Raw genomic sequence first — 44,345 nt, forward strand, 5'->3', positions numbered from 1 at the left:
TTGGCGGGCGTGTTACCGCTTGCTGCGCAACGTAACGCCCACATCGCCGCCGGGATGCACCGCCAGCAGGCTCTCTTTCGAGTATCCGCTCTCACTCATCAGGCAGGCACAGGCGGCATCGAAAATCGCCAGCGCCAGCACGATGGAGGTGGTTGCCAGCATGTTCAACGGATCGATCTCACGCCGCACGCCGGTAGAGATCACCAGCCGGGAGGCGCGGGCAATCGCCGAATCGGCATTCTCGGTCACGCTAACCAGCGGCACGCTGCGGGACGCCAGCCCTGGCAGGAGACGCGTCAGCTCGTCGGAGTTACCCCCGCGCGAGAGCATGATCATCAGGTCGTCGGCGCGTAAAAACCCCAGGTCGCCGTGCGCCGCGTCGGTAGCGTTCAGGTAGATCGCCGGGCGCTCCACGCAGGCCAGCATATGGGCAATCTTCCGTGCTGCAATACCGGAGGTGCCCACACCCGTCACCACAATTTTGCCTTTGCAGCCGCGCAGTTCAGCCAGCAGTGCCTCCCACTGTGGCTCGCTGAGGTGCTGACCGAGCCCGGCCAGCGCTTCGCTATAGATACCCCAGGCGGCGGTTGCCTGCTGCCACGATTGACTCATGCTCCCTCCTGCATCAGCTGACGGTACTTCATGTGATCCTCATACATCGCATGGAATACCTTGTACTTGCGGTCATAGTACTGCTTGATCTTGTTGGTCTGCGGCGTAACGGTCTTACCGATCCGGCTCATGGCCGACATCGCCTCCGGGAAGGTTTCGAACACGCCCGCCGCAAGGGTACCCATCATCGCGCCGCCGAGCAGCATCGCTTCGCTCTCTTCCGGCAGCAGCATGGCGCAGCCGGTGGCGTTGGCGTGCTCCTGAACAAAGATCGGGTTCTTGGTGCCGCCGCCGCTGGCCATAATGGTGTCGATGGTGTAGCCAGTCTGATTCATGGTTTCAATAATATGCCGGGTGCCGAGGGCAATCGCCTGGATGGTCGCCAGATAGTGCAGGGCCATATCCTCCGGCGTACGGGAGAGCTTCAGGCCGCTAATCACCCCGGTTAACGTCGGGTTAGCACGCGGCGAGCGGTTGCCGTGGAAGTAGGGCAGAATATGAATATCGCGGGTCAGGAAAGCGATATCTTCCGGCTCGCCGGCCATCTTGCGCAGCAGGGCGTTGAGTACTTCATAGATGGTCTGCCCCTGGGTTTTCGCCTGCGCCAGCAGGGTTTCATAGCAGGGGTGAGACTGAATAATATGGTCGATCAGCGCCCCGGTTGCCGACTGGCCGCCTTCGTTAAGCCAGTAGTCCGGCAGCACCGCCGAATAATAAGGCCCCCAAACGCCGCCGATAAAGCGCGGCTGCTGGGAGATCGCCATATGGCCCGTCGAGGTGCCGCCAATCAGCGCTACGCGGCGATCGAAATCCGCTACTTCGCCAGAGACGCCGCTAGCTCCCAGGGTGCCGAGGGTACCTGCATGGGCGTCGATAATCGACACGCTCACCGCGGTGCCGGGGATCAGCCCCATCTCGCTGGCAGCGCGCTGCGTCAGGCCGTGGCCGAGCGGTTCGCCCATGGTTTTAACGTAGCGGCCAATTTTCTCCGCGTCGTGCTCAAGGAGATCCTCTAGCCCAATCTGGCGGAAGTAGCTCCCGTCCCACTTATCCTCGTGGCCCATGTAGGTCCATTTGCAGACGGTGGAGCAGAGCGAGCGGGTGTCGTCATCCGTGGCGCGCCAGGTCAGGAAATCCGGCAGGTCAAAATAGTAGCCCGCGTTAGCCCAGGTATTCGGCATGTGCTGCTTCAGCCACAGCAGCTTCGGGGTCTGCATCTCGGGCGAGATAATCCCGCCGACGTAGTCCAGCACCCGGTGATGCAGGGCGTTGATACGATCGGCCTGGGTAATGGCGCGGTGATCCATCCAGACGATAATGTTCTGCTCGCTGCGCCCGGAGGGGCTGATGGTCAGCGGCTTACCCTCTTTGTCCAGCACCACCAGCGAGCAGGTTGCGTCGAACCCCAGGCCTTTCACCTGAATGGGATTGATGTCTGCCTGGTTAACCGCATCGCGCACTGCGTTGCACACCATCTGCCAGATATTGTCGGAGGACTGCTCAACGAAATCAGCCTGCGGACGATACATTTCAATGGCCCGGCTGGCCTGGCTGACCATTCTGCCGTTTAGATCAAATACGCCCGCCCGGGCGCTCCCTGTGCCTACGTCCACACCAATGAAGTAACTCGCCATAATTTGTTCTCCTGACATCAGGCTTTACGATTCTGTAATGCGATAAAGAGGATCAGCACGGCACCCCACAGCGCCATCGTCAGATAGCTGCTGATCCCCAGCAGATTAAAGCCACTTTCCAGCATCTGCAGCACGATGAGGGCCAGCACCAGGCCGACGATGCGGCCAAATCCGCCGTCGGGGTTAATGCCGCCCAGCACCGAGGCGAGAATGGTCACCAGCAGATAGGATTCGCCATAGCCCGCCTTTGCCGAGTTAAATTTCGCCATCATCAAAATAGCGGCGACCCAGCCGAGCAGGGCGGAGATGACATACACCGCAATCTGCACGCGGACGGTATTCACGCCGCTGTAGCGCGTGGCCTGCTCGTTGGAGCCCACCAGGTAGAGGCTGCGTCCGAGGGTCGTGTGCTCCAGCAGAACCCACAGCAGCACCGCTACCAATAAAAAGAGCAGCAGCGCCACGGGGATGCCCACCACGGTGGCATTGCCCAGGAACTGGATCGCTGCCGGGAAGCCGGAGATCACCGTCCCGTTAGAGAGCAGAATATTGAGGCCAGAGATCAGCGTCATGGTGCCGAGCGTGGCGAGGATAGGCGATACCCCCACCCAGGCGATCAGCGCCCCGTTCAGCGTGCCGATCGCCACCGCTACCGCCGCGCCAGCCAGTAGGGCCAGCGCCAGGAACAGCGGATTATCGGGATGGCTAACAATCACCGCCGCCATCACCAGCGAGCAGGCGTTAGCGCCAGCGATAATCGACAGGTTAATGCCACCGGTAAGCATGGTGATCCCCATTCCCAGCGCCAGCATGCCGAGGATCGGCAGCTGCGAGGTGATGGACTGGAAGTTAGCGACGCTGAAGAAGCGGCTGCCCAACAGCGCCGAGAAGACCACGGCAACGACGATAATGATCACGCACTGCAGGCGGATGATGGCATCACCGGGTAAGAGTCGTGCGATTGCTTTCATCTCAAAGCTCCCTTGCGAGTTTGCGTTTTTCATTCCAGGCCGTGGCGCTGATGCTGACCAGGATGATGACGCCGCTGAATACGGTGTGCCAGTAAGAGGAAACGCTCAGCAGCGTCAAGCCGTTTTGCAGAAACGCCAGCAGCACCACCCCAAGCAGCGTGCCGGTTAAGGTGCCGCGTCCGCCGCTCATGCTGGTCCCGCCCAGCACCACCGCCGCCAGCACCGTCAGCTCATAACCGAGCAGTGAGTTGGGGGCAACGGACTGGGTGATCTGCGCCTGCACCACGGCGGCGACCCCGGCGAGAATGCCCATGTAGCCGTAGACGTAGAAGTGCAGCTTCACCAGATTCAGCCCCAGGCGTGAGGCCGCGTCGCGGTTGCCGCCCATGGCGTAAATCTGGCGGCCAAGGCGGGTAAAGTTCATTAGTACGGCGGTGAAGATAATGACCGCCGCGAGGCAGAGCAGGGGCAGGGTAAGGCCGTAGTCGTACCCGTCGGCGGCGGTGAACGACAGCCAGTTGATGCCGTTCATAAACCAGTCCGGGAAGCCGTACAGCCAGGTGCCTTTGGTGGCATAAACCAGCAGGCCGTAGTAGACGTTGAGCGTCGCGATGGTGATGATAATTGCCGGGACTCGCAGCCAGTAGACCAGGAAACCGTTGATCAACCCGAGCAGCAGGCCGACAGCCATCGCGATGATCAACGCCAGAGCAAAGTTGCCGCCGTGGGCGATCACCCAGCTTGCCATTGCATACTGGGCAATGGCGGTCATGGCCGGGAAGGAGATGTCGATCCCACCGGAGATCAGCACCACGAACAGGCCGCAGGCGAGGATCCCGAGGATCGCGTAGCTGGTGGCGACGTCCGTCAGATTGCCCAGCGAGAAGAACTCGTCGGTGCTGATGCTCAGCCCGACCGCCAGCGCTACCACCAGCAGCCCAAGCCAGAACTCATGTTGCCCGACCAGGCGGGAAAGTCTGTTATTCATGGATCACCTCAACCACTTCAGCAATCTCCTGTTCCGTACAGCGATGCGGATTAAACTCTGCCACCAGCTTGCCGCGGCGCATAACCAGCACGCGGTGGCTGTTGTAATAGGCTTCCGGGATCTCATCGCAGATCATCAGCACCGCCATCCCCTGTTCCGCCAGGTCGCGGGCAATCTGGTAGATACCCTCTTTATTGGCGATATCCACCCCAACGGTGGGGGAGTCGAGGATCAGGATGCGTGGATCGGTCGCCACCCATTTCGCAATGGCGATCCGCTGCGCGTTCCCGCCGGAGAGGGTTTTCACCGGTAGATGCGGGTCGGAGACTTTGATATTCAGGTTGCGGATCAGATCGGCCACCAGCTTTTTCGCCTTGCCGTGATCCAGCAGGCCACCGCGCGTGTGTAGCTTGTCAAATACCGTGACGATGGTGTTGTCGTAGATCGACTGCTCCATGATCAGCCCTTGGGTCAGGCGATCCTCTGAGACGTAGCCGATCCCGTGCTTAATGGCGTCATGGTTATTGCGCAGGGTGACCGGCTTGCCATTGATGCGCATCTCTCCGCTCTCCGGGTGGGTCATGCCGAACAGGCTCAGACAGAGCTCGGTTCGCCCGGCACCCAGCAGGCCAACGATAGAGACAATCTCGCCGCTGCGCAGCGACAGGTTGATATTCTGGTATTTGCCTCGCCGGCTGAGGTTACGCAGCTCCAGCATCGGCTCCTGATCGGCGGACGGTTTTTCCGGCAGTGGACTGTAGTGGAAACGCTGGCCGGTCATCAGGAACGCCAGCTCGTGGCTGTCGAGCTGGCTTGCCGGATAGGTCCCCACCAGCTTGCCGTCGCGCATGACGCTGATGCGATCCGCCACTTCCATCACTTCGTCGAGACGGTGGCTGACGAAGACTACGCAGATCCCGACGGCTTTCAGTTCGTTGACCACCCGCAGCAGGCCGTTAACCTCCTGACGGGTGAGGGAGGCGGTGGGCTCATCCATAATTACCAGCCGGGCGTCGGCGGCGATAGCGCGGCAGATCGCCACCAGCTGACGGTCGGCAATAGAGAGCTTCTCGACTTTTTTATCGGGATCGATGCTGACGCCGATGCGCTGCATTGCCGCCAGCGCCTGCTTGCGCATTGCGCCGCGCCGAACCCAGACGTCGCCGCCCGGCAGATAGCGGTTAACGGCAATGTTCTCCGCCACGCTGAAGTTGGGAAACAGGGAGAGATCCTGGTATATAACCTGAATGCCGTAGTGGGCAGAAAGCTGCGGCGTTAGGTGGTGGAACAATTTGCCGTCGAGCTGGATCTGCGCCCCTTTTTCCGGGTGATAGACGCCGGAGATCACTTTAATAATGGTGCTCTTACCGCAGCCGTTCTGCCCTGCCAGACAGTGAACTTCCCCTTTCTGTAGCGTCAGGTTCACGTTATCCAGCGCCAGCACGCCCGGGAATTGCTTGCTGATATTCTCAAGAGTGATAAATGCGGTGGTGTCGGCCATGGACAATACCCCTGCGAGCGCCCGTGTGGGCGCTTAAGTCATTCTGTACGAGTGTGCCGGCCAGACGGCCGGCGTTGAGGTTCCCTGGTGTAGGCGGAGAGCCTTAGAAACCGAGCGACTGTGCGTTATCTTTGGTGACTTCGAGGATCTTGTTAAAGCGGATCACTTTCTTCTCCATGTCGACATCGGCTTTCCCTAAACCGTCGATGGTCAGATCGGACGTGACTTCTTTACCCTTCAGCAGCTGGTTGGCAACGGTTACCAGCGCATAGCCCGCATCTTTCGGATCCCACAGCAGCGCTTTCTTGATATCGCCGCGCATCAGGTAAGGTGCGGCCTGGGCTGGCATGGCGATACCGACCACCGCCACTTTCTCTTTCGCACGCTTCTTCTGCACCGCCTGACCCGCACCGATAGGGCCGAGGGAGCCGAAGCCGATCACCCCTTTCATCTGCGGATAGGTTTTCATCAGGTCCAGAGTCGTGGAGTAGGATTTGTCGATGCTCTCGGCCACCGGCAGGCGCGACGTCACCTCAAACATGTCCGGGTATTTCTCTTTCTGATATTTAATGGCGTAATCGGCCCAGGCGTTATGCAGCGGCACCGTCAGGGAGCCAACGTAAATGGCGTAGCCGCCTTTGCCGCCCATGTCTTTCGCCAGCTCATCGACGTTGGCTTGGGCATACTTCTCGCTGTCGATGGTTTCAATATCCCACTGGCCAATCTGCTGATCCGGTGACTCATGGGTCAGCACTACGATGCCTTTATCGCGAGCTTTTTTCAGCACCGGCTCCAGCACTTTAGCGTCGTTAGGCACCACGATAATGGCGTTAACGTTTTTGGCGATCAGATCCTCAATCACCTTCACCTGCTGGGCCGGATCCGGCGTAGAGGGACCGGTCTGATAGGCGTTAACGTCGAGCTTTTTCGCCGCTTCGTTGACGCCGGTTTCCATACGGTTAAACCACGGAATGCCGGTCACCTTGGCGACCACGGCAATTTCATACTTCTCCGCTGCAACCGACGTACCGGAAATCATGCATGCAGAAATCAGGGCTGCGCTGAGCAATGCGAGTTTGAATTTCATAGTTCTACCTTTTTTAGGGACCGAGGCATGTCACGGAGGGAAGATTAGCAATGAAGGGAAGGGGAAACGTATCGCAGAAATTTGAATTGTGATCTGTGCACGAAAATGTAAATTTATGGATAATTTTAGGTTAAAATAAAGTTAAATATTAATAATGTCATTACGTTATCAATGGCTATTTGTGTTAAAAAATAATTATTTTATAACTTAAATTTAACATTTATTTATCATTTGACTTAAGTGCGACGTGGTTTCTTCAGCGCGCATCAAATTACAAATATGTGAACTGAATCGAGGCAAGCAAATTCACGCTTCGCCAAACGGTGGGGGTCTTTCAGGTTTGCTTGCACCTGTGGAGTTTTAACGCCAGACTAACGCCTTCAAAACGGGAGGGATTCATGGTTTTGCATTCCACGCGCTGGCTGGCGCTGAGCTACTTTACCTACTTTTTCAGCTACGGCATCTTTTTACCTTTCTGGAGCGTTTGGCTCAAGGGTACCGGACTGACGCCGGAAACCATCGGCCTGCTGCTCGGGGCAGGGCTGGTCGCCCGCTTTCTCGGCAGCCTGACCATTGCCCCTCGGGTCACCGATCCCTCCCGGCTGGTGTTCGCCCTACGCGTGCTGGCTCTGCTGACGCTGTTGTTTGCCCTGGCCTTCTGGGCTGGCAACCACGTTGGCTGGCTGATGGCGATCATCATCGGCTTTAACCTCTTCTTCTCGCCGCTGGTGCCGCTCACCGACGCGCTGGCTAACACCTGGCAAAAGCAGATCGTCATGGACTATGGCCGGGTACGCCTGTGGGGATCGATCGCCTTTGTGATCGGCTCGGCGCTGACCGGTAAGCTGGTGAGCCTCTTCGACTACCGGGCGATCCTGGCGATGCTTACTCTGGGGACCATCTCCATGCTGCTCGGGATGCTGCTGCGCCCGTCGGTGATGCCGATCGGGGAGCGTCGGGCGCAGGCCGCCGCTGGCTGGCCCGCGTGGCGGAGCCTGATCGGCCAGAATGGGCGCTTTCTGGCCTGCGTCTCGCTGCTGCAGGGGGCGCACGCTGCCTACTACGGCTTTAGCGCCATCTACTGGCAGGAGGCGGGCTACTCTGCCTCAACGGTGGGCTATCTCTGGTCTCTGGGCGTTGTCGCGGAGGTGATTATCTTCGCGCTGAGCAACCGCCTGTTCCGCCGCTGGAGCGCCCGGGATCTGCTCCTGCTGTCGGCGGTGTGCGGCATAGTGCGCTGGACGTTGATGGGCTGGACCACGGCGCTGCCGTGGCTGCTGGTGGTGCAGGTCCTGCACTGTGGAACCTTTACCGTCTGCCACCTGGCGGCGATGCGCTATATCGCTGCCCGCCAGGGAAGCGAGGTGATCCGCCTGCAGGCCGTCTACTCGGCGGTGGCGATGGGGGGCAGCATCGCGGTAATGACCATCTTTGCTGGCTTCCTGTTCCAGCATCTGCACCAGGGCGTATTCTGGGTGATGGCGCTGGTCGCGCTGCCCGCGCTGTTTGTCCGGCCCGGCGTTACCGCCCGGACCTAAGACTCCAGCATGTCACGAATATGTAACTGCTGCTGCTCGCTCAGGGTCATCACCGCATGGATCAGCGGGGCAGAGAAGAGCGGCAGCGGCGTCACGTAAGGCGTCACAATCAGGGCGGCCTCACGCGGGGCTCCCTCCTGCTGGAAGGTGGTGAGCGGCAGATACTTGATATTCAGCGGCAGCAGCGTCAGCTCGCGCAGCTGCTCCTCAATGGCCCGTTCCCGCTCGGGCGCGTCGTCAGTCAGCAGGACCACCTGCTTCTCGTGCAGATCGTTCTCCTGCATCAGCCATGCGCCAAAGATAACCGCCACCAGGCCCGCCTCCTCATGGGTAAAGCACAGGTTGTACTCCTCCTCCAGACAGAGCAGCGCCTCGCGGGTGGTACGCATCAGCCGGGGGTAGAGCAGATTAATCTCCTCCGTCAGGCTGGTATCGATCCCGATGCCAAACAGGCTACGGTTCAGCGCCTGTGCCAGATGAATATAGAGCTGATCGGTCAGGCCCTGCTCATCGCTAAAGTCCATCCCGGAGAGGTCGCGAAAACGTTCGATTGTCCGGTGGATAGCTCCCCGCAGCCGCATGTCCTGCTGATGGCTGTCGCGGATCGGATCCGGCGTGCGCAGCAGCATAAACAGCACCGCCAGAAAGAGATGCTCGCTCACGTGCGGGATCGGAACCACCCGGCGCTGCCAGTGACGGATAATCTCATGGGCGACCAGATACTCTGCCCGCGCCTCGGCCCAGGCCTGCTGCAACGGTGCAAACGCGGGCGTAAAGCCAAGCTGGTGCACAAGCAGGCAATATTGTAGATAGAGACGGAGAAACTGAATATCTCGCTGCTCAAACTGCCGCTGAAGGCGACGGGAACAGAGATTAATCAGGGCGTGCAGGTTAGTATCGTCATACAATGTTCTGGCGATACCCTGCTGCTTAAGCGCGTTTTTTAGCGCCGGAGTAAAGTGAGCGCTAACAAAGTTGGGGCAGAGACGAATGGCACGCTTGAGCCAGTGGATGAGGCAGAGACGCTGGTCGAGGGCCGCGCCCTCAATGCGATAGCTGCCGTCCTGCTGCACAGTAATGTTCAGCCGGTGGTAGCGCTGGATCTCATGACCCGTGTCGGCAATATCTTGCCGGGTGATTGTGCCGTCCACGTTGTTCAGCTTGCCGAGTATATCTGGTGTCACCGTTTGTCCTGGCAGGGCGAGCATTAGGAGTACATGACAGCGGCGTTGTGAACTGGAGAGCACAGATGGCGGTATCGTTACGGTTGTCATCTGCTGGATTCCAGTTAGGGGTTTCGATAAGAATAGCTAAAGGATACGGCGGCGAAAGCCCTCCAGTCGGGCTTTCCATCAGGATTGCCGGGGGGCGTCACAGAATTTTTCTCGTAAGGAACACATGCAAACAGTTAAACCGTACGCTGGCGCGCTGGTTTTCGCGTTTTTATCGCTTCCCGCGCTGGCGCATCCCCATAGCTTTATTCGTCTGCAAACCGAGCCGGTAGTGGCGGACGGACAGCTTGTTGCGCTCGATATGCGCTGGACGATGGATGAGATCACTTCAGCCGATCTGCTCTACGACGCCGGTGACGCTACGCCGGAGTCACCGGTATGGAAAAAGCTGGCGGCGGAGGTGATGGCCAACGTGCTGGGGCAGCACTACTTTACCGAGGTCTGGCATAACGGGCAGCGGGTTAAGTTTCTCAACCGGCCTACGCACTACGGCATGTCGCGGGTCGATCACCAGGCGGTGCTGACCTTTACCCTGCCGCTGGCCACGCCGCAGCCGCTGGCCGGGCAGCGCTACACCTTTTCCACCTTCGATCCCACTTACTATGTCGATATGACCTACCAGAGCGAGCGCGACATTATGCTCTCGGCCGATCTGCAAAAGCAGTGTAAGACAGAGCTGCACACGCCGACGCCGGGAGAGGAGACCTTAGCCTTTGCGCAGTCGCTGGATAAAGCGGATGCGCCGCCGGAGGATATGGATCTCGGCAAGCAGTTTGCCCAGACCGTGACCCTGGAGTGCAAGGCATGATGCTAAGTTCGGTGAGAAGCGCGCCCCGCTGGCGTGCGCTCTGGCCGCTGGCCCTCCTGCTGCTCTGTGCAGTGGTGGGTGGGGTGCAGCTGTGGCACGCCTGGCCCCGGATCATGCTGGAGAGCGCGGGCTGGCAGCGGGAGGTTAACCAGCAGATGAGTGCCCTGTTAAAGGGCGTGGCGGCGGATCCGAGCCGGGCGGGTGGGGCGCTGCTGCTGTTTAGCTTTCTCTACGGGGTGCTGCACGCCCTTGGGCCGGGCCACGGTAAAGTGGTAATAACCACCTGGCTTGCCACTCATCCGTCAAAATTGAGGTCGAGCATTGGCCTGACCCTGGCCTCATCGCTGCTACAGGGACTGGTAGCCATTGTGCTGGTGGTCGTGGTGCTGACCCTGCTCCAGCTGCCTGCTCGCCAGCTGCATATGAGCAGCTACTGGTTAGAGAAGGGAAGCTATGCCCTGGTGGGCGTGCTGGGACTTCTGCTCTGCTGGCGGGCGCTGAACAGGCTGCGTCGTCTCTTACGCAGGCCGACCTTTACCGCTTTTACGCCACATCATGTACATGACGCCCACTGTGGCTGCGGGCATCAGCATCTGCCCACGCCGGAGCAGCTTACGCGCGGCGATGACTGGCGCGCCCGGCTGATGATTATTCTGTCGATGGGGATGCGACCCTGTTCCGGGGCGATCATGGTCCTGCTGTTCAGTAAAGTCATCGGGGTGTTTAGCTGGGGAGTGGCATCGGCCATGGCGATGGCGGCAGGTACGTCGCTAACCATCTCTTCGTTGGCGCTGCTGGTGCATAGCTTTCGGCGGCTGGCGGTCAAACTCGGCGGCAATAAAACGCCGGTGCTGTGGCAGCAAGTGGGGTGGTCAACGCTGGCTTTAGCCGGAGGTGTGATTTTGGTAACGGCGGCGGTGGTAATGTGGCTCAGTGCAGTGCCGGTGGGAAGGGGATTACGACCGTTTTAAAACGCCGAATGGCGCTACGCTTATCCGGCCTACGGGTACGATGTAGGTCGGATAAGGTGAAACCGCCATCCGGCGTTAGCGATGCTTAACGCTTCAGCGCTTCGCTCAGCTCGTCACGCATGTTCGCCAGCATGGCTTTCACCACGCGCGGATTACCGGCGACGAGGTTACCGCTCATCATATAGTTGTGGTTACCGGTGAAATCACACACCAGACCACCCGCTTCACGAACCAGCAGCTCGCCTGCGGCGAAATCCCACGGCTTCAGGCCGATCTCAAAGAAACCGTCTACGCGGCCAGCGGCAACGTAGGCCAGATCCAGCGCGGCAGAGCCGGTACGGCGGAAGTCTGCGCACTCGGTAAAGAGTTTACCGACGATCTTGATGTAGGTCTGGGCATGCTGTTTGGCTTTGAACGGGAAACCGGTCGCCAGGATGGTGCCATCCAGATCGCGAGCGGTGCTGCCGCGCAGGCGGTAGCCGTTAAGCTGTGCGCCCTGACCACGGGTAGCGGTGAAGAGTTCGTTACGCATTGGATCGTAAACCACGGCAACTTCGGTACGGCCTTTAATGCGCACGGCGATAGAAACCGAGAAGTGGGGCAGACGCTTGATAAAGTTGGTGGTGCCATCCAGTGGATCGATAACCCATTGCACATCCTGATCTTCGCCTGCGTGTTCACCGGACTCTTCGGTGATAATGGTATGTTGCGGGTAAGATTTGCGGATAGTGTCGATAATCACGGCCTCGGCGGCTTTATCAACGTTAGTTACGAAATCATTGCTGCCTTTCTGGTTGGTTTCAACAGAGTCTGGCGTTTCGTAGTGTTTGGCAATTACATTACCCGCCTTGCGCGCTGCGCGCACGGCGATAGTCAGCATTGGATGCATCGGTATCTCTCACTGGATGTTAAAGAACGGGGGGTGAAAACGGCGCAGAGTATACCAGCGAGTTCGGATTATGTCTTTGCTTTATGCTAATATGCGCAAATATTCTTAAGACGCTGAAAAACTATGCTGCAAAATATACGAATCGTGCTGGTTGAAACCTCTCACACCGGCAACATGGGCTCCGTTGCCCGCGCCATGAAAACCATGGGCTTAACGAATCTTTGGCTGGTTAACCCGCTGGTGAAGCCGGACTCCCAGGCCATCGCCCTGGCCGCCGGGGCCAGCGACGTCATCGGTAACGCACAGATTGTCGACACCCTTGACGAGGCGCTGGCGGGCTGTAGCCTGGTGGTGGGCACCAGCGCCCGCTCCCGTACGCTGCCGTGGCCGATGCTCGATCCGCGCGAGTGCGGGCTGAAGAGCGTGAGCGAAGGGCAGCACGCGCCGGTGGCGCTGGTATTTGGCCGCGAGCGCGTGGGCCTGACCAACGAAGAGTTGCAGAAGTGCCACTATCACGTTGCCATTGCCGCGAACCCGGAGTACAGCTCGCTGAACCTGGCGATGGCGGTACAGGTTATCGCCTATGAAGTGCGCATGGCCTGGCTGGCGGCGCAGGAAGCCGATGCTGAACCAGCAGAGGAAGAGACGCCCTATCCGCTGGTAGACGACCTTGAGCGCTTCTACGGCCACCTGGAGCAGACTCTGCTGGCGACCGGTTTTATCCGTCCCGATCATCCGGGACAGGTGATGAACAAGCTGCGCCGACTCTTTACCCGCGCGCGTCCAGAGAGCCAGGAGCTGAACATCCTGCGCGGAATTCTGGCGTCGATTGAGCAGAAGAATAAAGAGCAATAAAACGGCACAAAACGCCTAATACCTGACTAAAACAGTCAAGTAAATAGTTGACCATTTTAGTCGGGAATGTCACACTTGCGCCTGCTATGTAACAGACCATTTATAACTGTTTTTATAACTATCTATATAACGACAACCCCGGGCAGGGGCGAGTTTGAGGTTAAGTAAGACATGAGACTGACATCTAAAGGGCGTTATGCCGTTACTGCAATGCTGGACGTTGCGCTCAACTCTGAATCGGGCCCGGTTCCGTTGGCTGATATCTCCGAGCGTCAGGGCATCTCCCTCTCTTATCTGGAGCAGCTCTTCTCCCGCCTGCGCAAGAATGGCCTGGTGGCCAGCGTGCGCGGTCCGGGCGGCGGTTATCTGTTAGGTAAAGATGCCAACAGCATCGCCGTTGGCGAAGTGATCAGCGCCGTTGACGAATCGGTAGACGCAACCCGCTGTCAGGGTAAAGGCGGCTGCCAGGGCGGCGATAAGTGCCTGACCCACGCGCTGTGGCGTGACCTGAGCGATCGTCTGACCGGCTTCCTGAACAATATCACCCTCGGTGAACTGGTCAATAACCAGGAAGTGATGGACGTTGCCGATCGCCAGCACAGCCAGGAAACACAGCGCACGACCCGCGCGCAGGACGCAATTGACGTCAAACTGCGTGCCTGATTTACCCGTTCATACGGGTAACACACTATAAAAAAGATTTATGAACCAGGCCGGAGCGCCACGCTCCGCCACGTCGGCCGTACATCCAGCCGGTTGCCTGGTTCCTTGCATTGAAGCGATGTACGGAGTCTATAGAGCAATGAAATTACCGATCTATCTCGACTACTCCGCAACCACGCCGGTGGATCCGCGTGTTGCCGAGAAAATGATGCAGTGTCTGACCCTGGACGGAAACTTTGGTAACCCAGCTTCCCGTTCACACCGTTTTGGCTGGCATGCTGAAGAGGCGGTCGATATCGCCCGTAATCAGATTGCCGAGCTGGTTGGCGCTGATCCGCGTGAAATTGTTTTCACCTCCGGTGCAACCGAATCTGACAACCTGGCGATCAAAGGTGCTGCCAACTTCTACCAGAAAAAAGGCAAGCACATCATCACCAGCAAAACCGAACACAAAGCCGTGCTGGATACCTGCCGTCAGCTGGAGCGTGAAGGGTTTGAAGTGACCTATCTCGCGCCGCAGAGCAACGGCATTATCGACCTGAAAGAGCTGGAAGCCGCCATGCGCGACGACACCATTCTGGTCTCCATCATGCACGTCAACAACGAAATCGGCGTGGTACAGGATATCGCCACCATCGGCGAACTGTGCCGTGCGCGCGGCATCATCTACCACGTTGATGCAACCCAGAGCGTGGGCAAGCTGCCTATCGATCTGAGCCAGCTGAAAGTTGACCTGATGTCCTTCTCCGGCCACAAAATCTACGGTCCGAAAGGGATTGGCGCGCTGTACGTGCGTCGTAAACCGCGTATTCGTATCGAAGCGCAGATGCACGGCGGCGGTCACGAGCGCGGCATGCGTTCCGGTACGCTGCCTGTGCACCAGATCGTTGGCATGGGTGAAGCCTACCGCATCGCCAAAGAAGAGATGGACACCGAGATGGCACGCCTGCGTACGCTGCGTAACCGTCTGTGGGACGGCGTGAAAGATATGGAAGAAGTGTATCTGAACGGCGATCTTGAGCAGGGCGCACCGAACATCCTCAACGTCAGCTTTAACTACGTTGAAGGCGAGTCGCTGATCATGGCGCTGAAGGATCTCGCGGTCTCTTCCGGTTCCGCCTGTACCTCTGCAAGCCTTGAGCCATCCTACGTGCTGCGCGCGCTGGGTATGACTGACGAGCTGGCACACAGCTCTATTCGTTTCTCTTTAGGTCGTTTCACTACCGAAGAAGAGATTGACTACACCATCAATCTGGTTCGCAACTCCATTGGCCGTCTGCGCGACCTCTCTCCGCTGTGGGAGATGTTCAAACAGGGCGTGGATCTGAACAGCATTGAATGGTCTCATCATTAATCGGTAGCGGTATCAGGAGAATTTAAAATGGCTTATAGCGAAAAAGTAATCGATCACTACGAAAACCCGCGCAACGTTGGCTCTTTCGACAACAGCGATGCCAGCGTTGGCAGCGGCATGGTGGGTGCACCGGCCTGTGGCGACGTCATGAAGCTGCAGATCAAAGTGAACAACGATGGCATCATCGAAGACGCGCGTTTTAAAACCTACGGCTGCGGCTCGGCGATCGCCTCCAGCTCCCTCGTGACCGAGTGGGTGAAAGGTAAATCCCTGGACGAAGCCCAGGCGATTAAGAACACCGACATCGCCGATGAGCTGGAGCTGCCGCCGGTTAAGATCCACTGTTCTATCCTGGCGGAAGATGCAATCAAAGCTGCGATTGCGGACTACAAAAGCAAGCGTGACGCGAAATAACGAGCGGAGGTTTGTATGTCGATTACCCTTAGCGACAGTGCTGCCGCGCGAGTAAATAGCTTCCTGGCCAACCGGGGTAAAGGGTTTGGCCTGCGCCTGGGGGTGAGAACCTCCGGCTGTTCGGGTATGGCCTACGTGCTGGAATTTGTTGACGCGCCTGCGGCAGAAGATACCGTGTTCGAAGACAAAGGCGTTAAGGTCGTGGTCGATGGCAAAAGCCTGCAGTTCCTGAACGGCACTCAGCTGGACTTCGTAAAAGAGGGCCTCAACGAAGGGTTTAAGTTTACTAACCCGAACGTGAAAGATGAGTGCGGCTGCGGCGAAAGCTTCCACGTTTAACCGCGCCTGAACGACTCAACCCCACTGCTCTGCGGTGGGGTTTGCTTTAACCCGCCTAACCCCGAGACTGTTATGGATTACTTTACCCTCTTTGGGTTGCCCGCCAGCTATCATCTGGATACCCAGGCGCTGGCTACCCGCTTTCAGGATCTGCAACGTCAATACCATCCCGACCGGTTTGCCAGCGGCACCTCTGCTGAACAGCTTGCCGCCGTCCAACACTCTGCGACCATCAACCAGGCATGGCAGACGCTGCGCCATCCGCTGCCGCGCGCCGAGTACCTGCTCTCCCTGCACGGTTTCGACCTCGCCAGTGAGCAGCATACCGTCCGCGACACCGCCTTCCTGATGGAGCAGCTAGAGCTGCGCGAAGAGCTGGATGAGATTGAGCAGGCCCGCGATACCGATCGGCTTGAGGCGTTTCTGAAGCGCGTCGCGGCAATGTTTACCGCGCGCCACCAGACCCTGGTAGAGCAGCTTGACGGCGAGTCGTGGAGCGATGCCGCAGAGACGGTGCGTAAACTCCGTTTTCTCGATAAACTACGCAGCACAGCAGAACAACTCGAAGAAAAGCTGCTCGATTTTTAAATTTCGGAAGCAAACATGGCCTTATTACAAATTAGTGAGCCGGGCATGAGTGCCGCGCCGCACCAGCGTCGTCTGGCGGCGGGCATTGATCTGGGTACAACACACTCCCTGGTGGCTACCGTGCGTAGCGGCCAGGCAGAAACGCTGCCGGACAGCGACGGGCGTCACCTGTTGCCGTCCGTGGTGCACTATCAGCCGCAGAGCCACCGGGTGGGCTTTGAGGCGCGCAGCAATGCGGTCAACGATCCGGCTAACACCATTAGCTCGGTTAAACGCATGATGGGCCGCTCGCTGGCCGACATCCAGGCGCGCTACCCGCATCTACCCTATCAGCTGCAGGCGAGCGAAAACGGCCTGCCGATGATCGCCACCGCTGCGGGCCTGCTGAACCCAATACGCATCTCTGCCGATATCCTCAAGGCGCTGGCCGCTCGCGCCACTGAAGCGCTGGCAGGCGAGCTGGACGGCGTGGTCATCACCGTCCCGGCCTACTTTGACGATGCCCAGCGTCAGGGCACCAAAGACGCCGCGCGACTGGCGGGCCTGCACGTGCTGCGCCTGCTTAACGAGCCGACGGCTGCCGCTATCGCCTACGGCCTCGACTCCGGCAAAGAGGGCGTGATCGCCGTTTACGATCTGGGCGGCGGCACCTTTGATATCTCTATCCTGCGCCTGAGTCGTGGGGTATTTGAAGTGTTAGCCACCGGCGGCGACTCCGCGCTGGGCGGGGACGACTTCGACCACCTGCTGGCGGATCGCATCCGTGAGCTGGCGGGCATCAGCGATCGTCAGGATCCGCGCCTGCAGCGCCAGCTGCTGGACGCTGCCATCGCCGCAAAAATCGCCCTCAGCGATGCTGAAAGCGTCGACGTTGACGTGGCGGGCTGGCAGGGCAGCATCACCCGCACTGAATTCAACGATCTCATCTCCTCCCTGGTTAAACGCACGCTGCTCTCCTGCCGCCGGGCGTTGAAAGACGCAGGCGTTGAGGCCGATGAGGTGCTGGAAGTGGTGATGGTGGGGGGCTCTACCCGCGTGCCGCTGGTACGCGATCGCGTCGGCGAGTTCTTTGGTCGCCAGCCGCTGACCACTATCGATCCCGATAAGGTTGTCGCTATCGGCGCGGCTATTCAGGCCGATATTTTGGTCGGCAACAAGCCGGACAGCGAAATGCTACTGCTGGACGTGATCCCACTGTCGCTGGGTCTGGAGACCATGGGCGGGCTGGTAGAGAAAGTGATCCCGCGTAACACCACTATTCCGGTAGCACGCGCTCAGGAGTTCACCACCTTTAAAGATGGCCAGACCGCTATGTCGATCCACGTGATGCAGGGCGAGCGTGAACTGGTCGCCGACTGCCGCTCGCTGGGTCGCTTTACCCTGCGCGGCATCCCGGCGCTGCCTGCTGGCGGGGCGCACATTCGCGTGACCTTCCAGGTAGACGCCGACGGTCTGCTGAGCGTCACCGCCATGGAGAAATCCACCGGCGTGGCCGCCTCCATTCAGGTTAAGCCCTCCTATGGGCTGACCGACGGCGAAATCGCCACCATGATCCAGGACTCCATGAGCTTTGCTGGCGAAGACGTGAAAGCGCGAATGCTGGCAGAGCAGAAAGTGGAGGCCGCGCGCGTGCTGGAGAGTCTGCAAAGCGCGCTCGGAACCGATGCCGCGCTGTTAAGCGCCGCAGAACGTCAGGTTATTGACGACGCCGCTGCACGTCTGCGTGTAGCCGCCGAGGGCGATGACGCTGACGCCATAGAGCAAGCCATTAAAAATATAGACAAACAAACCCAGGAGTTTGCCGCACGCCGCATGGACCAATCGGTTCGTAAAGCGCTGAAGGGCCACTCTGTGGACGAGGTTTAATATGCCAAAGATTGTATTTTTGCCCCATCAGGATCTCTGTCCGGATGGCGCTGTGCTGGAAGCGAATGTCGGTGAGACCATTCTTGACGTTGCCCTGCGTAACGGCATTGAGATTGAACACGCCTGCGAAAAATCCTGTGCCTGCACCACCTGCCACTGCGTTGTGCGTGAAGGCTTTGACTCGCTGGCAGAGAGCACCGAAGACGAAGACGACATGCTGGATAAAGCCTGGGGTCTGGAGCCGGAGAGCCGTCTGAGCTGTCAGGCTCGCGTCACCGACGAAGACCTGGTGGTCGAGATGCCGCGTTATACTATTAACCACGCGCGGGAGCATTGATATGGGCCTGAAGTGGAGTGACAGCCGTGAAATAGGCGAGGCGCTGTATGACGCTTACCCGGATCTCGATCCGAAAACCGTGCGCTTTACCGATATGCACCAGTGGATTTGTGAACTGGACGACTTTGATGACGAACCAAACGCATCCAATGAAAAGATTCTGGAAGCGATTCTGTTAGTCTGGTTAGACGAAGCGTCATAATGCACAGCGGGCTGCCTTCGGGTAGCCCGTTTTCACATTGCAGGCTTGATCATAAGGACAGAATAATGACAACCGAAGCCATGAAAATTACCCTGACGACTCAGCCCGCCGATGCGCGCTGGGGTGAAAAAGCAGCTTACAGTATTAACAGTGACGGCGTTGCGCTGCACCTTACCGGCGCAGACGATCTGGGCCTGATCCAGCGTGCGGCACGTAAAATCGACGGCATGGGCATCAAGCACGTCCAGCTGGCAGGCGAGGGCTGGGACGTCGATCGCAGCTGGGCATTCTGGCAGGGCTACAGAGGGCCGAAAGGCAGCCGCAAAATTGAGTGGGCTACGCTGGATGACGCCCAGCAGAAAGAGCTGGAGAGCCGCCGCAACATTATCGATTGGGTGCGCGATGCCATCAATGCCTCTCCCGAAGAGCTGGGGCCTGAGCAGCTGGCCCAGCGTGCGGTAGATCTGCTGAGCGGCGTGGGCGGAGAGAACATCTCCTACCGCATCACCAAAGGTGAAGATCTGCGCGAGCAGAACTACATGGGGATCTACACCGTTGGCCGTGGCTCCGAGCGGACGCCGGTACTGCTGGCGCTGGACTACAACCCCACCGGCGATAAAAACGCCCCGGTCTATGCCTGCCTGGTCGGCAAAGGCGTCACCTTTGACTCCGGCGGCTATAGCATCAAGCAGAGCGCTTTTATGGACTCCATGAAGTCCGATATGGGCGGCGCGGCCATGGTCACCGGCGCGTTGGCGTTTGCCATTACGCGCGGCTTGAACAAGCGCGTGAAGCTCTATCTCTGCTGCGCAGATAACCTGATTAGCGGTAACGCCTTCAAGCTTGGCGACATCATTCGCTATCGCAACGGCAAAACCGTTGAGATCATGAATACCGACGCCGAAGGCCGTCTGGTGCTGGCCGATGGCCTGATCGACGCGGTGAAGCAAAACCCAGAGCTGATTATCGACGCGGCAACGCTGACCGGCGCGGCAAAAACGGCCCTCGGCAACGACTACCACGCGCTGCTGAGCTTTGATGACACGCTGGCAAACCGCCTGCTGGCCAGCGCCAGCGCAGAGAACGAGCCGTTCTGGCGTCTGCCGCTGGCGGAGTTCCACCGCAGCCAGTTGCCGTCTAACTTTGCTGAACTGAACAACACCGCCAGCGCCGCCTTCCCGGCTGGAGCCAGCACCGCCGCCGGTTTCCTCTCCCACTTCGTTGAGAACTACCGCGAAGGCTGGCTGCATATCGACTGCTCTGCCACTTACCGTAAAGCGGCTGTGGATCAGTGGGCTGCTGGGGCAACCGGTCTGGGCGTGCGTACCATCGCCAACCTGTTAACAGCGGAATAATCATGTAAGCCGGGTAAGCGTAGCGCCACCCGGCGATTTACGAAGTTGTGAGTCTATGTCTGAAACGAAAAACGAATTAGAGACCCTGCTTGAGCAGGCGGCGACCGAGCCGGGTCACCGTCCTGCGTTCTTCCGCACGCTGATGGCCTCCACCGTCTGGGTTCCCGGCACGGCGGCAGAGGGCCAGACGGTGGTTGAAGATAGCGCCGTGGATATTCAGCACTGGGAGAAAGATGACGGCACCTCGGTGATCCCATTCTTTACCTCCCTTGAGGCCCTGCAGCAGGCGGTTGAGGATGAGCAGGCCTTCGTGGTGATGCCGGTGCGCACCCTGTTTGAGATGACTCTCGGCGAGACGCTGTTCCTCAACGCCAAGCTGTCGACGGGCAAAGAGTTTACGCCAAGTGAGATTAGCCACCTGGTGGGGAAAGAGGAGGGTAACCCCCTCAGCCAGCAGAAGGTCATAGAGGGCGGCAGCGCGCTGTTGCTCTCTGAGGTGGCCGAGCCGCCTGCGCAGATGGTTGACTCGTTGACGACGCTGTTTAAGACCATGAAAACGGTCAAGCGAGCGTTTCTCTGCTCTATCAAAGAGGAGGCTGATGCCCAGCCCAACTTGCTGATCGGCATTGAAGTTGAGGCCGACAGCGACATCGACGCGATTATCCAATCAGCCGGTAGCGTTGCCACCGACACGCTGCCGGGCGATGAGCCTGTCGATATTTGCCTGGTTGCCGAAGGCGAGAAGGGTATCAGCCACTTTATGCTGGCGCACATTACGCCCTTCTACGAGCGGCGCTGGGGCAGCTTCCTGCGCGACTTCAAGCAGCGTATTATCTAGTTTCTCTGACGGGGTGAGCGTTCACCCCGTCGCTTCCAGCAGCAGCAAATCCATCAGCAACACCAGGTTCGACTCGAACGAGGTTACCCCTGCGGCTTCGGCGGCAAAATGCACCGCCTCGTCATACAGCCCGAAATGAAGGTCCGCCATGCTCGCCAGGCTATTGGCCGAGGCGCGGGTAAAGGCCACGATGGTCATGCCAACGTTTTTCGCTATTCGCGCTTTATCCAGCACCTGCTCTGTCTCACCACTGCGGGAGACGGCAATAAACACCTCATAGCGGGCGGCGTTGCTGAGGAAAATATTGCGGCTGTCCCCCGGCCCGGAGATAAACGCCGTCTTGCCCAGCACCTGCAGCTTCTTGGTAAGATACTCCGCAAAGAGATAGGAGAAGCCCGCCCCGTAGAGAAAAAAGCTCTCTTTCTCGCGCAGCAGGCCGGCGAAAAAGCGGCGCTTCTCCTCTGTGGCCCAGCGAAAGGTCTGCTGATAGTTAGCGATGAACTGGTTAAACCGTAGCGAGAGATCGGCGGTTTCATCCGCCGGGACCGCGATGTGCGGCGTATCGGCAAGCAGCTGCTTGCAGTGCCAGATCAGCTCGCTGTAGCCGCTAAAGCCCAGCTTCTGACACAGGCGCATGATGGTAGCGGTAGAGACAAAGGTCTCCTGTGCCAGCTCGCGCACCGTGATATTGCCCACCAAAAGCGGGTGGGCGGTGAGATGGGCCAGCACACGATACTCCGCGCGGGTCAGCGACTCGCCGCGCGACAGCAGCGGCGCAAGGCGGTTGTCCATGCTCAGGAGGGTTCAACGGGCAGATCGTTCCGCGCGCCCCATTCACTCCATGAGCCGTCATAGAGCGTAACGCCGTCGACGCCCAACGTCGCCAGCGCCAGCGCCACCACAGCAGCGGTAACCCCGGAGCCACAGCTCACCACAATTGGCTTGTTGAGATCGACACCCTGACGGGCAAACACAGCGCTCAGCTCGTCGGTGGTTTTTAACTCGCCCTCAAACACCAGATCGCCCCACGGCACGTTCAGCGCGCCGGGAATATGCCCGCGTTTCAGCCCCGGACGCGGCTCATCCGCCTCGGCGTTAAAGCGCGGGGCAGGACGGGCATCCACCAGCTGGGCGGTTTTCTCGTGGCTGATCAGCAGCACGTCAGTGAGGCGCTTCACGCGGTCGGCGTCAAAGTGGGCCTCAAATTCAGCTTCGGGCAGCGTTACGTCACCCTGTTGGAGCGGCAGCTCGTCGCGCTGCCAGCCTGCCAGGCCACCCGCCAGGATAGACACCTGCTCTACGCCAAAGGTTTTCAGCATCCACCACGCTCGCGGCGCAGAGTAGAGGTTACCTTCATCGTAAATCACCAGATGCTTATCGCTGCTAATGCCTAGCTCACGCATGGCGACGGCAAACGCCTCTGGACGCGGCATCATATGGGGCAGGGGGGAGGTATGATCGGAGAGGGCCTCAATATCAAAAAAGACCGCGCCTGGAAGGTGTCCTGCGCGGTACTCGGCGCGCATATCACGGTGCTCCTGGCCAACCGGTGCCATGCGCGCATCAATAATCTGTACGTCAGGAGAGTCGCCGTGTTCAATCAGCCAGTCGGCAGCAACGAAGAATGAGGTAGTCATAGCAGGTGGGCCTCCTTTAATGTGTTGATTAAAGGATTGTCGGTGTTTTTTCTCACACCGACAAGTTTACCCTCTCAACGCCGCGAGCAGGCTTCAGAAATTTATACGGATTCTCCATCGTGCCAGGCTTTTTGCAGCTGTGGCCAATAGTCGCGGTTGGCCTCGATCATCTCGTCAAGGATCGCCTTTGCATGCTGCATCGTTGGCACGGTGCGGTTCAGCGTAAAGGCCTGGAGCGCTTTCTCATAGCTGCCTTCGATGGTCGCCTCCACCAGTAGTTGCTCTGAGGCCAGCTGCTGCATCAGCAGGGTCTGGTGGAACAGCGGCACCGCGCCCATCCGTACTGGCTCCGGCCCGTTGGCGGTAATGTAGGCCGGCACCTCGACCATGGCATCATAGGGTAGGTTAGCGATTGCTCCCTTGTTTTCGACGATCACCAGATGACGCTGGCGCAGGTCGAAGGCCAGCGAGCAGGCGACGTCGACGATAAACGCTCCGTGAACGCCAACGTGGAAGGCATCCGGCAGGATCCCGGTGCGTTGGTACTCTTCGGCGGCGGCAAACAGTTTCTTCTCGCGGCCGTTCATCACCTCGTTGGCGCGAGTCAGGTGCGGATCTTGATGCTCAACGATCTGGTTCGGCATCAGGTAATATTGCAAATAGGGGTTCGGCAGATAGTCCGGAAAGTGATCCATAATCGGCTTAATGTTGCGCCAGGTCTTCACCCAGGAGGGATCGGCGTGCTGCGGATCGGTCTTGGAGGCATCCTCCGTCAGCAGACCAAACTGCGCCACGTGACGACGCACCTCGGGCAGGCGGTCTTCCCCGTCCACCAGGATGCGGGTAAACCAGCCGAAGTGGTTCAGGCCAAAGTAGTCCACCTGTAATTTGTGACGATCGACCCCCAGGATGGCCCCGATGTTACGCATCGCCGCCACCGGCATATCGCAGATATTCAGCACCCGCGCGTTAGGACGCAGGCGACGTACCCCTTCAGCCACAATCGCCGCCGGGTTGGAGTAGTTCACGATCCACGCCTTTTTATCCGCGTACTGCTCTACCATGTCGATAAGCTCAACCATCGGCAGAATGGTGCGCAAGCCGTAGGCCAGGCCACCTGGCCCGCAGGTCTCCTGGCCTACTACGCCGTGACGTAGAGGGATCTTCTCATCCTGCTCGCGCATTTTGTACTGCCCGACGCGCATCTGGGCAAAGACAAAGTGTGCTCCGCTGAAGGCGGTTTCGGCATCGCTGGTAACGGTAAATTTAATCGTGTCGCTGTGGTCACGGATCACCTTCTCCACCACCGGGGCCAGCGTGCGCTGGCGTGCCTCATCGATATCATAGAGGCGTATTTCCGCCAGCGGGAAATCCTCCAGCCGCACCATCAGGCTTTTGACGATGCCCGGCGTATAGGTACTGCCGCCGCCGGCGATGGACAGAATAAATGGGGGGGTAAGCATGTGTGCCTCCTTCAGAGAAACGCCTCAACGGCCTCTCGCATTTTTTTGACGTGCAGCCCGTAGACCACCTGAACGTTATTGCCTTGTTTGATCACCCCCTTCGCGCCGGTGGCTTTCAGGCGTGGCTCGTCGATGATCGCCACGTCTTTCACCGTTACGCGCAGGCGGGTATAGCAGTTATCTACCACCTCAACGTTGTCGCGCCCGCCCAGCCCGGCGACAATGGCCTCGCCCAGGCCGTCGTTGCCACCTTTCGCCTGATACTCCTGCTTGCTGTAGAGGCGGGTCTCCTGATCTTCCTCCTCACGCCCCGGCGTCTTCATATCGAAGCGCAGGATCAGGAAGCGGAAGATGACAAAGTAGAGGGCGAACATAATCAGGCCGACCACGATATACATCGGCCAGTTGGATTTTTCGGTACCGAGTGGCAGGTTATAGATAATGAAATCAACAATGCCGTTTGCGCCGATGGCGTGAACCCCTAGCAGATAGAAGAGCATCATGCCGATGCCGGTCAGCACCGCGTGAACAACAAACAGCAGCGGGGCGACGAACAGGAATGAGAACTCAATCGGCTCGGTGACGCCTACCAGCAGAGAGGTAAGCGCTGCCGGGATCAGAATCGCTTTGGCCGCTGCTTTACGCTCGGGTTTAGCGGTCAGATACATCGCCAGCGCGGCGGCGGGCAGGCCAAACATTTTGCTGATGCCACGCGCATCCCATACCACGGTGCTGCTCAGCTGGTGCACCGAGGGGCAGGCCATCTCGGCAAAGTAGATATTGCGTGCGCCCTGGTAGGTCTGGCCGCAGACGTCCGCCGTGCCCCCCAGTTCGGTATAGAGGAATGGGGTATAAACCAGGTGATGCAGGCCGGTGGGAACCAGAATGCGCTCCAGAAAACCGTAAACCGCTACGCCAAACGGCCCTGCGCCCTTGATCGCCAGCGCGGCGGCGCTGATGCCCTGCTGAGCGAAAGGCCACAGCTCGCTCATGATCACGCCGAGCAGCATCGAGACCGGCAGCATAATGATCGCCACGAAGCAGTGACCGGAGTAGACCGCCATCGCGCCGGAGAACTGCACCCCGGAGTATTTGTTATAGAGGTAGCCTGAGAGCGCGCCAGTAAGGATCCCGGCAAAGACACCCATCTCCAGCACCTGAACGCCCAGCACCATGCTCTGACCGGCGGCTTTCATCTGATCCGCTGCCGCCAGCTCGCCCTGTAGGCTCAGGGTGACGTTCATGGCATTGATAAAGACGACGAAGGTGACCAGCCCGATTAGCGCCGCATAGCCCTTGTCGCGAGCTGCCAGACCCACAGGTATACCCACGGCGAAGACCAGCGCCAGGTTGACCAGCACCGACACGGCCGATTTTGCCATCAGCTGGCCGAGGCTTTGAATAAAGGGGTAGCCGAGGAAGGGCAGGTACTCCGCCACATTACCGTTGCCCAGCAAATTACCAAAGGCAATGAACAGGCCGACGATGGGTAAAATCAGCACCGGACCGTAAAGGGACTTACCAAAATTTTGTAGGGCATTAACGGCTCTTTTCATCGTCGTCTCTCATTATGAACCGCACACAGAGGTGCGATAACAGAGTAACGTTAGCAGCGTCAGGCGGTTTCATGCTAGCTATCTTCTTGTTTTAAAAACAAATGACGGCTAACGTAACATGTAACGTTATGAGCTGTGATCGACGTAACAGTTGGACCTGCCGTCAAGCAAAGATTGCGAGCCGCTTTCCAGAGTTTTCATTCTCTTTTGGCTAGTGCAAAAACTGGCGCATACTATGGCTGACTCTCGATCAACGGCAGGGATAAAGGAATGAAACCGTTACGTTTTACTGCGCTTGCGATGGCGCTGGTCGCCACCTCTTTTTTAGCGGGCTGTGATAACAGCGGCGCGCCACAGGCGGCGGTCACCAAAGCCGCGGATGCTGACCCAAAGCCGGTGGCTAAAGTCGACAGCGCCCAGCGGGAGAAGCTTGCTGCCCAGAGCGCAGGTAAAACCCTGTCCCTGCAGGATGCCTCAGAGGTGCAGCTTGATGGCGCAGCCACTCTGGTGCTGGCCTTCAATATCCCTCTCGATCCCGATCAGGACTTCTCCCAGACGGTGCACCTTGTCGATAAGAAGAGCGGCAAGCTGGACGGAGCGTGGGAGCTGGCACCCAACCTGAAAGAGCTGCGCTTCCGTCATCTGGAGCCGAACCGGGAGCTGATCGTCTCCGTTGATAGCGGGCTGGTGGCGCTGAACAAGGCGACCTTCAGCAGCAGTTTTGAAAAAACCATTACTACCCGCGACGTGGAGCCGAGCGTCGGCTTTGCCAGCCGGGGCTCGCTGCTGCCGGGCAAGGTAGTAGAGGGGTTGCCGGTGATGGCGCTCAACGTCAACAACGTCGACGTTAACTTCTACCGCGTGAAGCCCGAGTCGCTGACATCCTTTGTCAGCCAGTGGGAGTACCGCAACTCGCTGACTAACTGGGAGTCCGATACGCTGCTGAAGATGGCGGATCTGGTCTATACCGGGCGTTTCGATCTTAACCCGGCGCGCAATACCCGCGAGAAGCTGCTTCTGCCGCTGGCCGAGATCAAACCGCTGCAGCAGGCGGGGGTCTATATCGCCGTTATGAATCAGGCCGGGCACTACAGCTACAGCAATGCCGCCACGCTGTTTACCCTGAGCAATATCGGTCTGTCGGTGCATCGCTACCATAACCAGCTGGATGTCTTTACCCAGGGCCTGGAGAACGGCGCGGCGGGTGAGGGCGTTGAGGTCACCCTGCTCAATGAGAAAGGGCAGACCCTCGCCCAGGCCACCAGCGACGCCAAAGGCCATGCGGTGCTGAGCACCGACAAAGAGGCTGCCCTGCTGCTGGCGCGCAAGGATGGTGAAACCACGCTGCTCGATTTAACCCTGCCGGCGCTGGATCTGGCCGAGTTCGCCATTGCCGGAGAGCCAGGCTACAGCAAGCAGCTGTTTATGTTTGGTCCACGCGATCTCTATCGCCCTGGCGAAACGGTGATCCTCAACGCATTACTGCGCGACCGGGACGGCAAGCCGCTCCCTGCCCAGCCAGTGAAGCTGGAGGTGGTGAAGCCGGACGGCCAGGTGGTGCGCACCGTCGTAAGCCAGCCGCAGGAAGGGGGGCTCTACCAGTTTACCTACTCGCTGGATGCCGGTGCGCCAACCGGCATCTGGCACGTTCGCGCCAATACCGGGGATAACCAGAGCCCGCAGTGGCGCTTCCAGGTGGAAGACTTTATGCCGGAGCGCATGGCGCTTAACCTGACTGCGCAAAAAGCGCCGCTGGCGATGGCCGACAGCGTCAGCTTTGACGTCACGGGGCGTTATCTCTACGGCGCGCCCGCCAACGGCAACACGCTCCAGGGGCAGCTGTTCCTGCGTCCGCTGCGCGAGGCCGTTGCCGCGCTGCCGGGCTTCCAGTTCGGTAACATTGCCGAAGAGAATCTCTCCCGCAGCCTCGATGAGGTACAGGTCACTCTGGACGAGAAAGGCCACGGCGAGGTGACAACTGAAAGCCAGTGGCAGGAGGCTCATTCGCCGTTGCAGCTGATCCTCCAGGCGAGCCTGCTGGAGTCCGGCGGTCGTCCGGTGACCCGTCGTGCCGAGCAGGCCATCTGGCCCGCCGCCGCGCTGCCGGGCATTCGTCCACAGTTTGCGGCTAAATCCGTCTACGACTACCGCACCGATACCACCGTTGACCGGCCTACGGTTGACGAGAACGGCCAGGCCGGGTTTGACATTGTCTATGTTGATGCCAACGGCGTGAAAAAAGCGGTCAACGATCTGCAGGTGCGGCTGATCCGTGAGCGTCGCGACTACTACTGGAACTGGTCCGAGAGCGACGGCTGGCAGTCCCAGTTCGATCAAAAGGATCTGGTGGAGGGCGAGCAGTCTCTCAACCTGGCGGCGGATGAGACCGGCAAGGTCAGCTTCCCGGTGGAGTGGGGCTCCTACCGCCTTGAGGTGAAAGCGCCAGATGAAACCGTCAGCAGCGTGCGCTTCTGGGCAGGCTACAGCTGGCAGGATAACAACGAGGGGGCGGATGCCGCGCGTCCTGACCGCGTCACCCTGAAGCTCGACAAGCCCGCCTATCAGCCGGGCGATACCATCCGGCTGCATATTGCTGCTCCCGCTGCCGGTAAGGGGTATGCGATGGTGGAGTCCAGCGATGGTCCGCTGTGGTGGCAGGAGATCGACGTTCCGGCTGAGGGGCTGAATCTGGCGATTCCGGTGGATAAAGCCTGGCAGCGCCACGATCTCTACCTCAGCACGCTGGTAGTACGTCCCGGCGATAAGTCCCGCGCCGCCACGCCGAAGCGTGCGGTTGGCCTGCTGCATCTGCCGCTTGGCGATGAGGGCCGACGTCTGGCGATAAGCCTCGACGGTCCGCAGAAGATGCGACCTGACCAACCGCTGACCGTTAAGGTTAAGGCCAGCGTGAGCGCAGGCGAAATGCCGAAAAAGGTGAACGTGTTGCTCTCGGCGGTCGACAGCGGCGTGCTTAATATTACCGACTACGTCACGCCGGATCCGTGGAAATCCTTCTTTGGTCAGAAGCGCTACGGGGCCGATATTTATGATATCTACGGCCAGGTGATTGAAGGCCAGGGCCGGGCGGCAACGCTGCGCTTTGGTGGCGATGGCGACGAGCTGAATCGGGGCGGTAAGCCACCGGTTAACCACGTCAATATCATCGCCCAGCAGGCGCAGCCGGTGAAGCTGGATGAGCTCGGGGAAGGCACGGTGACCCTGCCGATCGGTGATTTCAACGGCGAACTGCGGGTGATGGCCCAGGCATGGAGCGAGGATGAGTTTGGCAGCGCTGAAAGCAAAGTGGTGGTCGCCGCGCCGCTGATTGCTGAGCTAAATACACCGCGCTTCCTTGCCAGCGGAGACAGCACTCGGCTGGCGCTGGATATCACTAACCTGACCGACAGCCCGCAGACGCTGAACGTGGCGCTTACCGCCAGCGGCCTCGTGGAGCTGCAAAGCCAGCAGCCCGCCCCGGTGAGCCTCGCGCCTCAGGCGCGGACCACCATTTTCATACCCATCGCTGCCAAAGAGGGCTTTGGTGATGGCGAAATCAGTGCCCAGATTAGCGGCCTGACGCTGCCTAACGAAACCTTCGCTCCGCAGCACAAGCAGTGGAAGATTGGCGTGCGTCCCGCCTGGCCTGCACAGACGGTCAACACCGGGACAATGCTGGCTCCGGGCCAGAGCTGGACTGCGCCCGCCGATCTGCTGGCAGGGTTTGCCCCTGCCACGCTGCAAGGTCAGCTGCTGCTGAGCGGCAAACCGCCGCTGAACCTGGCGCGCTATATTCGCGAGCTGAAGGCCTATCCCTACGGCTGCCTGGAGCAGACCGCCAGCGGTCTCTTCCCGTCGCTCTATACCAACGCCGCACAGCTTAAGGCGTTGGGCATTGCCGGTGACAGCGATGAGAAGCGCCGTGCCGCAGTAGAGACGGGTATCTCACGTCTGCTGCAGATGCAGCGCGACGACGGCGGCTTTGCGCTCTGGGATAAAGGCGGGCCGGAAGAGTACTGGCTCACCGCCTACGTTACTGACTTCCTGGTGCGTGCCGGTCAGCAGGGCTATAGCGTGCCCGCCGAGGCGCTGACCCAGGCCAACAATCGCCTCCTGCGCTATCTGCAGGATCCGGGCATGATGGCGATCCGCTACAGCGACGACGGTCAGGCAAGTAAGTTTGCCGTGCAGGCCTACGCCGGGCTAGTGCTCGCCCAGCAGCAGAAAGCCCCCCTGGGCGCGCTGCGTGAGATCTGGCAGCACCATGAGCAGGCGGCATCAGGGCTGCCTCTGGTGCAGGTGGGCATTGCTCTGAAGCTGATGGGCGACGGTGAGCGAGGCGATCAGGCCGTGGCGCTGGGGTTAAAAACGCCGCGTCAGGATGATACCCGCTGGTTGGCGGACTACGGCAGCGCCATTCGGGATAACGCCCTGATGCTCTCTCTGTTGCAGGAGAATAACCTGCTGCCAAATGAACAAAACCGCCTGCTGCACACGCTCTCCGCACAGGCATTTGGTCAGCGCTGGCTCTCGACCCAGGAGAGCAACGCGCTCTTCCTGGCGGGCAGAACCCTGGCGGCAAGTCCAGGTAACTGGCAGGCCCAGACTTCACTCGCAGGGGAGGCGCTGAGCGGCGACCGTGCCCGGACGCTGCCGCTAGCGGCGGATACGCTCGCGGCGCTGCAGGTAACCAACACTGGCAGCGCGCCGCTCTGGCTGCGTCTCGATACCAGCGGCTATGCGCAGTATGCGCCAGCGCCGTCATCGAACGTCTTGCACATTGAGCGGCAGATCCTCGGCACCGACGGCAAGAGCAAATCGCTGTCGGCGCTGAAGAGCGGCGAGCTGGTGCTGGTCTGGCTGGAGGTGAAGGCCAGCCAGAGCGTGCCGGATGCGCTGGTGGTTGATCTACTGCCTGCCGGGCTGGAGCTGGAGAACCAGAACCTGGCCAGCAGCAGCGCCAGCCTGCAGGAGAGCGCCAGCGAGGTGCAGAACCTGCTTAACCAGATGCAGCAGGCGGATATCCAGCATATGGAGTTCCGTGACGATCGCTTTGTGGCAGCGGTAGCGGTAAACGAGGGTCAGCCGGTGACGCTGGTTTATCTGGCCCGCGCCGTTACGCCGGGAAGCTATCAGGTCCCGATGCCGCAGGTCGAGTCGATGTACGTACCCCAGTGGCGGGCAACGGGCGCAGCAAGCGGCCCGCTGATTGTCCGGCCATAGCGTGAAACGTGGTCGTATAGGGCGCTCCCGCTGGCTGTTGCTGCCGGGGGCGCTGGTTGCTCTGCTTATTGCGCTGCTGCTTGCGGATCGGATCTGGCCTCTGCCTCTCGCCGAGGTCAATCCGGCGCGGGTGGTGGTGGCTGAAGACGGCACGCCGCTGTGGCGCTTTGCTGACGCCGACGGCATCTGGCGCTATCCGGTGACCATTGAAGAGGTGTCGCCGCGCTATTTGCAGGCGCTGATCCACTATGAGGACCGCTGGTTCTGGTCACATCCTGGGGTCAACCCGCTGGCGATTGCCCGCGCCGCCTGGCAGGATCTGCGCTCGGCCCGGGTGGTCTCCGGCGGCAGCACCCTCACCATGCAGGTTGCCCGACTGCTCGATCCCCATCCACGCACTTTCGGCGGCAAGGTGCGCCAGCTGTGGCGCGCGATGCAGCTGGAGTGGCATCTCTCCAAGCGTGAAATTCTGACCCTCTATCTTAATCGCGCGCCCTTCGGCGGCACCTTGCAGGGCGTCGGCGCGGCTAGCTGGGCCTACCTCGGTAAGTCTCCGGCGCAGCTGAGCTATGCCGAGGCCGCGCTGCTGGCGGTGCTGCCTCAGGCACCAAGTCGTCTGCGCCCGGATCGCTGGCCCGAGCGGGCGCAGGCGGCACGGGATAAGGTGCTGGAGCGCATGGCATCGCAGCAGGTCTGGTCGGCGCAGCAGGTGCGAGAGTCCCGCCAGGAGCCAGTCTGGCTTGCCCCTCGGCAGATGCCGCAGCTGGCCCCGCTCTTTGCCCGACGGGTAGCGGGCAAAGATAAGCAGAGCAAAATTGTCACTACTCTGGACGCCTCTCTGCAACGTCAGCTGGAGGCGCTGGCCCTTAACGTTAAACCGCAGCTGCCACCGCGCAGCTCGCTGGCGATGATCGTTGTCGATCACACCACCATGAAGGTGCGCGGCTGGGTTGGCTCCGTGGATATCAACGACGATACTCGCTTCAGCCATGTAGATATGGTCACCGCCATCCGATCCCCGGGATCGGTGCTCAAACCTTTCGTCTATGGTCTGGCGATGGACGAGGGGCTGATCCATCCGGCGTCGCTCTTACAGGACGTACCCCGGCTGGCGGAGGATTACCGCCCCGGCAACTTTGACAGCGGCTTTCACGGTCCGGTTAGCATGAGCGAGGCCCTGGTCCGCTCGCTTAACCTGCCAGCGGTGCAGGTGCTGGAGGCCTATGGCCCGAAGCGGTTCGCCGCCCGCCTGCGCAACGCCGGGCTGCCGCTGACCCTGCCCGCCGGCGCCGAGCCGAACCTGTCGCTGATCCTCGGCGGGGCAGGGGCGACGCTGGCTGACATCACCGCCGCCTACAGCGCCTTTGCTCGCCACGGCAAGGCTGGATTTTTACGCCTGCAGCCGGACGATCCGCTGGTAGAGCGACCGCTGATGTCGCCGGGGGCGGCATGGATAATTCGCCGCATCCTCGCCTCCCAGGCGCAGCCGCTTCCCGATGCCGATCTCGGCCAGGTGGTTCCTCTGGCGTGGAAAACCGGCACCAGCTATGGCTATCGTGATGCGTGGGCGGTGGGTATCAATGCCCGCTACGTGATTGGCATCTGGACGGGACGGCCCGACGGTACGCCGGTCGCCGGGCAGTTTGGCTTTGCCAGCGCCGTGCCGCTGCTCAACCAGGTTAACAATCTGCTGCAGGCCCGCTCGGCGCTGGACGTCGCCCGCCAGCCGCGCGATCCGCGTCCTGAGTCAGTGAGCCGGGGCGTCATCTGCTGGCCCGGCGGTCAGAGCTTGCCAGCCGGGGACAGCAACTGCCGTCGTCGTCTCGCGACATGGCTGCTGGACAAGAGCGAACCGCCCACGCTTTTACTGCCGCAGCAGGAGGGGATCCGTGGGATCCGCTTCCCGGTCTGGCTCAATGCGCAGGGCCAGCGCGTGGCGGCGGACTGCCCGGAGGCCCGGCAACAGACCCTGGTGGTGTGGCCTCTGCCGCTGGAGCCGTGGCTACCTGCCAGCGAGCGCCGCACCGCACGCCTGCCTGCGCCTTCCGTTAGCTGCCCGCCGCTTCAGCAGGAGTATCCGCCCCCGCTGCTGCTTACCGGCGTGAGAGAGGGCGCGGTAGTAAAACGGCTTCCTGGCGAAGCGTATGTCTCCCTGCCGCTCCAGGCAACGGGCGGGGAAGGGGAGCGCTGGTGGTTTATCAACGGTGAGCCGCTGGACAGTCATGGGCGAGCGTTAAGTCTGCGTCTTGAGAAGCGAGGGGAGTATCAGCTGGTGGTGATGGACGGGGTAGGGCAGACCGCGACGGTGCTTTTTCGGGTGCTGTAGCGCCAGTTTGCGACTGGCTGTTGCTAAAACTCATCTTATTTTAAAAAAATGTTATCTTCATCCATAGGCAAGGGTGACGTTGCTCTCTATAATTCGCGCCGGGTCATACGCGTGTATGCACGACAACAAAACACATAACAGAGGTTATCATGGCAATTGAACGTACTTTTTCCATCATCAAGCCGAACGCGGTGGCAAAAAACGTTATTGGCAGCATCTTTTCTCGCTTTGAATCCGCAGGGTTCAAAATCGTTGGTACCAAAATGCTGCATCTGACCGTTGAGCAGGCTCGTGGCTTCTACGCTGAGCACGAAGGTCGCCCTTTCTTTGATGGTCTGGTTGAGTTCATGACCTCTGGCCCGATCGTGGTATCCGTGCTGGAAGGCGAAAACGCCGTACAGCGTCACCGCGATCTGCTGGGCGCTACCAACCCGGACAACGCGCTGGCCGGTACCCTGCGTGCCGACTACGCTGACAGCTTCACCGAGAACGGCACCCACGGCTCTGACTCCGTTGAGTCTGCTACCCGTGAAATCGCCTTCTTCTTCGGCGAAAATGAAGTGTGTGCCCGCACCCGTTAATTATTTCGCTAATGCCGCCGACAGACGTGGCATTGGTGCGGTAGAATTTGTACAATGCAGCGCCCCGGATGAGCAGCCGCTTACCGGGGCGCTTCTTTTTTCAACCCTCCAGGGGCCACAACGTGTAACAACGAGGCCGGAATCTATTATGTCAGAACAAACTGTTACGCCTGAAATCGTCGTGTCGACGGTTCCCAACAAAGACGCCAAAATCAACCTGCTGGATCTCAACCGTCAGCAGATGCGCGAATTTTTCAAAAACCTGGGCGAAAAGCCGTTCCGCGCCGATCAGGTGATGAAGTGGATGTACCACTACTGCAGCGATAACTTTGATGATATGACCGATATCAACAAGGTGCTGCGTAATAAGCTCAAAGAGGTTGCGGAGATCCGCGCTCCGGAAGTTGTGGAAGAGCAGCGCTCTACCGACGGCACCATTAAATGGGCGATCGCGGTGGGCGACCAGCGCGTTGAGACGGTCTACATCCCGGAAGAAGATCGCGCCACGCTGTGCGTCTCTTCCCAGGTCGGCTGCGCCCTGGAGTGTAAATTCTGCTCCACCGCCCAGCAGGGCTTTAACCGTAACCTGCGGGTGTCGGAGATTATCGGCCAGGTGTGGCGCGCGGCGAAAATCGTTGGCGCAGCTAAAGTCACCGGCACGCGTCCGATCACCAACGTGGTGATGATGGGCATGGGCGAGCCGCTGCTCAACCTGAACAACGTCGTTCCGGCGATGGAGATCATGCTGGATGATTTCGGCTTTGGCCTCTCCAAGCGTCGCGTAACGCTGTCGACCTCTGGCGTCGTGCCAGCCCTCGACAAGCTGGGCGACATGATTGACGTGGCGCTGGCTATTTCGCTCCACGCGCCGACGGACGAAATCCGTGACGAAATTGTACCGATTAACAAAAAGTACAATATCGAAACCTTCCTCGACGCCGTACGCCGTTACATTAGCAAATCAAATGCTAACCAGGGCCGCGTCACCATCGAGTACGTTATGCTGGATCACGTTAACGACGGAACCGAGCATGCGCACCAGCTGGCGGAAGTGCTGAAGGACACCCCATGCAAGATCAACCTGATCCCATGGAACCCGTTCCCCGGCGCGCCGTATGGCCGTAGCTCAAACAGCCGTATCGATCGCTTCTCTAAGGTGTTGATGGAGTATGGGTTTACCACTATCGTGCGTAAAACTCGCGGTGATGATATCGACGCTGCCTGCGGTCAGCTGGCGGGTGAGGTGATCGACCGTACCAAGCGCACCTTGCGCAAGCGTATGCAGGGCGAGACAATTTCGGTTAAGGCCGTTTAATTATGCTTTCTGCACGGTCCCGAACCGGGATCGTGCAGCATAATCGCGTGGCGTAAGTAACCTAAATATACAGTTTCGATAAATAATTACGGTGCGTTTCCGTCGTGTTTAAGGCAGTATGTAACGATGGAACAACAGTTTAGCCCTTGAGGTAAAAGCTGTTCTGTTATCCCCGGCCTGACAGCCTTATACTGTCGGTCTAAGGTTAACTGACCCAGAAGTTTCGCGGTGCGGGTGGGCATTGTGACTTACCGGCACCTGATTTTACATCTCACGTACCAGCAGCTGTAGCGAATGAATACTGAAGCCACTCAAGACCTAAATGCAACACAAACCACTGGCGTTCGTCTGCGCAACGCCCGTGAACAACTTGGGCTAAGCCAACAAGCGGTCGCTGAACGCCTGTGCCTCAAGGTTTCCACCGTTCGCGATATCGAAGAAGACAAAGCGCCTGCCGAATTGGCTTCCACCTTCCTGCGGGGCTATATCCGCTCCTATGCACGCCTCGTGCACATCCCGGAAGAAGAGCTGCTGCCGATGATGGAGAAACAGGCTCCGGTCAGAGCGGCTAAAGTCGCCCCGATGCAGTCTTTCTCTCTTGGTAAACGCCGCAAGAAGCGCGATGGCTGGCTGTCGAGCATCACCTGGCTGATTGTCTTTGTCGTGGTTGGCCTGACTGGCGCATGGTGGTGGCAGAACCACAAAGCCCAGCAGGAAGAGATCAGCACCATGGCCGATCAATCCTCTGCTGAACTGAACGCCAACAACAACGAAACGCAAAGCGTCCCCCTGAATACCGACCCAACCGAGCCTGCTGACGCGCAGACCACCGGTACTGCACCTGCTGACGTGGCGACCCAGACGCCGCCAGCGGCTGCTAGCACCGCGCCAGCACAGACCACCGCGCAAAACACCGTGGTCTCTCCGTCTCAGGCTAACGTTGACTCGGTGACTGCCCCTGCGGCTACCACTGCACCTGCGGCAACCGCGGCGGCAAATAGCACACCGGGCGCAGCGCCGCTGCCAACCGATCAGGCGGGCGTAACCAACACCGCCGATGCCAACGCGTTGGCCATGACCTTTACCGCCGACTGCTGGCTGGAAGTGACCGATGCTAACGGCAAGAAGCTGTTCAGCGGCATCCAGCGCAGCGGTGCAAACCTGAACCTGGCCGGTCAGACCCCTTATAAATTAAAAATTGGCGCACCGTCAGCCGTGCAGATCCAGTTCCAGGGCAAGCCCGTCGATCTGAGCCGCTTTATCAGAAGTAACCAGGTTGCGCGCCTGACCCTCAATGCCGAACAATCAGCAGCTCAGTAACTGACGGGCAACGCGGGAGAGTTTTCATGCATAACCAGGCCCCTATTCAGCGTAGAAAATCGAAACGCATCTACGTGGGGAATGTACCTATCGGCGATGGTGCCCCTATCGCCGTTCAGTCAATGACCAATACGCGTACCACGGATGTGGAAGCGACGGTTAATCAAATCAAAGCCCTGGAGCGCGTGGGCGCGGATATCGTCCGTGTTTCCGTGCCGACCATGGACGCGGCGGAAGCCTTTAAGCTCATCAAACAGCAGGTCAGCGTTCCGCTGGTTGCGGATATTCACTTTGACTACCGTATTGCGCTGAAGGTGGCGGAGTACGGCGTCGACTGCCTGCGCATCAACCCAGGCAACATCGGCAACGAAGAGCGTATTCGTACCGTTGTGGACTGCGCGCGTGACAAAAATATTCCGATCCGTATCGGCGTTAACGCCGGATCGCTGGAGAAGGATCTGCAGGAGAAGTATGGTGAGCCGACGCCGCAGGCGCTGCTGGAATCCGCCATGCGTCATGTGGATCATCTGGATCGTCTCAACTTCGATCAGTTCAAGGTGAGCGTTAAAGCCTCCGACGTCTTCCTGGCCGTTGAGTCCTACCGCCTGCTGGCGAAGCAGATCGATCAGCCGCTGCATCTTGGGATCACCGAAGCCGGTGGCGCACGTGCGGGCGCGGTGAAATCTGCCATCGGCCTTGGGCTGCTGCTCTCAGAAGGGATCGGCGACACGCTGCGTATCTCGCTGGCGGCGGATCCGGTTGAAGAGATCAAGGTGGGCTTCGATATCCTCAAGTCCCTGCGCATCCGCGCTCGTGGTATTAACTTTATCGCCTGTCCAACCTGCTCCCGTCAGGAGTTTGACGTTATCGGCACGGTTAACGCCCTTGAGCAGCGCCTGGAAGATATCATCACCCCGATGGACGTCTCGATCATCGGCTGCGTGGTGAACGGCCCGGGCGAAGCGCTGGTCTCTACCCTCGGCGTCACCGGCGGCAACAAGAAAAGCGGCCTCTATGAAGACGGCGTGCGTAAGGATCGGCTGGACAACGGCGACATGATCGCCCAGCTGGAAGCGCGCATCCGTGCCAAGGCCTCCATGCTTGATGAAGCTCGCCGCATTGACGTTCAGCAGCTGGAAAAATAACGTCGCTGGGAAGCGGCTGGCTTCCCGTGTATGATTGAACCCGCAGGGCCCGCACGTTCGGGTTTGCCCTGAGGGTTCATTTTTATATTTATAAAGAGAATAAACGTGGCAAAGAATATTCAAGCCATTCGCGGCATGAACGATTACCTGCCAGGCGACACCGCCATCTGGCAGCGCATTGAAGGCACACTTAAGAACGTGCTCGGCAGCTACGGTTACAGTGAAATCCGCTTGCCGATTGTAGAGCAGACCCCGTTATTCAAACGCGCTATCGGTGAAGTTACCGACGTGGTTGAAAAAGAGATGTATACCTTTGACGACCGCAACGGCGATAGCCTGACGCTGCGTCCGGAAGGTACGGCGGGCTGCGTACGCGCCGGCATCGAACATGGTCTCCTGTACAATCAGGAGCAGCGTCTGTGGTACGTTGGGCCGATGTTCCGCTACGAGCGTCCGCAGAAAGGGCGCTATCGCCAGTTCCATCAGCTGGGCTGCGAGGTCTTTGGCCTGCAGGGCCCGGACATCGACGCCGAGCTGATCCTGCTCACCGCCCGCTGGTGGCGTGCGCTGGGCATCGCCGATCACGTCAGCCTGGAGCTGAACTCTATCGGCTCGCTGGAGGCGCGTGCTAACTACCGCGATGCGCTGGTAGCGTTCCTTGAGCAGCATAAAGATAAGCTCGACGAAGACTGCAAGCGCCGCATGTACAGCAACCCGCTGCGCGTGCTGGACTCTAAAAACCCGGACGTGCAGGCGCTGTTAAACGATGCGCCAGCGCTGGGCGACTATCTGGACGACGACTCTCGCGAACACTTTGCCGGTCTGTGCAAACTGTTGGACGCGGCTGGCATCGCTTATACCGTTAATCAGCGTCTGGTACGCGGCCTCGACTACTACAACCGCACCGTTTTTGAGTGGGTCACCAGCAGCCTCGGCTCGCAGGGTACCGTCTGCGCAGGCGGCCGCTACGACGGCCTGGTAGAACAGCTCGGCGGGCGTGCGACCCCAGCGGTAGGTTTTGCGATGGGCCTGGAGCGACTTGTTTTGTTAGTTCAGGCAGTTAATCCGGAATTTAATGCCGATCCGGTTGTCGATATATACCTGGTCGCATCAGGTACGGATACCCAGGCCGCTGCACTGCAGCTGGCTGAGCGTGTCCGCGATGCGGTGCCAGAGGTGAAATTGATGACCAACCACGGCGGCGGCAACTTTAAGAAACAGTTTGCCCGTGCCGATAAGTGGGGCGCTCGCGTCGCGCTGGTGCTGGGTGAGTCAGAAGTGGCTGACGGCAACGTGGTGGTAAAAGATTTACGCTCTGGTGAGCAGACTACCGTAGCGCAGGATAGCGTTGCCGCGCATGTGCGCACACTACTGGGTTAATCTCCCCGGGGAATTATCGTTTAGGAGAAGGACTGCGTGGAAATCTACGAGAACGAACACGACCAGGTTGATGCGATTAAACGCTTCTTTGCCGAGAATGGCAAAGCGCTGGCCGTTGGGGTTATTTTAGGCGTGGGCGCGCTGGTAGGCTGGCGCTACTGGACAAGCCATCAGGATGATTCCGTGCGTGAATCCTCCTATGCCTATGAAAATGCCATCTCGGCGCTGCGGGCAGATAAGCCAGAGACGCTGGCGGCCGCAGAGAAGTTTGCGGCTGATACGAAAAACACTTACGGTGCCTTTGCCTCCCTTGAGCTGGCCCAGCAGTTTGTAGAAAGCAACCAGCTGGATAAAGCGGCAGCGCAGCTGCAACAGGGCCTGGCCGCCGCCAGTGATGAGAACCTCAAGGCGGTGATCAATCTGCGCCTGGCGCGCGTTCAGGTACAGCTGAAACAGGCTGACGCGGCGCTGAAAACCCTGGAGTCAATCAAGGGTGAAGGCTGGACGGCCATCGTAGCCGATCTGCGTGGTGAAGCCCTGCTTAGCAAGGGCGATAAGCAAGGTGCGCGCAGCGCGTGGGAAGCAGGCGCGAAAAGCGACGCTTCTCCAGCGCTGAGTGAAATGTTGCAGATGAAAATCAATAATTTGTCCATCTGAGAGGGACCCGATGCAATTGCGTAAATTACTTCTGCCAGGGCTGCTGTCGGTCACCTTGCTAAGCGGCTGTTCTCTGTTTAACGGCGAAGAGGACGTTGTCAAAATGTCTCCGCTGCCGACGGTAGAGAACCAATTTGACCCGTCCACCGCGTGGAGCACCTCTGTCGGCGACGGTATTGGCGACTTCTATTCCAACCTGCACCCGGCGTTTGCCGACAGCGTAGTGTACGCTGCCGATCGTCATGGGACGGTGAAAGCCCTCAATGCCGATGATGGCAAAGAGGTGTGGTCTATTAGCCTGGCCGAGAAGAGCGGCTGGTTCTCAACCCGTCCGGCGCTGCTCTCTGGCGGCCTGACGGTAGCAGGCGGTCACGTCTACGTCGGTAGTGAAAAGGCGCAGGTCTATGCCCTGAACACCAACGATGGCTCGCAGGCCTGGCAGACTACCGCCGCCGGGGAAGTGCTTTCCCGTCCGGTCGTGAGCGATGGCCTGGTGCTGATCCATACCAGCAACGGCCAGCTGCAGGCGCTGAACGAGAGCGATGGCGCAGTGAAGTGGACCGTTAACCTTGATATGCCAGCCCTGTCGCTGCGCGGTGAATCCGCCCCGGCTCCGGCCTTTGGTGCGGCGATTGTCGGCGGCGATAACGGTCGCGTCAGCGCGGTGATGCTGAAAGAGGGCCAGATGATCTGGCAGCAGCGTATCTCCCAGGCCACCGGCGCAACGGAGATCGATCGTCTGAGCGACGTCGATACGACGCCGGTTGTGGTAAACGGCGTGGTCTATACGCTGGCCTACAACGGTAACCTGACCGCGCTGGATCTGCGCAGCGGCCAGATTATGTGGAAACGCGAGCTGGGCTCGGTGAACGATTTCATCGTTGACGGCAACCGCATCTACCTGGTAGACCAGAACGATCGCGTGCTGGCCCTGACGACTGACGGCGGCGTCACGCTCTGGACACAAAGCGATCTGCTGCATCGCAACCTGACCTCGCCGGCGTTGTATAATGGATCTATCGTGGTCGGTGATAGCGAAGGCTATATGCACTGGATCAACCCGGAAGACGGACGTTTCGTGGCGCAGCAGAAAGTTGACAGCTCTGGTCTGCTGACCGAACCGGTTGTCGCTGATGGTAAGCTGCTGATCCAGGCGAAAGACGGTACGCTCTACGCGATTACGCGTTAATTACGGCGGTCGTTAGCATTGAAAAACGGCTCCTGTTTCAGGGGCCGTTTTACTGTTTTTAATTTTTACTGATTTACCAGCGGCGCGAATCGGCGACGTTGACAATGATTTTTTGAATGAGGCTTTAAACATGATTCCTGTGGTCGCGCTTGTCGGACGCCCGAACGTTGGCAAATCCACCCTTTTTAACCGCTTAACGCGTACTCGTGATGCGCTGGTAGCGGACTTCCCGGGGCTGACGCGCGACCGTAAATACGGTCGGGCTGAGGTCGAGGGTCGCGAGTTTATCTGTATCGATACCGGCGGTATTGACGGTACGGAAGACGGCGTTGAAACCCGTATGGCCGAGCAGTCTCTGCTGGCGATTGAAGAGGCGGACGTGGTGCTGTTTATGGTGGATGCCCGTGCAGGCCTGATGCCTGCCGATGAGGCCATTGCCAAGCACCTGCGCTCGCGTGAAAAACCGACCTTCCTGGTCGCCAACAAAACCGACGGCCTCGATCCCGATCAGGCTGTTCTGGACTTCTACTCCCTCGGCCTGGGCGAAATCCACCCGATCGCCGCCTCCCATGGACGTGGCGTGACCAGCCTGCTGGAGCACGTGCTGGTGCCGTGGATGCAGGAAGTCGATCCGCGTGAAGAGGAAGAGGTGGACGAAGATGCGGCCTACTGGGCGCAGTTCGAAGCCGAGCAGAACGGTGAAGAGGTTGAAGAGCCGGAAGATGACTTCAATCCGCTGGATCTGCCGATCAAGCTGGCCATCGTTGGCCGTCCTAACGTCGGTAAATCAACCCTGACCAACCGCATCCTCGGCGAGGATCGCGTGGTGGTATACGATATGCCGGGCACCACTCGCGACAGCATCTATATCCCGATGCAGCGCGACGAGCGTGAATATGTGCTGATCGATACCGCAGGCGTGCGTAAGCGCGGCAAGATCACCGATACCGTAGAGAAGTTCTCGGTAATCAAAACTCTGCAGGCGATTGAAGACGCCAACGTGGTCATGCTGGTGATCGACGCCCGGGAAGGCATCTCCGATCAGGATCTCTCCCTGCTGGGCTTTATCCTTAACAGCGGTCGCTCGCTGGTGATCGTCGTCAACAAGTGGGACGGCCTGAGCAATGAAGTGAGAGAGCAGGTTAAAGAGACCCTCGATTTCCGTCTGGGCTTTATCGACTTTGCCCGCGTGCACTTTATCTCTGCCCTGCACGGCAGCGGCGTGGGTAACCTGTTTGAATCCGTACGCGAAGCCTATGACAGCTCCACTCGTCGCCAGAGCACCGCGATGCTGACCCGCATCATGACCATGGCTGCGGAAGATCACCAGCCGCCGCTGGTGCGTGGTCGCCGCGTGAAGCTGAAATACGCTCACGCCGGGGGGTACAACCCGCCAATCGTGGTGATCCACGGCAACCAGGTGAAAGACCTGCCGGACTCCTACAAGCGCTACCTGATGAACTACTTCCGCAAATCGCTGGACGTTATGGGTACGCCGATCCGTATCCAGTTCAAAGAGGGTGATAACCCGTTCGCTAACAAGCGCAATACCCTGACCCCGAACCAGATGCGTAAGCGTAAGCGTCTGATCAAGCATATTAAGAAAGGCAAGTAACCCCTGCCGATCTCGTTAAGACCCGCGCCTGTCGCGGGTTTTTTTTATCTGTTGGGAGCGTAAGTTTTCCTGCGCTGTGTCAAACACTATTCGTTCTCAGCCAACTTAAAATCTAAGAAAGTAGACAAACGTCGAGTTTTCATCTTAAAGTCCCAGGGTTGGTACTAGACAAAACTAGCGCCAGATTATCAAATGGTTATATAACTCTTCGCCGCATATAAAAAAATCGGTCAGATACGAAACTGATCGGCGTATATCGCGGCGTTTACCTGCACAACGACATACCTTTCGGGAGAAATATGCAATCCTCTGTTAATCACCAAGAGAGCCGAACGTTCTTCGGCCATCCTTATCCGCTCGGCTCGCTGTTCTTCACCGAGATGTGGGAGCGTTTCTCGTTCTACGGCATCCGGCCGCTGCTGATCCTGTTTATGGCGGCCACCGTGTATGACGGCGGGATGGGGCTGGCGCGGGAGAACGCCTCCGCCATTGTCGGCATCTTTGCCGGTACCATGTATCTTGCCGCACTGCCGGGTGGCTGGCTGGCGGATAACTGGCTCGGCCAGCAGCGTGCGGTCTGGTACGGCTCGATCCTGATTGCCCTCGGCCACCTGTCGATTGCACTCTCTGCCTTTATGGGCGACAACCTGTTCTTTATCGGCCTGATGTTCATCGTGCTCGGCTCTGGTCTGTTCAAGACCTGTATCTCGGTCATGGTCGGCACCCTGTACAAAAAAGGCGATGCGCGTCGCGACGGCGGTTTCTCGCTGTTCTACATGGGCATCAATATGGGCTCCTTCATTGCGCCGCTGATCTCCGGCTGGCTGATTAAAAGCCACGGCTGGCACTGGGGCTTTGGTATCGGCGGCATCGGGATGCTGGTGGCGCTGATTATCTTCCGCGTGTTTGCCGTTCCGGCCATGAAACGCTACGACAGCGAAGTGGGCCTGGACTCCACCTGGAACAGCCCGGTAGTGAAGCGAAATGGCGTGGGCATGTGGCTGCTGGCGCTGGCGGTCGGCGTAGCGATTATCGTAACGCTGATCGCGCAGGGTGTGATTGTCATCAACCCGGTCGCGGTCGCCAGCGTGCTGGTATACGTGATTGCGGCGTCGGTGGCGCTCTACTTCATCTACCTGTTTATCTTTGCTAGCCTGAACCGTAAAGAGCGCGCCCGACTGCTGGTCTGCTTTATCCTGCTGGTCTCCGCGGCGTTCTTCTGGTCTGCGTTTGAGCAGAAGCCAACCTCGTTTAACCTGTTCGCCAATGACTACACGAACCGTATGATCGGGGGTTTTGAAATCCCTGCCGTGTGGTTCCAGTCAATCAATGCCCTGTTCATTATTCTGCTGGCCCCGGTATTCAGCTGGGCGTGGCCGAAGCTGGCGAGCATGAACATTCGTCCGAGCAGTATCACCAAGTTCGTGATCGGGATTCTCTTTGCGGCGGCAGGCTTTGGCCTGATGATGCTGGCGGCACAGAACGTGCTGAACAGCGGCGGGGCAGGGGTATCGCCCTTCTGGCTGGTTGGCAGCATCCTGATGCTGACGCTTGGCGAGCTGTGCTTGAGCCCAATTGGTCTGGCGACCATGACGCTGTTGGCCCCGGAAAGAATGCGCGGTCAGATGATGGGGCTGTGGTTCTGCGCGAGCGCGCTGGGTAACCTGGCGGCAGGCCTGATTGGCGGTCACGTGAAGGCTGACCAGCTTGATATGCTGCCGGATCTCTTTGCACGCTGCTCCGTAGCTCTCTTGATCTGCGCCGCCGTGCTGATCGTTCTTATTGTTCCGGTTCGCCGCATGCTGGCAAACGCCCAGGCTAAACCGGCCGTTAACGCCGGATAACACCTCAACGTTACCGGGACAGAGGTTATGCCCCGGTAACGTCATATCGCATATC

Annotated in this window: 37 protein-coding genes; 25 read left to right on the forward strand and 12 right to left on the reverse strand. The window is 59.2% G+C overall.

The window, feature by feature from the left end:
• Positions 1 to 12 precede the first annotated feature (12 nt).
• The 6 genes from FN633_RS14860 to FN633_RS14885 form a co-directional block, all read right to left on the reverse strand.
• Positions 13 to 612, reverse strand: a complete 600-nt coding sequence (locus FN633_RS14860) for a KpsF/GutQ family sugar-phosphate isomerase (RefSeq protein WP_154058235.1) — start codon at positions 610 to 612, stop codon at positions 13 to 15.
• Positions 609 to 2,246 (reverse strand): FGGY-family carbohydrate kinase, encoded by a 1,638-nt coding sequence (locus FN633_RS14865; RefSeq protein WP_042389014.1) that lies wholly within the window; start codon positions 2,244 to 2,246, stop codon positions 609 to 611. The genes FN633_RS14860 and FN633_RS14865 overlap by 4 nt, the downstream gene beginning before the upstream one ends.
• Before the next feature lie 17 nt (positions 2,247 to 2,263).
• Complete coding sequence (locus FN633_RS14870) at positions 2,264 to 3,217, reverse strand: ABC transporter permease (protein ID WP_042389016.1); 954 nt, start codon at positions 3,215 to 3,217, stop codon at positions 2,264 to 2,266.
• A 1-nt stretch (position 3,218) separates the two neighbouring features.
• Entirely contained in the window at positions 3,219 to 4,205 is a 987-nt protein-coding gene (locus FN633_RS14875; RefSeq protein WP_042389017.1) for an ABC transporter permease, read from the reverse strand.
• On the reverse strand, positions 4,198 to 5,706 hold the full coding sequence (locus FN633_RS14880) for a sugar ABC transporter ATP-binding protein (protein ID WP_154058236.1): 1,509 nt from the start codon (positions 5,704 to 5,706) through the stop codon (positions 4,198 to 4,200). Before FN633_RS14880 ends, FN633_RS14875 begins: the two co-directional genes overlap by 8 nt.
• A 103-nt stretch (positions 5,707 to 5,809) precedes the next feature.
• Positions 5,810 to 6,793, reverse strand: a complete 984-nt coding sequence (locus FN633_RS14885) for an autoinducer 2 ABC transporter substrate-binding protein (protein ID WP_154058237.1) — start codon at positions 6,791 to 6,793, stop codon at positions 5,810 to 5,812.
• 398 nt (positions 6,794 to 7,191) lie between these two features.
• Here FN633_RS14885 and FN633_RS14890 point away from each other — a divergent pair, with 398 nt between their 5' ends.
• A complete protein-coding gene (locus FN633_RS14890) occupies positions 7,192 to 8,331 on the forward strand; it encodes a 3-phenylpropionate MFS transporter (protein ID WP_154058238.1) in 1,140 nt (379 codons plus the stop codon).
• On the opposite strand, the gene csiE is transcribed toward FN633_RS14890, so the two are convergent.
• On the reverse strand, positions 8,328 to 9,605 hold the full coding sequence (gene csiE / locus FN633_RS14895) for a stationary phase inducible protein CsiE (RefSeq protein WP_154058239.1): 1,278 nt from the start codon (positions 9,603 to 9,605) through the stop codon (positions 8,328 to 8,330). The two genes, FN633_RS14890 and csiE, sit on opposite strands and share 4 nt — an antisense overlap.
• Positions 9,606 to 9,729: 124 nt before the next feature.
• On the opposite strand from csiE, the gene FN633_RS14900 reads away from it, so the two are divergent.
• Both FN633_RS14900 and FN633_RS14905 read left to right on the forward strand, forming a co-directional pair.
• Positions 9,730 to 10,371 (forward strand): DUF1007 family protein, encoded by a 642-nt coding sequence (locus FN633_RS14900; RefSeq protein WP_154058240.1) that lies wholly within the window; start codon positions 9,730 to 9,732, stop codon positions 10,369 to 10,371.
• Positions 10,368 to 11,342 (forward strand): nickel/cobalt transporter, encoded by a 975-nt coding sequence (locus tag FN633_RS14905; RefSeq protein WP_154058241.1) that lies wholly within the window; start codon positions 10,368 to 10,370, stop codon positions 11,340 to 11,342. Before FN633_RS14900 ends, FN633_RS14905 begins: the two co-directional genes overlap by 4 nt.
• Positions 11,343 to 11,427: 85 nt before the next feature.
• Here FN633_RS14905 and suhB read toward each other — a convergent pair whose 3' ends face one another.
• Positions 11,428 to 12,231 carry an inositol-1-monophosphatase gene (suhB, locus tag FN633_RS14915; protein WP_154058242.1) on the reverse strand — a complete coding sequence of 268 codons (804 nt, stop codon included), beginning with the start codon at positions 12,229 to 12,231 and terminating at the stop codon, positions 11,428 to 11,430.
• Between the two features lie 123 nt (positions 12,232 to 12,354).
• Here suhB and trmJ point away from each other — a divergent pair, with 123 nt between their 5' ends.
• The 11 genes from trmJ to sseB all read left to right on the forward strand — a co-directional run bounded on the left by trmJ (position 12,355) and on the right by sseB (position 21,042).
• Positions 12,355 to 13,086 (forward strand): tRNA (cytosine(32)/uridine(32)-2'-O)-methyltransferase TrmJ, encoded by a 732-nt coding sequence (gene trmJ, locus FN633_RS14920; RefSeq protein WP_154058243.1) that lies wholly within the window; start codon positions 12,355 to 12,357, stop codon positions 13,084 to 13,086.
• Between the two features lie 171 nt (positions 13,087 to 13,257).
• The gene (iscR, locus tag FN633_RS14925; protein WP_042389039.1) at positions 13,258 to 13,749 is read left to right on the forward strand and encodes a Fe-S cluster assembly transcriptional regulator IscR; all 492 of its coding nucleotides are present in this window, start codon (positions 13,258 to 13,260) and stop codon (positions 13,747 to 13,749) included.
• 139 nt (positions 13,750 to 13,888) lie between these two features.
• Complete coding sequence (gene iscS / locus FN633_RS14930) at positions 13,889 to 15,103, forward strand: cysteine desulfurase (protein ID WP_042389040.1); 1,215 nt, start codon at positions 13,889 to 13,891, stop codon at positions 15,101 to 15,103.
• 27 nt (positions 15,104 to 15,130) lie between these two features.
• Positions 15,131 to 15,517: a Fe-S cluster assembly scaffold IscU gene (iscU, locus tag FN633_RS14935; protein WP_042389043.1), complete on the forward strand. Its 387-nt coding sequence runs from the start codon at positions 15,131 to 15,133 to the stop codon at positions 15,515 to 15,517.
• Positions 15,518 to 15,532: 15 nt separating this feature from the next.
• Complete coding sequence (gene iscA, locus FN633_RS14940; RefSeq protein ID WP_042389045.1) at positions 15,533 to 15,856, forward strand: iron-sulfur cluster assembly protein IscA; 324 nt, start codon at positions 15,533 to 15,535, stop codon at positions 15,854 to 15,856.
• A 72-nt stretch (positions 15,857 to 15,928) separates the two neighbouring features.
• Positions 15,929 to 16,444, forward strand: coding sequence for a co-chaperone HscB (gene hscB, locus FN633_RS14945; protein WP_154058244.1), 516 nt, complete (start codon positions 15,929 to 15,931; stop codon positions 16,442 to 16,444).
• A 15-nt stretch (positions 16,445 to 16,459) separates the two neighbouring features.
• Complete coding sequence (hscA, locus tag FN633_RS14950) at positions 16,460 to 18,310, forward strand: Fe-S protein assembly chaperone HscA (RefSeq protein WP_154058245.1); 1,851 nt, start codon at positions 16,460 to 16,462, stop codon at positions 18,308 to 18,310.
• Between the two features lies 1 nt (position 18,311).
• A complete protein-coding gene (fdx, locus tag FN633_RS14955) occupies positions 18,312 to 18,647 on the forward strand; it encodes an ISC system 2Fe-2S type ferredoxin (RefSeq protein WP_034459208.1) in 336 nt (111 codons plus the stop codon).
• 1 nt (position 18,648) lies between these two features.
• Positions 18,649 to 18,849 carry a Fe-S cluster assembly protein IscX gene (iscX, locus tag FN633_RS14960; RefSeq protein ID WP_042389051.1) on the forward strand — a complete coding sequence of 67 codons (201 nt, stop codon included), beginning with the start codon at positions 18,649 to 18,651 and terminating at the stop codon, positions 18,847 to 18,849.
• Positions 18,850 to 18,914: 65 nt separating this feature from the next.
• Positions 18,915 to 20,204, forward strand: coding sequence for an aminopeptidase PepB (gene pepB, locus FN633_RS14965; protein WP_154058246.1), 1,290 nt, complete (start codon positions 18,915 to 18,917; stop codon positions 20,202 to 20,204).
• Between the two features lie 55 nt (positions 20,205 to 20,259).
• Complete coding sequence (gene sseB / locus FN633_RS14970; RefSeq protein WP_154058247.1) at positions 20,260 to 21,042, forward strand: enhanced serine sensitivity protein SseB; 783 nt, start codon at positions 20,260 to 20,262, stop codon at positions 21,040 to 21,042.
• A gap of 21 nt (positions 21,043 to 21,063) precedes the next feature.
• On the opposite strand, the gene FN633_RS14975 is transcribed toward sseB, so the two are convergent.
• From FN633_RS14975 to FN633_RS14990, 4 genes are all read right to left on the reverse strand, one after another.
• Positions 21,064 to 21,834 (reverse strand): MurR/RpiR family transcriptional regulator, encoded by a 771-nt coding sequence (locus FN633_RS14975; RefSeq protein ID WP_154058248.1) that lies wholly within the window; start codon positions 21,832 to 21,834, stop codon positions 21,064 to 21,066.
• Between the two features lie 2 nt (positions 21,835 to 21,836).
• Positions 21,837 to 22,679, reverse strand: a complete 843-nt coding sequence (sseA, locus tag FN633_RS14980; protein WP_154058249.1) for a 3-mercaptopyruvate sulfurtransferase — start codon at positions 22,677 to 22,679, stop codon at positions 21,837 to 21,839.
• Positions 22,680 to 22,780: 101 nt separating this feature from the next.
• Positions 22,781 to 24,142 carry a 6-phospho-alpha-glucosidase gene (locus FN633_RS14985; RefSeq protein WP_154058250.1) on the reverse strand — a complete coding sequence of 454 codons (1,362 nt, stop codon included), beginning with the start codon at positions 24,140 to 24,142 and terminating at the stop codon, positions 22,781 to 22,783.
• A gap of 11 nt (positions 24,143 to 24,153) precedes the next feature.
• On the reverse strand, positions 24,154 to 25,698 hold the full coding sequence (locus tag FN633_RS14990; protein ID WP_154058251.1) for a PTS transporter subunit EIIC: 1,545 nt from the start codon (positions 25,696 to 25,698) through the stop codon (positions 24,154 to 24,156).
• A 270-nt stretch (positions 25,699 to 25,968) separates the two neighbouring features.
• Between FN633_RS14990 and FN633_RS14995 the strand changes: the two genes are divergently transcribed.
• The 11 genes from FN633_RS14995 (at position 25,969) to FN633_RS15045 (ending at position 44,290) form a co-directional block, all read left to right on the forward strand.
• A complete protein-coding gene (locus FN633_RS14995; protein WP_154058252.1) occupies positions 25,969 to 30,918 on the forward strand; it encodes an alpha-2-macroglobulin family protein in 4,950 nt (1,649 codons plus the stop codon).
• A gap of 1 nt (position 30,919) precedes the next feature.
• Positions 30,920 to 33,244: a peptidoglycan glycosyltransferase PbpC gene (gene pbpC, locus FN633_RS15000; RefSeq protein ID WP_154058253.1), complete on the forward strand. Its 2,325-nt coding sequence runs from the start codon at positions 30,920 to 30,922 to the stop codon at positions 33,242 to 33,244.
• Positions 33,245 to 33,393: 149 nt separating this feature from the next.
• On the forward strand, positions 33,394 to 33,825 hold the full coding sequence (ndk, locus tag FN633_RS15005) for a nucleoside-diphosphate kinase (RefSeq protein ID WP_042389074.1): 432 nt from the start codon (positions 33,394 to 33,396) through the stop codon (positions 33,823 to 33,825).
• Positions 33,826 to 33,973: 148 nt separating this feature from the next.
• Positions 33,974 to 35,140, forward strand: coding sequence for a dual-specificity RNA methyltransferase RlmN (gene rlmN / locus FN633_RS15010; protein ID WP_042389077.1), 1,167 nt, complete (start codon positions 33,974 to 33,976; stop codon positions 35,138 to 35,140).
• Between the two features lie 294 nt (positions 35,141 to 35,434).
• Positions 35,435 to 36,460, forward strand: coding sequence for a cytoskeleton protein RodZ (gene rodZ / locus FN633_RS15015; RefSeq protein ID WP_154058254.1), 1,026 nt, complete (start codon positions 35,435 to 35,437; stop codon positions 36,458 to 36,460).
• Between the two features lie 26 nt (positions 36,461 to 36,486).
• Positions 36,487 to 37,605, forward strand: coding sequence for a flavodoxin-dependent (E)-4-hydroxy-3-methylbut-2-enyl-diphosphate synthase (gene ispG / locus FN633_RS15020; protein ID WP_042389083.1), 1,119 nt, complete (start codon positions 36,487 to 36,489; stop codon positions 37,603 to 37,605).
• Positions 37,606 to 37,710: 105 nt separating this feature from the next.
• Complete coding sequence (gene hisS / locus FN633_RS15025) at positions 37,711 to 38,985, forward strand: histidine--tRNA ligase (protein ID WP_042389086.1); 1,275 nt, start codon at positions 37,711 to 37,713, stop codon at positions 38,983 to 38,985.
• 36 nt (positions 38,986 to 39,021) lie between these two features.
• On the forward strand, positions 39,022 to 39,642 hold the full coding sequence (locus FN633_RS15030) for a YfgM family protein (protein WP_154058255.1): 621 nt from the start codon (positions 39,022 to 39,024) through the stop codon (positions 39,640 to 39,642).
• Positions 39,643 to 39,652: 10 nt separating this feature from the next.
• The gene (gene bamB, locus FN633_RS15035; protein WP_154058256.1) at positions 39,653 to 40,831 is read left to right on the forward strand and encodes an outer membrane protein assembly factor BamB; all 1,179 of its coding nucleotides are present in this window, start codon (positions 39,653 to 39,655) and stop codon (positions 40,829 to 40,831) included.
• A 130-nt stretch (positions 40,832 to 40,961) separates the two neighbouring features.
• The gene (der, locus tag FN633_RS15040) at positions 40,962 to 42,446 is read left to right on the forward strand and encodes a ribosome biogenesis GTPase Der (protein ID WP_042389094.1); all 1,485 of its coding nucleotides are present in this window, start codon (positions 40,962 to 40,964) and stop codon (positions 42,444 to 42,446) included.
• Positions 42,447 to 42,745: 299 nt separating this feature from the next.
• Entirely contained in the window at positions 42,746 to 44,290 is a 1,545-nt protein-coding gene (locus FN633_RS15045; protein WP_154058257.1) for a peptide MFS transporter, read from the forward strand.
• Positions 44,291 to 44,345 lie beyond the last annotated feature (55 nt).

The organism is Pseudescherichia vulneris (assembly GCF_902164725.1).
Classification (GTDB): domain Bacteria; phylum Pseudomonadota; class Gammaproteobacteria; order Enterobacterales; family Enterobacteriaceae; genus Pseudescherichia; species Pseudescherichia vulneris.

Bases quoted from the DNA above. Each gene is read 5' to 3' on its own strand.
- csiE (WP_154058239.1), bottom strand. From the start codon at position 9,605: ATGACAACCGTAACGATACCGCCATCTGTGCTCTCCAGTTCACAACGC.
- FN633_RS14905 (WP_154058241.1), top strand. From the start codon at position 10,368: ATGATGCTAAGTTCGGTGAGAAGCGCGCCCCGCTGGCGTGCGCTCTGG.
- FN633_RS14900 (WP_154058240.1), top strand. From the start codon at position 9,730: ATGCAAACAGTTAAACCGTACGCTGGCGCGCTGGTTTTCGCGTTTTTA.
- FN633_RS14885 (WP_154058237.1), bottom strand. From the start codon at position 6,793: ATGAAATTCAAACTCGCATTGCTCAGCGCAGCCCTGATTTCTGCATGC.
- FN633_RS14870 (WP_042389016.1), bottom strand. From the start codon at position 3,217: ATGAAAGCAATCGCACGACTCTTACCCGGTGATGCCATCATCCGCCTG.
- bamB (WP_154058256.1), top strand. From the start codon at position 39,653: ATGCAATTGCGTAAATTACTTCTGCCAGGGCTGCTGTCGGTCACCTTG.
- FN633_RS14975 (WP_154058248.1), bottom strand. From the start codon at position 21,834: ATGGACAACCGCCTTGCGCCGCTGCTGTCGCGCGGCGAGTCGCTGACC.
- trmJ (WP_154058243.1), top strand. From the start codon at position 12,355: ATGCTGCAAAATATACGAATCGTGCTGGTTGAAACCTCTCACACCGGC.
- iscX (WP_042389051.1), top strand. From the start codon at position 18,649: ATGGGCCTGAAGTGGAGTGACAGCCGTGAAATAGGCGAGGCGCTGTAT.
- hscA (WP_154058245.1), top strand. From the start codon at position 16,460: ATGGCCTTATTACAAATTAGTGAGCCGGGCATGAGTGCCGCGCCGCAC.
- FN633_RS14985 (WP_154058250.1), bottom strand. From the start codon at position 24,142: ATGCTTACCCCCCCATTTATTCTGTCCATCGCCGGCGGCGGCAGTACC.
- pepB (WP_154058246.1), top strand. From the start codon at position 18,915: ATGACAACCGAAGCCATGAAAATTACCCTGACGACTCAGCCCGCCGAT.
- ispG (WP_042389083.1), top strand. From the start codon at position 36,487: ATGCATAACCAGGCCCCTATTCAGCGTAGAAAATCGAAACGCATCTAC.
- iscU (WP_042389043.1), top strand. From the start codon at position 15,131: ATGGCTTATAGCGAAAAAGTAATCGATCACTACGAAAACCCGCGCAAC.
- rlmN (WP_042389077.1), top strand. From the start codon at position 33,974: ATGTCAGAACAAACTGTTACGCCTGAAATCGTCGTGTCGACGGTTCCC.
- FN633_RS14875 (WP_042389017.1), bottom strand. From the start codon at position 4,205: ATGAATAACAGACTTTCCCGCCTGGTCGGGCAACATGAGTTCTGGCTT.
- FN633_RS14880 (WP_154058236.1), bottom strand. From the start codon at position 5,706: ATGGCCGACACCACCGCATTTATCACTCTTGAGAATATCAGCAAGCAA.
- der (WP_042389094.1), top strand. From the start codon at position 40,962: ATGATTCCTGTGGTCGCGCTTGTCGGACGCCCGAACGTTGGCAAATCC.
- FN633_RS14865 (WP_042389014.1), bottom strand. From the start codon at position 2,246: ATGGCGAGTTACTTCATTGGTGTGGACGTAGGCACAGGGAGCGCCCGG.
- FN633_RS14995 (WP_154058252.1), top strand. From the start codon at position 25,969: ATGAAACCGTTACGTTTTACTGCGCTTGCGATGGCGCTGGTCGCCACC.
- sseA (WP_154058249.1), bottom strand. From the start codon at position 22,679: ATGACTACCTCATTCTTCGTTGCTGCCGACTGGCTGATTGAACACGGC.
- sseB (WP_154058247.1), top strand. From the start codon at position 20,260: ATGTCTGAAACGAAAAACGAATTAGAGACCCTGCTTGAGCAGGCGGCG.
- iscA (WP_042389045.1), top strand. From the start codon at position 15,533: ATGTCGATTACCCTTAGCGACAGTGCTGCCGCGCGAGTAAATAGCTTC.
- ndk (WP_042389074.1), top strand. From the start codon at position 33,394: ATGGCAATTGAACGTACTTTTTCCATCATCAAGCCGAACGCGGTGGCA.
- fdx (WP_034459208.1), top strand. From the start codon at position 18,312: ATGCCAAAGATTGTATTTTTGCCCCATCAGGATCTCTGTCCGGATGGC.
- FN633_RS14890 (WP_154058238.1), top strand. From the start codon at position 7,192: ATGGTTTTGCATTCCACGCGCTGGCTGGCGCTGAGCTACTTTACCTAC.
- iscS (WP_042389040.1), top strand. From the start codon at position 13,889: ATGAAATTACCGATCTATCTCGACTACTCCGCAACCACGCCGGTGGAT.
- FN633_RS14990 (WP_154058251.1), bottom strand. From the start codon at position 25,698: ATGAAAAGAGCCGTTAATGCCCTACAAAATTTTGGTAAGTCCCTTTAC.
- iscR (WP_042389039.1), top strand. From the start codon at position 13,258: ATGAGACTGACATCTAAAGGGCGTTATGCCGTTACTGCAATGCTGGAC.
- FN633_RS14860 (WP_154058235.1), bottom strand. From the start codon at position 612: ATGAGTCAATCGTGGCAGCAGGCAACCGCCGCCTGGGGTATCTATAGC.
- FN633_RS15045 (WP_154058257.1), top strand. From the start codon at position 42,746: ATGCAATCCTCTGTTAATCACCAAGAGAGCCGAACGTTCTTCGGCCAT.
- hscB (WP_154058244.1), top strand. From the start codon at position 15,929: ATGGATTACTTTACCCTCTTTGGGTTGCCCGCCAGCTATCATCTGGAT.
- suhB (WP_154058242.1), bottom strand. From the start codon at position 12,231: ATGCATCCAATGCTGACTATCGCCGTGCGCGCAGCGCGCAAGGCGGGT.
- rodZ (WP_154058254.1), top strand. From the start codon at position 35,435: ATGAATACTGAAGCCACTCAAGACCTAAATGCAACACAAACCACTGGC.